Source organism: Breoghania sp. (genome assembly GCF_963674635.1).
GTDB lineage: Bacteria > Pseudomonadota > Alphaproteobacteria > Rhizobiales > Stappiaceae > Breoghania.
This window is the reverse complement of the sequence record NZ_OY771475.1, coordinates 3037185-3094855: the sequence shown is the minus strand read 5'-3', so window position 1 is coordinate 3094855 and position 57671 is coordinate 3037185. Positions and strand designations below refer to the sequence as shown.

Below are 57671 nucleotides of genomic sequence, written 5' to 3'. Positions count from 1 at the left end.
AACGCCCAGCCCAAGGCGAAGTATTTCGCCAAGATCCTGGCATCGGGCGACTATGACACCTCCTTCTACCTGCTGGGCTGGACGCCGAGCTCGTTCGACGCCCACAACGTGTTGTCCGCGCTGATGAATTGCCGTGACGATTCCGGTGCAGGCTCGCCGTTCAACAATGGCGGCTGGTGCGACGAGGAGGTCGATGCGCTGACCGCCAAGGTGCTTGTCGAGAACGACAAGGCAAAGCGCGACCAGATGATCTATGAGGCCTTCAAGAAGGCCAATGACGATGTCCGCTACATTCCGCTGCACCAGCAGGGCCTTGCCTGGGGCGTGGCGGACGACGTGGATCTTGCCCAGCGCGCCGACAACGTCCTGTCGTTCCGATATGTGAACGTGACGGACTAAGAGGCTTCGGCGGGGCGGCCCTGTTTCCAGGCTGCCCCGTTTCTCTTTCCCCTCGCGCCCCCTACACGCCCGCGTTTCCTGCGTGAAAACGGGTCGCGATTGCGGATATGAGCTTCAACCCGCAAAGACAGACAGGGTCCCATGCTCGCCTTCATCATCCGGCGTCTGTTGCAGGCCGTTGCCGTCATGCTGGCGGTGGCGCTGATCGCCTTCACGCTGTTCCGCTTCGTCGGCGATCCGATCAACCAGATGGTCGGTCAGGATACCACCCCCGCCCAGCGCGAAGCCCTGCGTGAGCAGCTCGGTCTCAATGACAGCGTGCTCGTGCAGTTCAGCCGGTTCGTGGGCAATGCCGCGCGCTTCGATTTCGGGCGTTCCTACCAGTTCAAGCAGCCGGTCGCCGATCTCATCGGATCCCGTCTGCCCGCAACCTTCGAGCTTTCCCTCGTCTCCGCGATCCTGTCGCTTCTGATCGGCATCCCGATGGGCGTCTATACCGGGCTCAACCGGACATCGTGGCTCTCGAAGGTGTTCCTGACGATCTCGCTCATAGGCATATCGCTGCCCACCTTCTTCATCGGCATCCTCCTGATCTTCGTCTTTTCCGTAACCCTGCAATGGTTGCCGAGTTTCGGGCGCGGCGAGGTGGTGGATCTGGGCTTCTGGACGACGGGGTTCCTGACCGTTTCCGGCCTCAAGGCCCTCATCATGCCGGCGATCACGCTGGGGCTGTTCCAGATGACGCTGATCATGCGGCTGGTGCGTTCCGAAATGCTGGAAGTGATCCGCGCCGATTACATCAAGTTCGCCCGCGCCCGCGGTCTGCCCGACCGGATCGTCCATTTCCGCCATGCGCTGAAGAACACGCTGGTGCCGGTCATCACCATCACCGGCCTGCAGCTCGGCTCCATCATCGCGTTTGCCATCATCACCGAGACGGTGTTCCAGTGGCCGGGCATGGGGCTTTTGTTCCTGCAGGCCGTGCAGAATGTCGATATCCCGATCATGGCCGCCTACCTCATGCTGATCGCCTTCGTCTTCGTGGTGATCAACCTGATCGTCGACATCCTCTATTTCGTGGTCGATCCGCGCCTGCGCGTGGAACGGACGGTGCAGACATGACCGCGCCCCTCACGCCTTACACATTCCGCGCCATCGAGGCGCGCGATCTCCCGGCTCTTGCGCTGCTGTGGCACGAGGCATGGCGCGCGGGCCACCTCGCTTTCGCCGCGTCCGAACTGGTGGACGCGCGCACCCCGGAACTGTTCCTGAACCGCCTGAAACCCTTTGCAGGCCATGGCCTCGTGGCGCTGGGTCACGACGGCGAACCCGACGGGTTCGCCTATTGGGACGGGGCGGAGCTTGATCAGTTCCATCTCGGACAACGCGCCCGCGGCACCGGGCTTGCGGGGGCGCTGATGCACAGGGCCGAAGAGGCCATGGCGGGCGAGGGCATCACCTCAGCCCATCTCTTCTGTGCCGAAGGCAATGCCCGCGCCCACCGCTTCTATGAAAAGGCCGGCTGGCGCGATCAGGGCGTCGAGGCCACCAAGGTCTCTGACGGCCTGGGCGGCTGGCTCCCGGCCGCCTGTCATCGCTTCACCAAGGAGCTTGCGCGCCGATGAGCGACACGACATCCACCGGCACATCATCCGGGCCGCAGGAAAAGGGCTGGCTGGCGCGCGCCGCCGACAGCGACATCCTGCATTCCTTTCTCGCCTCCAGGGTCACCATCGTGGCCGCCCTCGTGGCGCTGGCCTTTTTCGCCGGCGCGGCCTTCGCGCCCTGGATCGCACCGCATGATCCCTTCGATCTGGCGAGTGTGGACCTGCTCGATTCGCTGCTCCCCCCCGCCTGGGCGCCCGATGGCGACATGCGGTTCCTTCTGGGAACGGACGATCTCGGCCGCGATATCTTCTCCGCCATCCTCTACGGCTCGCGCATCTCCATCGGCGTCGGCCTCGTCTCGGTCGCCTTTGCCGCAACGCTTGGCATCACGCTGGGCCTGATCGCGGGCTATGCGGGCGGGCGCGTCGATGCCTTCATCATGCGACTGGCCGAGGTGCAGCTCACCTTCCCCGCGATCCTGATCGCCCTGCTGGTCGATGGCGCGGCGCGCGGGATTTTCGGCAATCTCAACCGCGAGAATTCGGCCTTCTGGATCCTCGTCTTTTCCATCGGGCTCAGCTTCTGGGTGCAATATGCGCGCACCGTGCGCGGCTCCACCATGGTGGAGCGCAACACGGAATATGTGCAGGCCGCCCGCCTCATCGGCATTCGCCCCGGCCTCATCCTGCTGCGCCATGTCTTGCCCAATGTCATGAGCCCGGTGCTGGTCATCGCCACCATCAACCTGGCGCTCGCCGTCATCACGGAGGCGACGCTCTCCTATCTCGGCGTCGGTGTGCCGCCCACCCAGCCCTCGCTCGGCACGCTGGTGCGCATCGGCAACGATTTCCTGTTCTCCGGCGAATGGTGGATCGCCATTTTCCCCGGCATCGCGCTCGCCCTGCTCGTCCTCGCCGTGAACCTCATCGGCGACTGGTTGCGCGACGCGCTCAACCCGAAACTGCGGTAGGTCCCATGAGCATTCCGCTTCTTTCCGTGCGCGATCTCAAGGTCGAGTTTCCGACCCGCCGGGGACGGCTTCGCGCGATTGACGGTGTTTCCTTCGATCTGGCGCCGGGCGAGGTGCTGGGCATGGTGGGCGAGAGCGGGGCGGGCAAGTCGCTGACCGGGGCGGCCGTGATCGGCCTTCTGGAGCCGCCGGGCCGCATCGCGGGCGGCGAGATCTGGCTGAAGGGCGAGCGCATCGACGGGTGGTCGCCCAAGGCCATGCAGAAGGTGCGCGGCAAGCGCATCGGCATGGTGTTTCAGGACCCGCTGACGAGCCTCAACCCGCTGTTCACGATCGGCGAGCAGATCACCGAGACGATCATGACCCACCTGCCGGTCACGCCTCGCGAGGCGCGTGACCGGGCGGTGGCGCTTCTTGAAGCGGTCGGTATTCCGGCGGCCTCAAAGCGGCTCAACGCCTATCCGCACCAGTTTTCAGGCGGCATGCGCCAGCGCGTGGTGATCGCGCTGGCGCTCTGCGCCGAGCCGGAACTGGTGATCGCGGATGAACCGACCACCGCGCTCGATGTTTCGGTTCAGGCCCAGATCATCGACGTCTTGAAGGAGCTTTGCCGCGAGCGCGGGGCCTCCGTCATCCTGATCACCCACGACATGGGCGTGATCGCGGAGGCCGCCGACCGTGTGGCGGTCATGTATTCCGGCCGGATTGCCGAAATCGGCCCCGTCGCCGATGTGGTCAAGACCCCGCGCCACCCTTACACGGTCGGCCTGATGGGCTCGATCCCGGCGCTGGCAGGCTCCGTCGACCGTCTGGTCCAGATCCCCGGCGCGATGCCGCGTCTCGATGCGATCCCGCAGGGCTGCCCCTTCAACCCGCGCTGCCCCCACACTTTCGCCCGCTGTTGTTCCGAGCGGCCCGAACCGACACCTGTGGGCAGCACGAAGGTCGCCTGCTGGCTGCCGGAGGCGCTTTCGCGCGAAGGGCTGGCGGAACAGGGCGCGATGGCGCAATCCAATGCCGGAGGTGAGGCATGATCAGTCCGGCAAGCGAAACCGCCGTCCTCGAACTTGAGACGCCGCAGGAGGGAGCCCCCGTCGTGGAGGTCGAAGGCCTCTCGCGGGTCTTCGATGTGTCCAGGCCCTGGCTCAACCGGGTTCTGGAACGCGACACGCGTCACTACCTGCGCGCGGTTCAGGATGTGTCCTTTTCCATCGCCCGTGGCGAGACCTTCGCGCTGGTCGGCGAAAGCGGGTCCGGTAAATCGACCGTCGCCAAGATGGTCGTGGGTCTCCTGCCGCCCTCTGCGGGGGCGATCCGCATCGATGGCCACGACATGCTGGGCGCGCAACAGGCCGAGGCCATGCGGTCCTTGCGCCGTCGCATCCAGATGATCTTTCAGGACCCCTTCGCCAGCCTCAATCCCCGCTGGCGGGTGGGGCGCATCATCGCCGAACCGATCCGTGCCTTCGCCCTGGAGGAAGACGGCAAGGCGATGGAGCGCCGGGTGAGCGAATTGCTGTGCCTCGTCGGCCTCGATCCGCGCGATGCGAAGAAATTCCCGCATGAGTTTTCCGGCGGCCAGCGCCAGCGCATCTGCATTGCCCGCGCGCTGGCCTCGAAACCGGAATTCCTCGTCTGCGATGAGCCGACCTCGGCGCTGGATGTGTCCGTTCAGGCGCAGATCCTGAACCTGATGCGCGATCTGCAGGACGAATTCGGCCTGACCTACCTTTTCATCAGCCACGATCTGGCCGTGGTGCGCCACATGGCGCGCCGCATCGGGGTGATGTATCTGGGCCGTCTGGTGGAAGTGGCGGATTCCGAGGCGCTGTTTGAAAACCCGCGCCACCCCTATACGCGCATGCTGCTCGATGCCGTGCCCGATCTCGCCATGACGGGCACGCGGCGCAAACAGGTGGAAGGCGAGATCCCGAACCCGATTTCCCCGCCCCCCGGCTGCGCCTTCCATCCGCGCTGTCCCTTGGCCAACGAACGCTGCCGGAGGGAACAGCCCGACGCGCTTGCGGCCAACGGTGCGCTGGTGCGTTGTCATGCGGTGGAGGAAGGCCGGGCCTGAGGGCCGCCAGAGGTGTTCCGTTCCGCTGTGGGGGCTGTTGCGTTGTGAGGCCGATCCTTCGAGACGCCTGCTCACGCAGGCTCCTCAGGATGACGTTGTGTTTGAGGTTGGTTTCCCGGAGTGTTGGATTGCAGGGCGCCAATCCCACATGACAACGTCATCCTGAGGAGCGCCCAAAGGGCGCGTCTCGAAGGATGGGCCACCACCTCCATGCCCGAACCTGTGAAGGTGCTCTAACCCGCGAGCGGTGACACGCTGCCATCCGACACCGCAAAACGGGCGGCATCCTCTGGCAGCGCCTCGAAAAGCGCGCGGTCGGTACCGGTCATGAAGACCTGACCGCCCAGCCTGTCGAGCCGCGCAAAAAGGGCGGCGCGCCGGGCCGGGTCGAGATGGGCTGCGACCTCATCCAGAAGCAGGATCGGTGTCAGCCCGGAGACGCGGGCCGTCAGCTCCGCGTGGGCGAGTACCAGCCCGATCAAAAGCGCCTTCTGTTCGCCGGTCGAGGCAAGCCCTGCGGGCATGGCCTTGGCCACATGGGTGACGGCGAGATCGGTCCTGTGCGGGCCTTCCAGCGTGCGCCCGGCGGCCCGGTCGCGGGGTCGTCCGCGCGCCAGAAGCTCGATATAGGCATCTTCCAGATCGGCCGCAGGCGTCGCCGCCGACAACACCTCGAAGGGCCCGTCCAGCGAAAGCGCGGCCTCGGGGAAGGCATCATCGCCCGCATGTTCTGCGATGAGGCTCGCCAAAAGCGTCACCGCCTCGCGCCGCGCAAAGGCCATGGCGACGCCGAGCGAGGCGATCTGCGCCTCCACCGCATCGAGCCAACCGGCTTCTCCGCCGGTTTCAAGCAACCGGTTGCGGCTCCGCATCGCCTTGTCGAAATCGGCGACGCGTCGCCCGTGACCGGGATCGACGGCAAGCACCAGCCGGTCGAGAAAGCGGCGGCGGTCGCTGGCCGAGCCGGTGAAGAGCCCGTCCATGGCGGGAACGAGCCACAGGACGCGCAGATATTCGCTCAAAGCGTCGGCGGAGCGCGCTTCGGCCCCGTCGATCCTGACGCGCCGGCTTGCCGCGTCCACCGAGAAGCCCGTGCCGATCCGCGTCTCGCCATTATCGCCGTCGAGAAGCGCCGACACGCTCCACCCATCGGGGGCGGGCGCGTGCGGATCGGCGGGGGCCTTTCGTACGATATCGACAAAGGCCGCGCGCCTGAGGCCGCGTCCCGGCGTCAGAAGGGAAACCGCTTCCATCAAATTGGTCTTGCCCGCGCCATTGTCGCCCGTCAGCGCCACGAGACGCGCATCCGTTGCAAGGTTCGTGGACGCATAATTGCGGAAATCGGTCAGGGTCAGGCGGGCAATCCGCACACACGCGGGCTGGCTCATCGGCTGTCATCCCGTAAAACGGGATGGCGGGACGACGGGCGGAGAGGGAGCCGGAAGACTGTGCGGGCGATTCGCTGCATGGCGCCGATAATGGCCAAGACCCGCCCCGCCGTCACCTCCTGGCTGCGACAAGAAAAGGAAAAGGCCACAAGCCCCGTTCAGGGTTTGCGGCCTTTGTCGCATCTGGTTGTGTGCGGCGATGCTACACGCGCATCGGCATCAGGACGTAGAGCGTGTCGTCCGCGCCGGAATTCTGCACCAGCGTCGGCGAACCGGGATCGGCCAGACGGAAGATCGCGGTATCGGAGGTAAGCTGGTTGGCGATGTCGAGCAGGTAGCGCGAGTTGAAGCCGATCTCGATGGGTTCGGCGTCGTAATCGACCACAAGCTCTTCCGTCGCAGACCCGGAATCCGGGTTGTTGACGGTCAGCACCATGCGGCCCTCGCTCATGGCCAGCTTCACCGCGCGACCGCGTTCGGAGGAGATGGTGGAAACGCGGTCCACCGCCTTCTCGAACTCGTCGCGCTCCAGCCGAAGCTCCTTGTCATTGCCTTGCGGAATGACGCGGCCATAGTCGGGGAAGGTGCCGTCGATGAGCTTGGAGGTGAGGACCACCGGACCCGTGGTCAGGCGGATCTTGGTCTCCGACAGCTCAATCGCGACATTGGCTTCCGGCTCGTCCAGCAGCTTCTGGATTTCCCCCACCGTCTTGCGCGGCACGATGATGCCCGGCATGCCGACCGCGCCCGCAGGGGCGGGAACCTCGGCCTGCGCGAGACGATGGCCGTCGGTCGCGACCGCGCGGAAGCGCGGACCGTTGGCATCGACGGTGTGGAAATAGATGCCGTTCAGATAGTAGCGCGTCTCCTCGGTGGAGATGGCGAACTGGGTGCGGTCGATCAGTTTGCGGAAATCGGCCGCCGGCACTTCGAAGGAATGGGTGAAGTCGCCAGCCGTCAGATCCGGGAAATCGGCTTCCGGCAGCATCTGCAGCGCAAAGCGCGAGCGCCCGGCCCGGATCTCCAGCGTCGTCTGGTCGGTGGAGGTTTCCATCACCACCTGCGAGCCGTCCGGCAGCTTGCGCACGATGTCGTAGAGCATGTGCGCAGGCACCGTCGTCGCGCCCGGTGCTTCCACCATGGCAGGCACGGTTTCGGAAATCTCAAGATCGAGGTCGGTCGCCTTCAGCCGCAATTCGCCGCCGTCGGCGCGCAAAAGCACGTTCGACAGGATCGGAATCGTGTTGCGCCGCTCGACGACCCGGTGAACGTGGGTCAGGGACTTCAGAAGATCTGTCCGCTCGAGGGTCACTTTCATGGAGATCGGTCCGTCGTTGAATGGGCCGGGCGGTCGTGCCGCCAAAAGGCCCGGAAAACTGTGGGCCCGATAAAACGAGGGCCCGGAAATACAGGGCTTTCCGGCGATTTCCCGGCCAGCCGAGGGGGTATGAAACTGCCCCTATTGCACTGCAAATGCAAGGGGGAATCGGGAGGTGCCGCAAGCTGTGGGCAGCCGGTGGATGGCTCCGGCAATTCATTGGATCGCAGTCGGGTGCCCGTTGTCCAGTCAGGCGGCCGGTTCCTGCCCGCAAGCGTGAAAAAGGCGGCCCCCGCGTGAAGCCGGGGCCGCCCTTCAAAATTCAATTTATCCTGAAAAGTCAGGAGTTTAGCTGTCGAGCATGCGCTTCAGAAGCTCGATTTCCTGCGCCAGCGTGGCGTCGTTCTTTACCAGGTCCTCGATCTTGCGAACGGCGTGCAGAACGGTTGTGTGATCGCGATTGCCGAAGCGGCGGCCGATTTCCGGCAGCGAGCGCGGCGTCAGCATCTTGGCCAGATACATGGCGATCTGACGCGGCCGCACGATGGTGCGGGTGCGGCGCGCGGACAGAAGGTCCGGCTTGGAGACGTTGTAGTGCTTGGAGACGACCCGCTGGATGTCTTCGATCTTGACCCGGCGCGGCTCATGGGTGCGCACGAGGTCGCGAAGCGTCAGTTCCGCCATCTCCGTGGTGATCGGCTGGTTGGTGAGCTGGTTGTGGGCCACCAGACGGTTCAGCGCGCCCTCAAGGTCGCGGCCATTGGCGGTCACGTTGGAGGCCACATAGTCCAGCACGCCTTCCGGCATGGTGAAATTGGGATGCACGGAGGAGACCATGCGGGTGCGGTTGGTGAGAATCGCCCGGCGCAGTTCGTAATCCGGTGTCTGAATGCCGACCACGAGACCGCCGGCAAGGCGCGAGCGGACGCGGTCGTCCAGGGTCTCAAGCTCGGAAGGCGCACGGTCGGCGGCAACCACCACCTGACGGGCCCCGTCGATGAGCGAGTTCAGCGTGTGGCAGAACTCCTGCTGGACCTGCTTGCCATGCAGGAACTGCATGTCGTCGATCAGCAGCAGATCGATGCCGCGCAGCGTGTCCTTGAAGGCCAGCGCCGACTGCGACTTCAGCGCCGCAACGAAGCGGTACATGAAGTGCTCCGCGGTGAGATACAGCACCCGGCGGCCGCTGTTGCGGGCCTCCGCGGCGACCGCATGCAGCAGGTGGGTCTTGCCGAGACCGACGCTGGCATGGAGATAGAGCGGGTTGTAGGTGACCGGACCGGTGCCTGCCACCTGACGTGCGGCGGCCAGCGCCAGCGCGTTGGAGGTTCCTTCCACGAAGGTGGAGAAGGTGTATTTCGGATCGAGCGCCGCGCCTTCCAGAACGTCATTGGCGCCTGCCGATGTGGCGTCGCTGTGACGGGCGGAGACGGGCTGGCGAACCGGAATGATTTCCGCCGACAGGGAAGAGGACCGGGCATCGCCCACCGAGGACTTCAGCGAGCCGGCGGTGGCAACGCCACCCTGGCTGGCAGCCTGGGCAACGACCGAGGGACGGGCACGCACCGCGCCACGCACCGTCAGCTCGATGCCGCGAATGTCGCTGCATTCGCTCTGCCACAGGTTGATCAGGCGGTCGCGGTAGTGCGACTGGATCCACTGCTTCAGGAAGCGTGTGGGGACCGACAGGCGGACTGTGCCGTCGGCACCCTGGCTTTCGAGATCGACCCGTGCGAACCAGCTCGAAAACACGTCTTCACCCAGTTCCGCGCGAAGCCGCTTTTTCACGCGGCTCCATTGTTCCGGCCCCGGGGCTCCTGAAACGTCCATTGCCTGCATCTCCAATCGTCCTTGCGGGGCGGGCCGCCGCGCCCGCACACCGTCTCTGAAGGGCCGCGAAAAACGCCGCGGCCTGATTGCAAATCGACGGCTGATCCCGGTTAGCAGGAAACGACCCTGCACAGAGATCCGCCACCCTGTGGTGTTTTTCTTAGCCAACCCCTGCGTCGCGAACCTTACGTCACGTTCCCGGCTCCGGACCTTCGCCCTCAGCCGGTTTCGCATTCTGGTCCGGTCCGCAAGGGCCGGTAATAAGGTGTCGGTCAGCCCCCGCTGTCCGGCACCCCAGTGAAGCCCGTCTCTCGACGGATCACCGATTGCCTTGTGTGCCGCTGAGCGGCGTGCTCAAGGCAAAAAAGATCCCGCCCGGATTGCGCCCTCCCGCCGGGCGGCAGGCGCTGCCGGGTCCACAACCTATGACTGTCGCCACGGCAGTCCTTCCTGCTTCCAGCCCGCCAGTGTCGCGCGGTGACCGCTGCCGTCGAGCGGGCCTTCGAAACCCGCCAGAACGTTGAAACACTGGTTGAAACCCGCCTGCGTCAACGCCGCGGCGGCTCCTTGGCTGCGCACGCCGGAGCGGCACAGGAAATAGATCGCAGTCTCCTTCGTCGCATCATTCTTCTTCAGCAGCGCGCACAGCTCGTCCACAAAGGCCGGATTGCGCGCGCCGTCGGGAAACCGCTGCCATTCCACGAACAGGGCCTGGCGACCCAGCGGCGACAGATCCGGGACACCCACATAGGACCATTCCGCCTGTGTCCGGACATCGACGAGCACTGCCGCCGGGTCCTGCTCAAGCGCCGCATAAGTCTGCGTGGCCGAGGTGTCGCCGGCATATCCGCCAGCTGTGAAATTAGACATAGCGCCCCCTTGCGGCAGACAGAGCCCTTAAGCGGGTCGGCCGCATCATTCTTCTTTCTTCGTGAGTTATCCTAGTCGTTCACCGGCGGGAGTTCCGATCTGACAAGCCGGACACATAATCTTGCGAAGTGGCCATGTCGAGTCATCTCGGTTGGAAAGTTCGTCGCCTCTGAAAGCAGGAGAAATATATTGATCACTTTTCAGGCAATACATTTCCATTGCTCTCACCCGAGGCCAACTAACCTTCATTTTTAGATTAACACGGGGTGCCGCCCCCCGGTGAAAGTGAACATAGCCAGCTTGCTCTGACGGGGCAACCATGTGGTTCCGCCTATCGCCCAAGCGCCCCGAAACGACGTGGGGTAAGGTAGGTTTCCGATTTGTAAACGCATCTCGATAAGGCGTGTGGACTCAACGGATTTTGAGCTTCTGTGCGACTCGAGGCCGCGCGGTCCCGGCCCTACGATTTTTTTTTCCGAAGCTTGCCTTGACTCGTATGGAATCGCCCCGACTGCCCATTCCGGAGTCGCAACATATAGGTAAGTGTTTGGAATTACGTAAGTTTTTCTGTCACCTCCTGAGCGCGCAAAACTGGTGGAAAAGACGCCGTCACAGCATCGAATGCGGCCTGTGCATTTTGCCGACTAACGAGAAAGCAAGACTTCAAGCCGGGTCTCTCAACGCCATTTGCAAGTCGCGAAGTGTCGGCGCGACCATCCTGCCCATGCGGGCCCTCAACCCCCCGTCGAGGGACGGATTTACCCTTACGTAAGAATTGGGGCATGGTTAAGTTTTCGTTGTTTTGGGAGACTGTAAGCGGGTACGGACAAAAAAGGGTCGCGATGCGACCCTGCTGCCCCCGTCCCCGGGGCCGGATTCTGGGAATCCGGTTATGTGTTGCGCCAGACCCGCAAGGAAGGTGTTGCGGATGGACCCTTCGGTGACACCGCCGCGCCTTGCACGCCGATCTCGCGAATGACCTTGAAGCTCGCGCCAGACCCTAAAGCTCGCGCCAGACACTGAAACTCACGCAAGACCCTGAAGCCCACGCAATGTGCCGGACATTCGCGCAATGACCTTCGAGTTCGCGCAAGGCGCTTGCCCGATGGCCTTCCCTGGTGGCCTTGCCCGATGGTCCTGCGTCACGTCCACGCTGACGGAATGGCTTTCGCCAGAGCCGTGTCGCGCGTCCCGTCACGCCGTCCCACGCGCCTTGCCCGCCAGGACCGGATCGTGGATCCGGACAATGGCTTGCCCGCATGGCCTTTGATCATGGCCGTGAGGCCATGACCTTGCGCCCCGAAACGGACACTCTCCGCAAAACCGGGTCTCGCGAAAAGCCGAAAGCGGAAACGGACGGGTCTGACCGGGGCCGGAAGGCCCTGAGGCCGAACGGCGTCCGGATCAGGCGATCGCCTTGACCCGCTTGTTCAGACGCGAGACCTTGCGAGAGGCCGTGTTGGCATGCAGAACGCCCTTGGAGACATTGCTCATGATGAGCGACTCCGCAGCGCGCAGCGCATCGGAAGCAGTGGTCTTATCACCGGCTGTGATCGCTTCCTCGACGCGGCGGATGAAGGTCCGCATGCGGCTGCGACGTGCCTGGTTGATGGCCGTGCGGCGGGCGATCTTGCGAGCCGCCTTCTTGGCCGAAGGAGTGTTGGCCATAGGCTCTAATCCTGGTCCAATGAGTGAAACTGTCGAAAAGTGGTTTCGACGTGCCGGACCCGGCTTTTGCGCGTGATGGTTGGAAACCCTCCCGCGCACGGCCCTGCCGGCACAAACGAAACCGGCGGCGGAAGTCCGCCACCGATTGGATCGGGCTTATAGTGCGAGCGGGCCTCAAGGTCAACGACCTCGGGGCCGATTTGTCGTCTGCCCGCGCTATTTGTTTCGGAATTGCGGGGACCGCTTTTCGATAAAGGCGCGCATCCCTTCGCTTTGGTCCTCCGTGGCGAAGGCGGCATGGAAGACGCGGCGCTCGAAACGCACGCCCTCCGCGAGCGTCGTTTCATAGGCCCGATTGACGCTTTCCTTGATGATCATGGCGATGGGCTGGGACATTTCGGCGATCTTCTGCGCCACGCTCACCGCCTCGTCCAGAAGGTCGGCCGCCGGCACGACCCGGCTCACCAGCCCGCAGCGTTCCGCCTCTTCCGCATCGATCATGCGGCCCGTCAGGCACATTTCCATGGCCTTGGACTTGCCGATGAAGCGGGTCAGGCGCTGAGTCCCGCCGCTTCCCGGCGGCACACCCAGGGTGATCTCCGGCTGGCCGAACTTGGCATTGTCCGCACACAGGATGAAATCGCACATCATGGCGAGCTCGCAGCCCCCACCCAGCGCATAGCCCGCCACCGCCGCGATGACCGGCTTGCGGGTGCGCGTGACGCGCTCCCACGGGGTGATGTGGTCGCGCTTGTAGGCTTCGGCGAAATCCAGTTCCGCCATTTCCTTGATGTCGGCGCCTGCGGCAAATGCCTTTTGCGATCCGGTGATCACCATGCAGCCGACCTTCTCGTCGGCTTCAAAAGTGTCGAGCGCGCGGTTGAGTTCGTCAAACAGCGCATTGGAAAGTGCATTGAGCGCGGAAGGTCGATCCAGCGTGATCAGGCCGACCCGGCCACGGGTCTCCACCTGAATATTCTCGTAGGCCATGGTTCCCCCGATAATGAAGGCGGGGCTCTATCGGCGGCATTGCCTCAAGCCCCCTGGTCTCGTCAGGCCGGATCAGAGCTCTGTCCGGCGTCCGCTAAAGGCGTATCGGCAGAAAGCGCATCATGCAACTGGTCATATGATCCACCCTTGCGCGCCAAAACAGGTCGGCCGACAGGCAGCCTCCGTGCGCCCCCGCCCGCGCCGGGCGGCTTGGGCGAATCATCGCGCCCCGGCGGGCGAGGGCCCTCTTGCGCCGCGCGGGCGCTAACGCTGGCAGGTCTTGCCGTGGCCGGGCGCCTAGCGCTGGCAGGTCTTGCAATGGAAGGTGGAACGACCGGACTGGACCGTGCGGGCGATGATGCCCCGACAGCCCGGATGGCGGCAGGGCTGGCCCTCCCGGTCATAGGCGGCGAAACTGTGCTGGAAATAGCCCAGAGACCCGTCGGTGCGCGCATGATCGCGCAAGGTCGAACCGCCAGCGGCCACGGCCTCGCTCAGAACCGTGCGAATGGCCTCCGCCAGCCGCCCCGCCGCAAGCGAAGGCTTGCCGGAACGCGTGATCAGGGTGCCGGCGGCCCGCATCGGCGAGAGCTTCGCGCGCCACAGCGCCTCGCAGACATAGATATTGCCGAGCCCCGCAATCAGTTTCTGATCGAGAAGGGCGGCCTTCAGCGGCGTCTTGCGGCCCGCGAAGGCGGAGGCAAGCCAGGCCCCATTGAGGGCGTTTCCAAGCGGCTCCAGTCCGAGGTTCGCAAAGAACGGATGCGCCTCCAGCCCGGCGCGCGGGATGAGCGTCATGAAGCCGAAGCGACGCGGGTCATTGTAGACGATGCTCGCGGGCGCGCCGTCCGGTCTTTCCAGATGCAGCACCACATGGTCGTGGCGCGGATCTTTCGAGCGCGCATGGGCGAAGTCGCCCGGCGTCAGAGCGTCTGGCGCCAGGGCATCAGCGCCTTCCACAACGCGAAACGAGCCCGACATGCCCAGATGCATGACCAGCACCTCGCTGGAAGAAAGATCCGCCAGCAGGTATTTCGCGCGGCGCCCCAGCGCCTCGATGCGCGTGCCTTCAAGGCGTGCCACGAAACCTTCCGGAAAGTCGAAACGCAGGTTTGCCCGGCGCTGTTCGGCCCTGACAATGCGTGCCCCTTCCATGACCGGGGCGAGGCCGCGGCGCACTGTTTCGACCTCGGGTAGCTCAGGCATGGTTTCTCCTGACGTCGCTTTGCCTTATGAAGGCTCAGAATCGGATCACGGGTCGGGGGTTTCAAGCACCCCGGCGGATTTGCATGCCGGCTTGCATCTTCAGGGAAGCCGAAACGCGGATCAGCCTTTATAAAGGCCGGGCACCGAAGAGGAGTGCTTTACATGGCAGGCGAACTCACCAGCGACAAGACGGCCGACGGTTCGGGCGCGGCCGAGGCGGGGCGGGCCGAGAAGGCCAGTTTCGGCTTTCGCACCGTTGCGCTCGGCGAAAAGCAGGGCATGGTCGACCACGTCTTCCATCAGGTGGCGAGCCGCTACGACCTGATGAATGACCTCATGTCGGGCGGCATGCACCGGCTTTGGAAGGACGCCATGGTCTCCTGGCTCGCCCCGCCGCGCAAAACGCGGCGCACTTGGCGTGTGCTCGACGTGGCGGGCGGCACCGGCGATATCGCCACGCGGATCGTGGAAAGCGGGGCCTACGGAGCCAAGGGCAAATCGTCGGGCCGGATCGAAGCGACCGTCTGCGACATCAACAATTCCATGCTCACCGTGGGCCGCGACCGGGCGGAGGCCGCGGGCCATGCCGCAAATATCCGCTTTGCGCAGGGCAACGCGGAAAGCCTGCCTTTCCCGGACAATCATTTCGACGCCTACACGATCGCCTTCGGCATCCGCAACGTGCCGCGCATTCAGGTGGCGCTGGAGGAAGCCTATCGCGTTCTCAAGCGCGGCGGCCGCTTCATGTGCCTTGAGTTCTCCCAGGTCGATCTGCCGGTGCTCGACCGGGTCTATGATCTCTATTCCTTCAACGTGATCCCGCGCATGGGGCAGGCGGTCACGGGCGATGGCGACAGCTACCAGTATCTGGTGGAATCGATTCGCAAGTTTCCCCATCAGGCGCGCTTCGCGGCGATGATCGAAAAAGCGGGCTTCTCGCGCGTCGACTATCGCAATCTCTCCGGCGGCATCGCCGCCATCCATTCCGGCTGGAAGCTCTAGATGCTGGCACGGACGGTCAACTTTATCCGCCTACTGCGCGCCGGCTACGTCATGGCGCGCGAAGGTGTCTTCGGTCTGGTGGAATTGCCGGATCTCCCCGCAGGACCGCGCATGGCGCTGCGGATCATCCGCCTTCTGGAGCGCAACGCCGCGCGCAGCGCGGATGCGGGCGCGCGCATCTCCGTCGCCTTCAACCGGCTCGGGCCTTCCTATGTGAAGATGGGCCAGTTCCTGGCAACGCGCCCCGACGTGGTGGGCCGCGAGGTGGCGGGCGAGCTTTCCCAGTTGCAGGACCGGCTGGAAGCCTTCCCGCGGGCGGAGGCGGAAAAGCTGATCCGGGAGGCGCTGGGCGCCCCCATCGACGAGATATTCGCCGCGTTCGGCGAGCCGGTCGCCGCCGCCTCCATCGCGCAGGTTCATCCGGCGGAAATCATCGATGCGGACGGGGTCGCCCGCAAGGTTGCGGTGAAGGTTCTACGCCCGGGCGTTGCCCGCCGCTTTGCCCGTGATCTTGAGTGCTTCTATCTGGCCGCCCGGCTTTTCGAGCGCTTCAGCCCGGCCTCGCGCCGCCTGCGCCCGCTCGCCGTCGTCGACACGCTGGCGCGTTCCGTCGAGCTTGAGATGGACCTCCGGCTCGAAGCCGCAGCCCTTTCCGAGATCGGCGAGAACACCGCGGACGATCCCGGCTTCCGGGTGCCGCAGGTGGACTGGCCACGCACCTCCAAGGGCGTGCTCACCATGGAGTGGATCGACGGGCGCAAACTGTCGGATGTGGCCGGCATCGAGGCCGACGGCCACGATCTGGTGGCGCTGGGCGCTTCCGTCATCCAGAGCTTCCTGCGCCATGCGCTGCGTGACGGCTTCTTCCACGCCGACATGCACCAGGGCAATCTCTTCGTCGATGAGGCGGGCGATCTGGTCGCCGTCGATTTCGGCATTACCGGCCGCCTCGACAAGGCGGAGCGGCGCTTCCTGGCGGAAATCCTCTTCGGCTTCATCACCCGCGACTACATGCGCGTGGCGGAGGTGCATTTCGAGGCGGGCTATGTGCCCAAGACGCAGGATGTGGCGGTCTTCTCGCAGGCCATCCGCGCCATCGGCGAGCCGATCCACGGCCAGTCGGCGGCCGACATTTCCATGGCCCGCCTGCTCACCCAGCTTTTCGAGGTGACCGAGCTTTTCGCCATGACCACTCAGCCGCAGCTCATTCTGCTGCAAAAGACCATGGTGGTGGTGGAAGGCGTTGCCCGTTCGCTCGATCCCGATCTCGACATGTGGCGCACGGCGGAGCCTGTGGTGCGCGGCTGGATCGAGCGCAATCTCGGGCCCGCCGGCAAGATTCAGGACGCGGGCGAGGCCCTCTCCACCATGTTCCGGCTTGCGGGCGAATTGCCGCTTCTGGCCCAGCGCGCCGAGCGCATCATCGACGGCATCGAGGCGCAGAACGTGTCCGGCGTGAAGGTGGAACCGGGACTTGTCGAGGACTGGAAGCGGGCCAGCCGCAAGAACAACCGGCTCGCCACGGCGGCGCTCTGGGTCATCGCGGTTTCCATGGCCGCGATCGCCGTGCAGGGATGGTGGTAGGACGCCGCGTTTGCCGGATTGCTTGTTGAAATGACGTGGAAGGGGCCTCGGGGCCCCTTTTTCCGTGTGAGGTCATTCGGGTGTGTGGCTCATCCTTCGAGACGGGCCTTGCGGCCCACCTCAGGAGGACGTTGTGTGTGGAGTTGGCCCCTTCAGACAGGACTTCCACCACGATAACGTCATCCTGAGGAGGTCGCGCGAGCGACCGTCTCGAAGGATGGGCGGCCTGCTCCGAACCCCGCCCCAACCCTGGCTCCTCACGCCCTCGTCACCCGCCGCAATGTCAGGTTGATCCGCCCTCCGTCCTTCAGAAGCGTCGAGGTTCCCGGATAGATCCGGTCGACCCCGTGAAAGGCCGTGCGCGCCTCGCCTGCCAGAAGCACGATGTCGCCGGAGGCCAGCTTGAAGGAGACGCTCGGGTCCTTGCGCCCCTGACCGCCGATGCGAAAGCGGCAGGTGTCGCCAAGCGAGACGGAGAAAACGGGGGCGGAGAAATCCTCCTCGTCCTCGTCGCGGTGAAGCCCCATGCGGGCCTTGTCCCCATAGAAATTGATGAGGCAGGCCTCCGGCGGGGTCGGATAGCCGGAAAGCTCCTCCCAAAGATCCAGAAGCGCTTGCGGGATCGCAGGCCACGGCTCGCCCGTCACCGGGTGGGTGGGCTGATAGCGATAGCCCGCCTTGTCCGCGACCCAGCCCAGGGAGCCGCAATTCGACATGGTCACGGTGAGCGGCTTTCCGGTGCGCGGCATGGTGGGCTGGAAAAGCGGGGCCTTTCTCACCACCTCCCGGATTTCCTCAAGCAAGGCCTGCTGGGCCGCGCGCTCCAGATGGCCCGGCAGATGCCGGAAGCCCCGGACAAGCCCGCCGGACGGGGCTGACGCGGGCTTGCTTGCGGGATCGTTTGTTCCGGTCATGGCATTCCGCCTTGGTTCGGGGCAGCGGCCCTGTCGCTTCTCCAGGGGGCACGGTCTGGGGGAAAAGGCCTTGCCGCAGGCTATGCTAAGGGCCTTGCCTGCGGTTTCAAGGCGGTTCAATTCATCCTTGCGGGGCTCGCGCCTTGCAGGCGCTGGAATGGCCTCTTATATAGCCTCACAGCAGGGGCGCGGGGATTGAAGCTCCATCACGCTCCGAAGTGTCAACAACAAGGTCAAGAGGTCAGCCGACAGGTTGTTCGCTGGCCAGGTCAGATGGGAGCCGGCCGGGTTTTGACCCCGGCTTTGCCGGATGCCGTATGGGTCCGGGCGGTTTGCCGAAAGGAGACAGACTATGGGTAAGGTCATTGGTATTGACCTCGGCACGACCAACTCGTGCGTCGCCGTCATGGACGGCAAGAATGCAAAAGTCATCGAAAACGCGGAAGGCGCGCGCACCACGCCGTCCATCGTCGCTTTCACCGACGACGGCGAGCGTCTCGTCGGCCAGCCGGCCAAGCGCCAGGCGGTCACGAACCCGTCCAACACGCTGTTTGCGGTCAAGCGCCTGATCGGTCGTCGCTTTGACGATCCTACCGTTTCCAAGGACAAGGATCTCGTCCCCTACACCATCGTGAAGGGCGGCAATGGCGATGCCTGGGTCGAGGCCGCGGGCGAAAAGTATTCTCCCTCGCAGATTTCCGCCTTCACCCTTCAGAAGATGAAGGAAACGGCCGAGAGCTATCTGGGCGAGAAGGTCGAGCAGGCGGTCATCACCGTTCCGGCCTACTTCAACGACGCCCAGCGCCAGGCCACCAAGGATGCCGGCAAGATCGCCGGTCTGGAAGTGCTGCGCATCATCAACGAGCCGACGGCGGCCGCGCTCGCCTACGGTCTCGACAAGAACGAAGGCAAGACCATCGCGGTCTATGACCTTGGCGGCGGCACCTTCGACGTCTCCATCCTGGAGATCGGCGACGGCGTGTTTGAGGTGAAGTCCACGAACGGCGACACGTTCCTGGGCGGTGAAGACTTCGACATGCGTCTGGTCGATTACCTCGCCTCGGAGTTCAAGAAGGATCAGGGCATCGACCTGAAGGGCGACAAGCTGGCCCTGCAGCGTCTGAAGGAAGCGGCCGAAAAGGCCAAGATCGAGCTGTCTTCCTCCACGCAGACGGAAGTCAACCTGCCCTTCATCACCGCCGATGCGTCCGGTCCCAAGCACCTGACCATGAAGCTGACCCGCGCCAAGTTCGAGGCGCTGGTGGACGATCTGGTGCAGAAGACCATGGCGCCGTGCAAGGCGGCGCTGAAGGATGCGGGCCTGTCGCTCGGCCAGATCGACGAGGTCGTTCTCGTCGGCGGCATGACGCGCATGCCCAAGATCCAGGAAGTCGTGAAGACCTTCTTCGGCAAGGAGCCGCACAAGGGTGTGAACCCGGATGAGGTGGTTGCCATGGGCGCGGCCATTCAGGCCGGTGTGCTTCAGGGCGACGTAAAGGACGTGCTGCTGCTCGACGTGACCCCGCTGTCGCTGGGCATCGAGACGCTGGGTGGCGTGTTCACCCGCCTGATCGACCGCAACACGACGATCCCGTCGAAGAAGTCCAACACCTTCTCCACCGCCGAGGACAACCAGAACGCGGTCACCATCCGCGTGTTCCAGGGCGAGCGCGAGATGGCGGCCGACAACAAGATGCTGGGTCAGTTCGATCTGGTCGGTATCCCGCCCGCACCGCGCGGCGTGCCGCAGATCGAGGTCACCTTCGACATCGACGCCAACGGCATCGTCAACGTGTCGGCCCGCGACAAGGGCACCGGCAAGGAACAGCAGATCCGCATCCAGGCATCTGGTGGTCTCAGCGACGCCGACATCGAGCAGATGGTGAAGGAAGCCGAGGCGCATGCCGAGGAAGACAAGAAGCGCAAGGAACTGGTGGAAGCCAAGAATCAGGCAGAGGCGCTGATCCATTCCACGGAGAAGACGCTGGCCGAGCACGGCGACAAGGTGTCGGAGGCCGACAAGTCGACCATCGAGGCCGCTCTCGCCGAACTGAAGAGCGCCAACGAGGGCGAAGATGGCGACGCCATCAAGTCCGCCTCGCAGAAGCTCGCGGAAGTCTCCATGAAGCTGGGCGAAGCCATGTATCAGGCTTCGCAGGCTGAGGAAGGCGACGCGGATGCCGATGCGGGCGAGACCGCCGGCAACGAGGCGGACGATGTTGTCGACGCCGACTTCGAGGAAGTCGACGACGACAAGAAGTCGGCCTGAGCGGGCGCTTGAGAGAAAACCGCGAAAGCCGGTGCCGGGTGCGCCGGCTTTCGCATATTCATCGAGAGTACGCCCCAGCGAGGGGGCGACGGACTGCGGATCTGCGACGAGGATCCGGGGCGGGGTCGATGGGTGCGCGGCCTTTTTGGGGCGGCTGAACCGGAGCGCCACCGCCGCAAGGATATGGACAGCCAATGGCCAAGCTGGATTTTTACGAGGTTCTCGGTGTTACCCGCGATGCGGATGACAAGACGCTGAAAAGCGCCTTCCGCAAGCTTGCGATGAAGTATCACCCCGACCGCAATCCCGACGATTCGGAAGCCGAGGCGAAGTTCAAGGAAATCAACGAGGCGTATGACGCGCTGAAGGATCCGGAAAAGCGCGCCGCCTATGATCGCTTTGGCCACGCCGCCTTCGAAAATGGCGGCATGGGTGGCCAGCGCGGTTTTTCCGGCGATTTCGCGTCCACCATGTCCGATATCTTCGACGAGTTCTTCGGAGGCATGGGCGGTGGCGGCCAGCGCCGCGGCGGCGGCGGCGGTCGCGAGCGCGGCGCCGATCTGCGCTACAACATGGATATCGATCTGGAGGAGGCCTACACCGGCAAGACGGTGGAGATCGAGGTTCCCTCCTCCGTCGTGTGCGAGACCTGCACCGGCTCCGGCGCCAAGCCCGGCTCCAGCCCCACCACCTGCCGCACCTGCGGCGGCGCGGGGCGTGTGCGTGCCACGCAGGGCTTCTTCACCATGGAGCGCACCTGCCCGGCCTGTCAGGGCCGCGGCGAGATCATTTCCGACCCCTGCCCCGATTGTTCCGGGTCCGGCCGTCGCGTGGAAGAACGCACGCTGTCGGTCAACATTCCCGCCGGCATCGAGGACGGCACGCGCATCCGTCTGGCCGGTGAGGGCGAGGCGGGCCTGCGTGGCGGGCCCTCCGGCGATCTCTATATCTTCCTGTCGATTCGTCCCCACGCCTTCTTCCAGCGCGACGGCGCCGACATTTTCTGCCGCGCGCCCATCTCCATGACCACCGCCGCGCTTGGCGGTCAGTTCGAGGTGCCCACGGTTGAAGGTGGCAAGACGCGTGTGAAGGTGCCGGAGGGCACGCAGGCCGGCAAGCAGTTCCGCCTCAAGGGCAAGGGCATGCCGGTCATGCGCTCCTCGCAGTATGGCGACATGTACATTCAGGTGACCGTGGAGACACCGCAGAACCTGACCAAACGACAGCGCGAGCTCCTGCAGGAATTCGAAGAGGTCTCCTCAAAGGAGAACAATCCGGAATCGACGGGGTTCTTTGCCCGCGTAAAGGATTTCATAGACAATCTCGGCAGCTAGGCCGCATCGCGCGCCGCCGGGTGCTGCGGGGCGGAAGAGGCTTCCTCAGCGGAGGGGTGTCTCCCGCCTCACATTTGCCATCACATGCCCTATTGTCAGGACGTCGTATTTGTACAATTAAAAAGACGTCCAACAATTCAGGGGCCTTCGATGAATCACCGGGTCGCGGTTCGCGCCAGACACTTTTCCAACAAGCTCAAGGACGAGGCGCGCTTCTTCCGCAGCTGGATGGAAAATCCGCTCAAGACCGGTGCCGTCAGCCCCTCAGGCCCTGCCCTTTCCAAGCTCATGGCCCGCGAGGCGGAGCTCGATCGTGATGGGCCCGTCGTGGAACTGGGGCCGGGAACCGGCGTGGTGACCAAGGCGCTCGTGGCGCGCGGCATCGATCCCGCCCGGCTTGTCGCGGTGGAATACAATCCCGATTTCTGCGCCCTGCTGCATCGCCGCTTCCCCGATATCCACGTCGTGCGTGGCGACGCCTATGCGCTGAAGACCACGCTCAAGGATGTTGCGCCCGGCTCGCTGGCCAGCATGATTTCCTCCCTGCCGCTCTTCACCCGCCCGCCCGCAGAGCGGCGCGCGCTGTTGCGGGATGCGCTGGATCTGCTGCAACCGGGCGCGCCCTTCATCCAGTTTTCCTATGCGCTGGTGCCGCCGGTTCCCGCCATTTCCGGCGAATTCACGGTCGAGCGCTCGCCCTGGGTCTTGATGAACCTGCCGCCCGCGCGCGTCTGGATCTATCGCAAGGCGTGACCTCTGCTTTTTTTATAGAAAATAGGCCATATGTCGCGAATTTATTTCTTCCAGATGAGGTAGCGCATCAATCCATTCTCTGTTGATGGTGATGGGGAAGAATTATCAAATGCAATTTCTTGGCATTCTTTAATTAGGTGAGTAATGACGATAGTTATTTCCGTCAGCGTTTTGGCATTGTAAAAGATTTTTGGAATGCCATAGTCTCCCATCTTGTTTTCATTGTATAGGGCGGGAACAACGTAGAAATTACCACGAGGTGATGATAGGTCACACTCCTCATAGAATTTTTCTTTTTCATTTAAAATCATTCCATGTGCAATGTTGTTCCTTATGCTGGAGATTCTGCGATATGCTTTTAGAAGATCTGTCACTCGATCGTTTTGACCTGCACTAGCTGCGGCAACCATGTCGCATCTTGCACCAGAACCAAGAATCGACCCAAAGGATCGTTTTGCTTCATTAAAACTTCCGGGGAACATGCTGGCATACAGTAGGGAAAGCGAGTGCTCGCATCGCTCCCAAGTCGATGTAAGATGGCCAACTGCAGAGCATATTTCCCAGAAATATTCTGTTCCGATCTCATCGTTTGGCGGTCTATTCGGGCTTTTATTGATCCACGCAGGCAAGTTCATGTAAGCGACCTCAATACAAGCCAATGAAAAGTGCGATGTGTCAGTTTACAGATTCAGCGAACGTAATAAGTATGGTATCGTATACGGAATATGGTTGGGGGGAAAGCACCAATAAATTTGGACAATGTTGCAAGAGAATATTTGAATACGGCCCTGCCATTGACTAAATCTGGGATCCAACCCGTGTCAGGCAGAGGCCGCAATGCGTCACCCCAGAATACTTGTTCTTGCAGGCTCCGCCCGCGCAGGCTCGTTCAGCGCGAAGCTCGCCGCTGCCATGACCAAGGAAATGGCGCTGGCGGATGCCGAGGTGACCCGGATCACGCTCGCCGACTATCCGATGCCGATCTATGACGGGGATCTGGAGCGCGACAAGGGCGTTCCGGAGGCGGCGAAAAAGCTCGTGCGCCTCTTTCAGGCCCATCAGGGCGTGTTGATCGTGACCCCGGAACACAATGCCTGCTTTCCGGCGCTTTTGAAGAACACGCTCGACTGGATGAGCCGTCCCGGCGCCCTGGATCGGGCTGGAAACAATCCTTTCCAGAACCGGATATTCGCGGTTTCCGCCGCCTCCGCAGGCCAGCTTGGCGGCACACGCGCCCTTGCCGCGCTGCGTCCGGTTCTGGAACTGGGGCTGGGCGCGCTGGTCATTCCCGAGCAGGTCGCGCTGGCACGGGCGGACAAGGCGTTCAACGCGGCGGGGGGCATTTGCGACATGCAGGCGGCCGGGCTCATGCGCGCCGTCACGCGGCGGCTGATCGATGAGGCCTCGCGCTACCTGAGTTGACGGTCCTGTCTGCCGATGAGACCGCGGGCTTGGTGAAACTGTTTCGCGGCCACCGGTTGGAACATGGCACCGTCGCGCATAAATAAGGGCGAACCACACGGGCCAAAGCGCCCGTTCGCAACCAAGCGGAGCTTGAGAATGAGCGATATCGAAGTCTGGCACGGCACAACCATCGTCACGGTCCGCAAGGGCGGCAAGGTGGTGATTGCAGGCGATGGGCAGGTCTCGCTCGGCCCCACGGTGATCAAGTCCACCGCCCGAAAGGTCCGCCCGCTTGCCAAGGGCAACGTGATTGCAGGCTTTGCGGGCGCCACCGCCGATGCCTTCACGCTGTTTGAGCGGCTGGAAGCGAAACTGGAGCAATATCCCAACCAGCTCATGCGCGCCTGCGTGGAGCTGGCCAAGGACTGGCGCACCGACCGCTACCTGCGCAGGCTGGAAGCCATGATGATCGTGGCCGATGCGAGCGTCTCTCTGGTGCTGACCGGCACCGGCGACGTGCTGGAGCCGGAAGGCGGCATCACCGGCATCGGGTCCGGCGGCAACTACGCGCTGGCGGCAGCGCGGGCGCTCGCCGACACCGACATGAGCGCGGAGGAGATCGCCCGCAAGGCCATGGCGATCGCCGCCGATATCTGCGTCTACACCAATGGCAACGTGGTGGTGGAAAGTCTCGATGCTGGCGCGTGAAGAACTCGATGGCCCGGTCCGCGCAGGCATTCTGACGCCTGCGCAGGCCGATCGGCTGATCGCCTATTACAATCGCGACAGCGACCCGGTGGCGGATCGCGAGGAAGTGCGCTTTGCGCGCGGCTTCCACGACATCTTCATCACCATCGGCATCGTGATCCTGTTTGCAGGGCTGTTCATCGCTTTGGCAACCCTGTTGCCCGACAGCATGCAGCAGAATCTGCCGACTTTTGCGACGGCTGCGGTGGTCGCGTGGGCTCTGGCTGAATGGCTGGTGGCGCGCCGCAAGCTTGCGCTGCCGGCAATCGTGCTCTCCGTTCTGTTCACCACCTTCGCCGCCATTGCCATGCTGGCCCTTTACGGACAGATCTCGGGCAGCTCCGGCTTCGTCAGCCGGCTCGACTTCCTTGTCCCCGCCAACTGGGGCAGGTCGACGAGCGGTCCGCTGGTCTTCGGCCTCGCCGCCTTCGCCGCCGGTGCGCTCTATTACGTCCGCTTCCATGTGCCCATCGCGCTGACCGGCCTCGTGGCCGGTGGTCTGGCCGCAGTCGGAGGTTTGCTCGAAACCGCCAGTCCGGGGCTGGTGAGCGGGCACCCGGCGCTCTTCATGCTGGCATCGGGCATCGTGAGTTTCGCGCTTGCCATGCGTTTCGACGCCCGCGATCTGGACCGCACCACCCTCAACACCGACAAGGCCTTCTGGCTGCACCTGCTGGCCGCACCGCTGATCATGCATTCGGTCATGATGTTGGTGGGACCTGAAACTGGCAGCACGGGCGAGGCCTTCATCATCATCGCCGTGGTTCTCGCGCTGGGCGTTGTCGCCCTCATCGTCGACCGCCGGGCGCTTCTCGTTTCCGGCCTCATTTATCTGGGCATCGCGCTTGCCCAGCTCTTCGGCAATGCCAACGTACAGGCAGACAGCGGCCTCGCCGTGGTCCTGCTCATTCTTGGCCTTTTCGTTCTCATTCTCGGTTCCGGCTGGACGTCAGTGCGCCGCATGATGCTGGCGCCGTTCGTCGACACTGGGCTTTTCGACTTTGTCCCTCCCATCAGGACACATGCAAAATGACCGACTTTTCTCCCCGGGAGATCGTTTCCGAACTCGACCGCCACATCATCGGCCAGAAAGACGCCAAACGCGCGGTGGCCATCGCGCTCAGGAACCGCTGGCGGCGTCAGCAGCTCACCGGCGACATGCGCGACGAGGTGCTGCCCAAGAACATCCTGATGATCGGCCCGACCGGCGTCGGCAAGACGGAAATCTCCCGTCGTCTCGCCAAGCTCGCCAATGCGCCCTTCATCAAGGTGGAAGCCACCAAATTCACGGAAGTGGGCTATGTGGGCCGCGACGTGGAGCAGATCATCCGCGATCTGGTGGAAGCGGGCATCGGGCTGGTGCGCGCCGACAAGCGCAAGTCCGTCCAGGCCAAGGCGCAGGAACAGGCCGAAGAGCGTGTGCTCGACGCCCTTGTCGGCCCTGCGGCCTCGCCGGCCACCCGCCAGAGCTTCCGCAAGCGCCTTCACGCGGGCGAGCTTGACGACAAGGAAATCGAGATCCAGGTGACCGCCACCCCCACCATGCGAAGCTTCGACATGCCGGGCATGGGGGCAGGCACCGTCGGCGTGATGAACTTGTCGGACGTGCTCGGCAAGGCTTTCGGCGGCGCCAAGAAGACCAAGCGCGTTACGGTGGCCGAGTCCTACGAGTTCCTGATCAACGAGGAATCCGACAAGCTTCTCGATGAGGATCAGGTCGTGCAGGAAGCGGTGCGCATCGTGGAGGAAAACGGCATCGTCTTCCTCGACGAGATAGACAAGATCTGCGCGCGCGAAAGCCGCGGCGGGGCGGATGTCAGCCGCGAAGGCGTCCAGCGCGACCTGCTGCCTTTGATCGAGGGCACGACGGTCACCACCAAGCACGGCGCGGTGAAGACCGATCATATCCTCTTCATCGCATCGGGCGCCTTCCACGTTGCCAAGCCCTCCGACCTTTTGCCGGAATTGCAGGGACGACTTCCCATCCGCGTGGAGTTGAAGGCGCTGACGCGCGACGACTTCCGTTGCATTTTGACGGATACGGAGGCGAGCCTCATCAAGCAATATGTGGCGCTGATGGGCACGGAAGAGGTGACGCTGGAAATCACCGAGGACGCCATCGACGAGATCGCCTCCATCGCGGTGGACATCAATTCCTCCATCGAGAATATCGGCGCGCGCCGTCTCCAGACGGTGATGGAGCGCATTCTCGACGAGATCTCCTATACCGCGCCGGATCGCGCGGGGGAGACCTTCATCGTGGATGCGGACTATGTGCGCGAGAATATCGGCGATATCGCCTCCAACGCCGACCTGTCGCGCTTCATTCTCTAGGCGCTGCGACTTGCGACGAATACGAAAAGGGGTCGGCGCATCACCGGCCCCTTTTCACAAGGATCAAACCTGTTTGAGGGGCGCGCGGCTGAGCGCGTTGATCGCCTCCAGCGCCTTCTTCATCAGCCGCAGGAACTCGTCTCTCTCAGGCGCCTCCAGCCCTTGCAGCATCGCCGCCTGCGCGGCCTCCACATGGGGGCGGACGCGGGCGAGCAGGGCGAGGCCGTCTTGCGTCACATGCAGCGTGCGCGCGCGCCGGTCGGTCTTGCTGACCGTGCGGGTCAACAACCCCTTGGCGGCCAGGCGGTCGACGACGCCGGTGATGGTGGTGCGGTCATGGGCGATGAGCCCGGCCAAGGTGACCTGGTCGATGTCGGGTGCGCGCGCGACCTGATCAAGCGCTGCGAACTGCACCGGCGTCAGGTCGAGCCCTGCGCCCTCCACCTCCTGATGGAAGATCGCCACCGCGCTTTGCTGGAGCCGCCGGATCAGGTGGCCCGGCATGTCATTCGCATCGACCATTGTTGATGTTCCCTTCTCCGACCCGGAAGCAGGCCTGCCCTTGCGGCGCAGACTTGAATCATTCTTATTGCAAGTATACTGATAATCAGCATACTGATCAATATCAGGCGGGGAAGCCGGGGGCTTGATCGGTGCATGACTGCATTCGTGGTCAGGTCAAGACCGAGGCGGTAAGGGCCCAGTGTGGTTTGAGTCCAGCGCGGTTCGGGGCCAGTTCGGTTCGAGCCCGCAGCCGATCCTTCGAGACGCGCTCTCGCGAGCGCTCCTCAGGATGACGTTGTGTGTGTGGATGGGGGGTCGATTTCCCAACACGAGAACGTCATCCTGAGGAGCCTGCGCCAGCAGGCGTCTCGAAGGATCGGCTTTCATCCCCCCGCCCAGACAGACACGTGCCATTGCGGACCTGCCCGAGGAGGGGCGGTGTGCGATGGCGCATTCGGCATGGAGGAGGCCGATCATGCAGTTTCATCTCAATGGATTTCAGCCCGGAAACCCCGATATCGCCCCGGCGATGGACGGCGAACAGTCGCAAACCCTGCCTGAAAAGCTCGATGTGCTGATCGTCGGTGGCGGGCCCGCGGGCCTCACGCTTGCCGCCCAGCTTGCCGCCTTCCCGCAAATCGAGACCCGTCTCGTGGAGCGTAAGGACGGTCCGATGAGCCTTGGGCAGGCCGACGGCATCGCCTGTCGCACCATGGAGATGTTCCAGGCCTTCGGCTTTGCCGAGCGGATCGAGCGGGAAGCCTACTGGGTCAACGAGGTGACCTTCTGGAAGCCGGACCCGGCGGAGCGGTCCAACCTCATCCGCCATGGCCGTGTGCAGGACGTGGAGGACGGGCTTTCGGAATTTCCCCATGTGATCCTCAATCAGGCCCGCGTGCATGACTGCTATCTGGATGTGATGGCCAACGGCGCCCGCCGCCTGACGCCGGATTATGGCTGTTCCTTCCTCGATCTGACCGTCGATCCCGACCCGGACGCCTCCCACCCGGTGACGGTGCGCATCGAGCGCGCGGGCAAGGACGGGGCTCCGGCGACGGTTGAAACGGTGCGCGCGCGCTACGTGGTCGGCTGCGATGGGGCGCGGTCCGGCGTGCGTCAGGCTCTGGGCCGGGAATTGCGCGGTGATTCGGCCAATCAGGCCTGGGGCGTGATTGATGTTCTGGCCGTCACGGACTTTCCCGATATCCGGCTGAAGGCCGCGATCCATTCGGCCGATGAGGGCAACGTGCTGATCATCCCGCGCGAGGGCGGCTATCTGGTGCGCCTCTATGTGGAGATGGACAAGCTTGCCGAAAACGAACGCGTCGCCAGCCGCAACATCACGTCCGATCACCTGATTGCCGCCGCCAGGCGCATCTTCCATCCCTATTCGCTGGAGGTGAAGGAGGTGGCGTGGTGGTCTGTCTACGAGATCGGCCAGCGGCTCACCGACCGGTTCGACGATCTGGCCGACGACGAGATTGGCACCCGCACCCCGCGCGTCTTCATCGCGGGCGATGCCTGTCACACCCACAGCCCCAAGGCGGGGCAGGGCATGAATGTCTCCATGCAGGACACGTTCAATCTCGGCTGGAAACTTGCCCATGTGCTGAGCGGGCGAAGCGGGCCGGGCCTGCTGGCGACCTATTCCGACGAGCGGCAGAAAATCGCGCAGGACCTGATCGATTTCGACCGCGACTGGGCGCGCATGTTCTCCGCCCGTCCCAAGGACGAGGCGGCGGGCGCGGATGCCACTGCCGACACCAATGCAGACGCTGACGCCGTCGATCCGGTCGAATTCCAGCGCCACTTCCAGCGTTTTGGCCGCTTCACCGCGGGGGTTGCGACCCACTATCGCCCCTCGCTTCTGACCGGCGACACGGCCCATGCGGATCTGGCGACCGGCTTTCCCCCCGGCATGCGTTTTCACTCCTTCCCCGTCATTCGCCTTGCGGACGCCAAACGCATCCATCTGGGGCACACGGTGAGAGCGGATGGGCGCTGGCGTCTCTTCGCCTTCGCCGATGACAGCGATCCGGCGGATGCCGCCTCTCCTCTCGCCCGTCTGTGCAACTGGCTGGAAAGCGATCCGGCCTCACCCATCCGTCGCTTCACGCGGACCGGCGAGGACATCGATTCGCTCCTCGATCTGCGCGCGATCCTGCCCTTCGGCCATCAGAGCCTGAGCCTTGAGACCCTGCCGTCCCTGCTTTTGCCCAGGAAGGGGCGCTATGGGCTCATCGACTACGAGAAGGTCTTCTGTCCCGACCTGAAGGGCGGGCAGGATATCTATGACGCGCGCGGCATCGACCGGAAAAAGGGCTGTCTGGTTGTGGTTCGGCCCGATCAATATGTGGCGCATGTGTTGCCGCTCGATGCCCGCGATGCGTTGGCCGCCTGTTTCGATGCGATCCTGACACCCGCCAACTGAGGCCCGCAGCCTCTGTCTTTTCCCGAAAGCGACATCAAGAGACTTGCCGCTTTCGGGACCCGGTGGCAGCATGCGCGCATGGTAAAGAGACGCAGCTTCGAGGAAGGCCACCGGCGCAAGTTTCTGGTCGTCGTTGACGAGACGCCGGAATGCGACCGGGCCCTGGTCTATGCGGCAATGCGCGCGGAACGCACCGGCGGGGCCGTTGTCATGCTCTATTGCATCGCCCCCGCCGATTTCCAGCACTGGATCGGCGTGGAGAACATCATGCGCGCCGAAGCGCAGCAGGAGGCCGAGACAACGCTCGCCCGCGCGGCGGAAAAAATCCGCGCCGTTGCCCGTGTGGATCCGGAAAGCGTCATCGTGGAAGGTACGCTTTCCAGCGAGATCATCACCCTGATCGAGGAAGATCAGGATATCGCCATTCTCGTTCTGGCCGCGGGCACGAGTTCCGATGGTCCCGGCCCGCTGGTCTCCTCCTTCGCCTCCAAGAGCGCAGGCACTTTCCCCATTCCCGTCACCATCGTGCCCGGAACGCTGAGCGACGAGGAAATCGCCTCGCTTGCCTGAAAGCGCGCGGCCTTTCCTTGCGGTTGGGGGAAACCGGCCCATCCCCCCTTGTTTGCTTTGCCAAACGACCTATTTGCGCTAGAATGGAATAATTCAAAACTGGCGTGACGGCCGGTGGTTCCTGGACCGGGCGTTTCCTGCGGTGCGACTGCAGTCTCCCGACTGGCGACGTTTTGTCGTCTTGCGGGGTGCGACAGATTGGCAAGGCTGGTCGGCTCAAGTCTCGATCCCGGCGAAATCCGGTGCGCAAGCGGGGCCGATGTCGCGACACGAGGCTCCCACCACCGGCGACGAACACCTAAAGGCAGATCCCCAGAGGGCAGATCCAATGTTCATTCAGACCGAAGCAACGCCCAATCCGGCGACGCTCAAGTTCATTCCGGGCCGCGTGGTGCTCGAAGGCGACACGCGCGACTACCGCGAGGCGGATGGCGCACACGATTCGCCCCTTGCCGAAAAGCTCTTCCAGGTTCCCGGCGTGGCGGGCGTCTATTTCGGTTATGACTTCATCACCGTCACCAAGGACGACAGCGACTGGCAGCACCTGAAGCCTGCCGTGCTCGGCGCGATCATGGAACATTTCATGTCCGGCCAGCCGGTGCTGAAGGCCGATTGCGCGGCGGAGAACGCGGAAGAGTTCTTCGGCGAGGGCGACGGCGAGACGGTGGCGACCATCAAGGAACTGCTGGAGACGCGCGTGCGTCCGGCCGTGGCACAGGATGGTGGCGACATCACCTTCCGCGGCTTCAAGGATGGCATCGTCTATCTCTCCATGCGCGGGGCCTGTGCGGGCTGTCCGTCCTCCACGGCGACGCTGCGCCACGGCATCCAGAACCTGATGCGCCATTTCATTCCCGAAGTGGAAGAAGTGCGGGCGATGTAGGTTTCAGGCGGGGCCGGTCGCATCGTCACCGGCCCTTATCCTTTGCGAAGGTGTGCCAGGCCCGCCCGACCTGCGGCGCGATGCTCGGCTTTTAATCTCATTTCCCCACTCGACAGGACGCTCATGTGACGCTAGCCATGCGCCATGACCCTGCTTGCGCTCGATACCGCCCTTGGGCGTTGTTCCGCCGCCGTTCTCAAGGACGACGGTATGCTTTGCGCTGTCAGCGAAGAGCTTGGCCGCGGCCATGCCGAACGCCTCGCCGGAATGGTGCGTGAGGCGATGGGGCAGGCGGGCGCGGAGTTTTCCGACCTCGACCGTATCGTCGTCACCGTCGGACCGGGCAGTTTCACCGGTTTGCGCGTGGCCCTGTCCGTTGCGCGCGGTTTTGCTGTCGTCGTCTCGCTTGATCTTGTCGGCGTGACGACGCTTGCGGCCATCGCCGACGGCGCGCGCGAGGCGGCGGGCGGACACCCAATCGCGATTGCCCTGCCCGCGCGCGGCGGTGAGGTCTATGCGCAGGTCTTTGACGCGACGGGCGCCGCTCTCGGTGAGCCTGCGGCCCTTGAGGCGGCGGATTTTGCCAGGGACCTTGCGCCCGGCACCCGGCTTGGCGGTGCGGCTGCCGATGCGATTGCGGGCTTGCGGCCCGACCTTGAGATCATCGACCGCTCGGCTGCGCCCGATATCGCCTGTGTGGCGCGGCTGGGGCTTGCCGCCCCGGTGCCGGATGCGCCGCCCGCCCCGCTCTATCTGAAACCACCCGACGCCAAGCCGCAGACGCGTTTCAGGATCGCGCGCGCATGATCGGGCGCTGGTTTTACCCCGCACCGCCGCGCGTCAGCGAGGCCGAGCGTGAAGACTTCCCGATCATGGCGGAGTTGCACGAGCTGTCCTTTGTCCGGGACTGGAGCGAGGAAGAGATTGCCTCGCTCATGGCGGGCGACGGGGTGTTCGCATTGGTGACGCGCCGCGCCGCGCCCACGGCCTCGCGCCGTCCCATCGGCTTCGTGATGGTGCGCGCCGTGGCAGATGAGGCAGAAATCCTGACCATTGCGGTTCACCCGCGCTGGCGTGGTCGCGGGCACGGCAAGCTGCTGATGGAAGCGGCCATGCGCCGCCTCTATGCCGACCGTGTGCTCAACATCTTTCTTGAGGTCGATGCGGAGAATGGCTCCGCTTGCGCGCTTTACGAGCGGCTGGGCTTCAAGGTGGTGGGCGAGCGCAAGGGGTATTATGCGGCAACCGGCAAGGATGGCGAGGCCTCGACGGCGCTTGTCATGCGCCGCGAAATGACACCGCCGCAGCGCCCGCTCAAGGGTGGGCTGGGGGCTGGGAAGACCTGAGAGGGGCCGGTCCGGTCCGCTGTCATCCCTTTGACGCAGGATGTGGGCTAGCTGAGCGCGCCCTTGTCGTGCGGTTTGACCTCGTCGGCGCGTGCGCGATATTGCAGGATCTGTCGTCGCTTGCGCGATCGATCCCGACCTGAGTGAGGAGACTTCAAGGCCATGCCCGCCCTGCGCGCCTGTCTGGCGATTGCCGGCTTGACCGTCGTCACGCTCATTCTTCTGCCACTGCAATGGCTTGCGGTGCGCTATGGCTGGCAGGTCAGGCGCACGATCCCGGTTCTGTTTCACCGGGTGGGATGCTGGCTCCTGGGGGTGCGTGTCACCGAACGGGGCCGGCTTTGCGCAACGCGCCCGCTGCTGGTGAGCGCCAATCATGTTTCCTGGCTCGATATCGTGGTGCTGGGCTCGCGCGTGCCGCTTTCCTTCATCGCCAAATCGGAAGTGGCGAGCTGGCCGCTTTTCGGCACCTTCGCGCGCCTGCAACGCTCGGTCTTCGTCAACCGCCAGCGCCGCTCCGCCACGGGGCGTACGAATTCCGAAATCGCCGAACGGCTCGCCGACGGCGATGCCATGGTGCTCTTTGCCGAAGGAACCTCCTCCGACGGCTCAAGGGTCCTGCCCTTTCGAAGCGCCCTGATCGGGGCGGCGCAGGCAGCCCTTGCCGGCAATGGCGCGGCGGGGGCCGAGACCGTCTGGGTGCAGCCGCTCGCCATCGTCTATACGCGCCTTCAGGGCCTGCCGCTCGACCGGCGCACCCGCCCGCTCATCGGCTGGTACGGCGACATGGATCTCGCCCCGCATCTGTGGCGGCTGATGAAGGAAGGCGCGGTGGATGTGGAGCTGGTCTGGGGCGAACCGGTGGCCGTGACCCCGTCCACCAGCCGCAAGGCCTTGACCTTGCAGCTGGAAGAGACCGTGCGTGAGGCGCTCATGGCCACCCTTCAGGCGCGCGAACCGGCGACGCGGATCACCGGTGCGAAGGACGTTTCGCCATTGGCGTCGCCCGATGCGCCTCAAAACATTGCCGCGCCGCAATAACAGCCTATTCTCTTATCTTCGAAAAAACGCTACTTCTGAGGTCGAGAACGTCTCGCCGGGGCTTTTTTTGCCCCGTGCATTGACAAATGCCCCTGCGAAGCAGAGGAAGCGGCCTGCAAAAATGAAGGGATGGTTCCCGTATTTTGAGGTCTTCTCCTTGAAAAGGGCTCCCTTAACTCCCGCATCGTGCATGCTGAGGCGCAAGGCCCCGGCTGCACCGGACAATGCCTGCAAGGTCTGGTTTCGACATTCATGAGTGACGCCAAGAAAGTCTTCGTTCGTACCTATGGCTGCCAGATGAACGTCTACGATTCCGATCGTATGACGGATGCGCTGGCGCCCGAAGGCTACGCCAGCACGGACACCCTTGAGGACGCCGATCTCGTCATCCTGAACACCTGCCACATCCGCGAGAAGGCGGCGGAAAAGGTCTATTCCGAAATCGGCCGCATTCGGAAGCTGAAGGATGCGCGCGCGGAAACCGCAAGGCCGATGACGCTGGCGGTGGCCGGGTGTGTGGCGCAGGCCGAGGGCGAGGAGATCATGCACCGTGCGCCCGCGGTCGATCTGGTCTTCGGTCCGCAAAGCTATCACCGCCTGCCGGAATTGCTGAAGCGCGCGGGCGCGGGCGATCGGGTGGTGGAGACGGATCTGCCCACCGAGGACAAGTTCAAGGCACTGCCCGCTGCCTCGCGCGAAGTGACGCTGAAGCGCGGCGTGACCGCCTTCCTCACCGTGCAGGAAGGCTGTGACAAGTTCTGCACCTTCTGCGTGGTGCCCTATACCCGCGGTGCGGAGGTTTCACGCCCGATCGCGCAGGTGCTTGATGAAGCCCGCCGTCTGGCGGATGCCGGTGTGCGTGAGGTGACGCTTCTGGGCCAGAACGTCAACGCCTATCACGGCAAGGGGCCGGACGGCGCGGACTGGGGCCTTGGCCGCCTGCTTCATGCGCTGGCCGACATTCCCGGCCTCGATCGTCTGCGCTACACCACCTCCCATCCGCGCGACATGGATGACGAGCTGATGGCCGCGCACCGGGATCTGGATGCGCTGATGCCCTATCTGCACCTGCCCGTGCAGGCCGGGTCCGACCGTATTCTCGGCATGATGAACCGCAAGCACACGGCCGCCGAATACATGGCGCTGGTGGAGCGCATCCGCGCCGCCCGCCCTGACATCGCGCTTTCCGGCGACTTCATCGTGGGTTTCCCGGGGGAGACGGAAGACGATTTCCGCGCCACCATGAAGCTGGTGGAAGAGGTCGGCTATGCCTCGGCCTTCTCGTTCAAATACAGCCCGCGTCCCGGCACGCCCGGTGCGGCGCTTGATGATCAGGTGCCCGAAGAGGTCAAGTCGGAACGCCTCGCCCGCCTTCAGGCGCTGCTGTCGCAGCAGCAGCAGGCTTTCAACGCCTCCAAGCGCGGCGCGGTGATGGATGTTCTGTTTGAGAAGCCGGGCCGGTTCGAAGGCCAGCTCGGCGGGCGCTCGCCCTGGCTTCAGGCGGTTCACGTGGACGCGCCGGCGGAGCTTTTCGGCGAGATCCGCCAGGTTGTGATCGAGGATGTCGGCCCCAATTCCCTTGTGGGCCGGTTGACCGGTGATGAGGCGGCGGCAAGGCCGTCGGGTGCGGATGGCCGCGTGGCGGCGGAAGCAGGAGGCAGGGCTTGACGGGGGATACCCCAGCACAAGGTGCCGAAGGTGTGGTCGGCGGGTCGGTGCCCGCTTCCGACATGACCCATGTGGTCGTGGCCTTCGATGACAACCGTCTCATTGGCGATCTGTTCGGTCAGTTCGACCAGAACCTGGCATTGATCGAGCGCCGTCTGGGCGTGGAAGCGGTCGCGCGCGGCAACCAGGTGGCCATCAAGGGCACACAGGATGGCTGCGAACAGGCGCGTCTGGCGCTGGAGGGGCTCTATCATCGCCTCCAGCAGGGCCACGAGCTGCATCCCGGCGATGTGGAAGGCGCGATCCGCATGGCGAGCGCGGAAACCGGCCAGCTCTCGCTGCCCACGATGGAGCCGCGCTCAAAGCTGGCCTTCGCGCAGATTTCCACCAAACGCAAGACCGTCGTCGCCCGCACGCCCGCGCAGGATGCCTATATCCGCGCGATGGACCGGGCCGATCTGGTCTTCGGCATCGGGCCTGCGGGCACCGGCAAGACCTTCCTTGCGGTGGCCTATGCGGCGGCGTTGCTGGAACGCGGCGAGATCGACCGGATCATCCTGTCGCGTCCGGCTGTTGAAGCGGGCGAACGCCTCGGCTTCCTGCCCGGCGACATGAAGGAAAAGGTCGATCCCTATCTGCGGCCGCTCTATGACGCGCTTTACGAGATGATGCCCGGCGAAAAGGTGGAACGCGCCATCCTTTCCGGCGTCATCGAGGTCGCGCCGCTCGCCTTCATGCGCGGACGGACTTTGTCCAATGCGGTGGTGATCCTCGATGAGGCGCAGAACACCACCTCCATGCAGATGAAGATGTTCCTGACCCGCCTGGGCGACAACGCCAAGATGATCGTCACCGGCGATCCCAGCCAGATCGACCTGCCGCGCGGCATGGTCTCGGGGCTGCGCGAGGCGCTTGCCGTGCTCGACGGAGTGGAAGGCATCACGCGCGTACGCTTTACCGACAAGGACGTGGTGCGCCACGAACTTGTCGCGCGCATCGTCGCCGCCTATGACCGCGCCACCGCGCAAGGCGAGGACGGCTCCGGCGCGGATGCGGGCCACACCACCCCGCCCCGGCGCGGGTGAGGGGCTGGAGAAGCAGGGTCATGATGCCGACACGCGGCGATGCGGGGCAGGTCCCCGACGATCTGGAAATCGATCTGACGATCAATGCAGAGGGCTGGCCGGAGGAAGAGACGCTGGAAGCCCTCGCGAACCGGGCCATTGCGGCGGTTTTCGCGACAGCGGATCTGCGCTACCTGCCGGGCTCCGAACTGAGCCTCGTCTTTTCCGATGATGCCGAAGTTCAGGTGCTCAATCGCGATTACCGGGGCAAGGACAAGCCGACAAACGTGCTCTCCTTTCCCGGCGGCGATGAGGAGGGGCCGGTTTTCGGCCCCCTTCTGGGCGATATCGTGCTGGCCCGCGAGACGGTGCTGCGCGAGGCGGAAGAAGGCGCGCTCGCCTTCGATGCGCATCTCATTCACTTAATCGTACACGGAACTCTTCATCTTTTCGGGTATGATCACCAAATTGACTCAGAGGCCGACATAATGGAGAGCCTCGAAACCCGGATCCTGGCAAGCCTCGGCATCGCCGACCCTTACCTGAATGATCCGCAAACACAGGACGAGACACGGTCGCTTTGATGCGGCCGGACGAGACGATGACATTGCCTGAAACTTCAGATCCCGGGCCGTCTTCAGCCGAGGAACCCGGCCAGAGTTCCACCGCGCCTGCTTCCCGTCATGATGGCGAAGCGGAGCGCGACTCGCGACCTTGGCTATCGCGCCTTATCAGCCAACTGGTGCTGCGCAGAAACGGCAGCCTTCGTGAAAATCTGGAACACGTGCTCGCCGCCGATTATGGCGGAGACGCGAATTTCTCGCCGGAAGAACGGGTTCTTCTGGGCAACATCCTGCGCCTGCGCGAGGTGCGGGTGGACGATGTCATGGTTCCGCGTGCCGATATCGACGCGGTCGACGAGAACATTTCGCTTGCCGAACTCATGGAGGTGTTCCGCACCTCCGGACATTCGCGCATGCCGGTCTATCATGACACGCTCGACGATCCGCGTGGCATGGTTCACATCAAGGACCTGCTGGGGTTCTTCTCCGGTGCGTTGAACGGCACGGCGAACACCGTCACGAAAGACGCAGGAGCGACCGGGGACGCCGATGAGGGCTCCGGTGAGGCGGGCGCGGAATCCGGTGGCGGCCCCGCTCCCTGTCAGCTTGACCTGAGCCAGCCCCTCAGCGATTTCGACATCATCCGTCCGGTTCTCTTTGTTCCGCCCTCCATGCGCGCCGCCGACCTGATGGCCCAGATGCAGGCCTCGCGCGTGCAGATGGCGCTCGTCATCGACGAATATGGCGGTACCGATGGCCTCGTCTCTCTGGAAGACCTTGTTGAAACCGTCGTCGGCGACATCGAGGACGAATATGACGAGGACGAGGAGCCGATGCTCGTGCGCCAGAACGAGGCGGCCTGGGTCGCCGATGCGCGCGTGATGATAGAGGATCTTCAGGAAGAGCTCGGCGACGCCTTCGATATCGGGGAGATGTCGGAGGAAATCGATACGCTGGGCGGCCTGCTCTTCACGCTTGTCGGCCGGGTGCCGGTGCGCGGCGAGGTGATCACCGCGCCCAACATGCAAGACTTCGAGTTCGAGGTGATCGATGCCGATCCGCGCCGTGTGAAGCGGGTCAAGATCCTGCGTCAGTCCGGCCTGGAGGCTGCGAGTGCGGAGGGCCGCCGCAGGCCGCGCCGCGCAGATGGCGAGGACATGGCCGCGGAATAGAAACATGGCCGCGCAAGAGACGGCGGCGGCCTGTTCGCCGCCCCTCTCATTTCTTCCATTTCCGGAAAATCGAACTTCGGGGCGGATCCGTTCGCCCCGTCTGCTTTTTGTGTCTGCCGTCCGCCCGTTCTGCGCGTCTTCGCTCAGCCAACCTCGGCGGCGATTTGCGGCAGCTCGGTTCCCTGCCATTCGATGGCCCGCGGCACCGACATCGGACGCGAGAAATAGTAGCCCTGAACGGTGTCTACGGAGGTCTCGCGGGCGAGATAGGTCAATTCCTGCAGCTTCTCCACGCCTTCGGCCACGATTTGCAGGTTCATCGACTGGGCAAGCCGCTCGATGGCCCGCAGGATGCGCTGATTGACCGGGTTCTCATGGATATTGGTAATGAAGGTGCGATCGATCTTGAGTTCGTGCGCCTCCAGTTCTGCGATGACCGAAAGCGAGGAATAGCCGGTGCCGAAATCGTCGATGGCGAGGCGGATGCCCGCGGCGCTCAGCATCGGCTGGACAAGCGCGCGGAACTGCGGCGCCTGGACCATCGCATCCTCGGTCAGTTCCAGAACAATCCGCTTGGCGCGACCGCTGGCGACGACCATGGCCACCAGTTCCGACATGAAAACAGGGTCGTTGGCCTGAATGCCGGCAATGTTGATGGAGATCGTCGTCGTGTTCCCGAACCGCTCGTCCAGCCGGTCGAAGGTGGCCAGGGCGTCCTGGGTGACGGCCATCGTGATGTGATTGAGCAGGCCCAGTTCGCTGGCCGCACGGATGAATTCGCCCGGCGAACGCACCGTCCCGTCATCCTCGCGCCATCGTGCCAGCGCCTCGAAACCGGTGACGCGGTAATCGGAAATGCGCACCTTGGGCTGCAAGGCGGCCTCGAAGTCCCTGTTCTCCACCGCCTCGCGCAACAGCCGTTCAAGCTGCATGGAACTGTAGAGCGCGCGGCCCATTTCCTGCGAGAAGAACACCACCGCCCCGTGACGTTCCGCCTTGGAGCGGTACATGGCGTAGTCGGCGTTGCGGCGCAGGTCGGCGTAGGTCGCGCCATTTTCCGGGCACAGGCTGACGCCGATGGAAACGGTCACATCCACCCGGTTGCCAAGCAGCAGATAGGTGCCGCACAGGGCGTTGCGAATGCGCTTCAGGCGGTCCTGCGCGTGTTGCATGTCCCTCAGCCCGGACAAGGCGATAATGAACTCGTCGCCGCTCATGCGCGACACGCAGTCCTTTTCGCCGGCCTCTGCCGAAAGCCGCTCGGCGATCGCCTTCAACAGCATGTCTCCGGCCTCGTGGCCGAAATAGTCGTTGATCCGCTTGAACCGGTCGATATCGACGAAGATCAGGGCGAGCCGCTCATCCTCTTCGCGCTCCGCCAGCGCGGCCGTGACATGTTGTTTCAAACGCGCACGGTTGCCGACGCCGGTCAGGTCGTCATGCAACGCGCGGTATTCCAGAATGCGGGTAAGCTCCTGAAGGCGCAGGTTTTCCGACACGCTGAGGTGATGCCGCCGAATGCCCAGCGCGTGGGAGGCGAGCAGGGCGAAACGCTGCCCCATGACCACATCGTCGCGCGTGAAGCCGATTTTTTCCGGGTCGCGCAGCAGCACGATCGCGCCGCGCCGCGCCTCAAGCCGGATCGGCAGGAACATGGCTGGCTGATCGGCGCTCACCAGCTCCGGGTGGTCGGTGATCGGGGTTCGGCCATAGTGTTCCAGCTTGGCGCGCGCGCGCCCGTTCAAAACCTTGCGCATCATGCGCGACTTCATCCACCGGGTTCCAATCAGCGAGACCGACGTGGCCGCGATGCACTCCATCTCCTCGCCCTCATCGACCAAGGCGCAGGCGGTTTCGAAGTCGAACACATCGCGCAGGGAGGAAAACACGACCTGAAACGGATCGATCCCGTCATCCAGAGCCAGCAGAGAGTGCAAGCCGGAAAAGAGAAGCTTGGACTCGTAAGCCTGTGCCCGCAGGAGTTCGTTTTCCTGCTGCAGGGTCTGCAGGGTCTCACGAAGAGAAGATATGGATTGCAGATCGTCCATTGGGTCGAATTGCCTAACAACCGAATACGACAGCGGAAATCATCAGATTTCCGTGTTTGTTGACACCAAGGACCGGCCCCTGCTCGCCGAAGGTGAAGCAGGTCAGTATCGGCAAGTCGCCGAGCTGCTCCTTGAGTGTTTCCGAAAGCCCCGACAGTCTGTCTTTGCTGGCCATGTTCGCGGCGCCGCAAAGGGTCAACAGGGCTGCGACGGGTTGGGTCTCCGCGATTTGCTGGGCCGCCTGCTGGGAGACCCGACCTGCGCGCCGGATCAGCAGTTGCGGATCGCGGCGCACGCAGTAGATGTCCTCGCCTTCGACCACGTCGGCAAGCGTCGTGAGCGCGCCGTCGGGACGCAGCCTGCACGGATGAACGAGACAACAGCGTGGCGATCCGTCTTCTCCGCCCCGCAAGACGGCGAGCGGGGTCATCGAGCTCTCCGCTATGATGGAACCGCCGGTTTCCAGAAAGGGCGCAAGTGTGCCGCCGATCCAGCTGTTGTAGAGAGGACCGGCCGGTTTTCCGTCGATCTCAAGGATGGTGCGCCCGCGCGCGCCTTCCTCGATGCGCGTGATCCTGCCGCCCGCCCCGCGTAATTCCTCGCAGTTGGCGAAACCCGGCTCGGAGGTGCCCTGAAATCCGATCCCCAGCATCTGCGAGGGAAACAGCGCGCAGACCACGACGGCCTCCGACATCGCCTCGCCGCCACAGATCTGGCTCCATTTGCCGGACAAGGTGCGGTCGCCGGAGCTGCCGCCGATGATCGGGCAGCGGTCGCCGACAATCTGCTTGAGGCCGCTAAGGATCTCTTCCTCGTGCCCCGGTGTCTGAAAGGTCCAGATGAGATCGGGCAGTTCGCTCGTGCAGTCCGCCGCAAGCAGCGCGGCGTGAAGGGCGTCCTGGGCCGCGGCAGCCGGGTCGTCGCCGAGGGGGCGCGCGGCAACGCCGAAATCGCCCTGCGGATCGGACACCATGAGAACTCCGATGGAACCGGGTCCGTGCAGACCGTCCTGATCCAGGATGCCGCCGGTGGAACTGCCACCGAGAATGGCCGCGTGCGGATAGCGTTCATGCAATGTGCGGGCGATCTCCGTTCCGTCATGGTCCTCGCCATAGAAGGCGAAGATGATATCCGGGATCAGAGCCACGCCATTGAGCGCGCTTTGCAGATTGTCCCGGACCGGGCCGGGCGCGCCGCCGCTTTCCGTTCCGCTTGCCTCGTCAACGGTTATGGATGCAGCCCGCATCGAAGTAAACTCGTCACACTGTTTGAGGTTGGCTCGACGGCCCTGGAGCCTTTTCGCACCGGAGGAACACCATGAGCCGGCGGCCCTGTCACGTCATGGCTGAGGACCACATAACCCCTGAAATTCCTAACATTTTCCTTTCGCGAGGCCCTGTAAGCAGATGTCCGGATAGCCGGGCGGGGAGCCTGGACTTGACCCGCATCGACCGTCTGCGCACATGATGCGGCGGTCGCCAGAGCGTCGATTCGTGCGGCCTTCATTTGGGATTTCGCGATGATCCACGCAGTGGCGGACAAGCTGATCTTGACATGGGGCTGGCGGCGCTGGAGCGCCGCCTTCGTGCTTGGGGCCGTCGCCTCGCTCTCGCAGGCGCCCTATGACTGGTTCTTCGTTCTCTGGCTCTCCTTTCCCGGGCTTGTCTGGTTGCTCGATGCCACCGTCACAGACGAGGCTGACGGAAAAGGTCGCTCGCTTCGCGCCGCAGCCGCCGTCGGCTGGTGGTTCGGCTTCGGTTACTTTCTCGCCGGACTGTGGTGGATCGGCTCCGCCTTTCTGGTGGAGGCGGATGCCTTTGCCTGGATGATCCCCTTCGCCGTTCTCGCCATGCCCGCCGGTCTTGCGCTTTTCTTCGCGGCGGCGGCGCTCTTGGCGCGCTTCTTCTGGATGGAGGGCGCCATCCGGGTCCTGGTTCTGGGCGCGAGCCTGGCGGGTTTCGAATGGCTGCGTGGGCATGTGCTGACCGGCTTTCCGTGGAATGCCATCGGTTATGGTTTCGCCGCCAACACGCTGATGATGCAGCCGGCCGCGCTCATTGGCGTCTATGGGCTCGGCCTCGTCGGCTTCATCGTCTTTGCAAGCCCGGCGGTTCTGGCCGACACAACCTCTTTGCGCAGGCGGCTGGCCTTTGTTGGCGCGGCGGGCGTCCTCTTTGCCGGCTGTCTCTTGTATGGCGCGGTCCGGCTGGCGCAGGACGGCCCGGCGGACGTGCCGGATGTGCGCCTGCGTATCGTCCAGCCCAATATTCCGCAGGCGGAGAAATGGGTGCCGGGCAACGAAAAGTGGATCTTCGAGCGCTATCTGGACCTGTCGGCGGCCCCTCTCGGCCCCGAAGACACTCGCCTTGACGGCATTACCCACGTGATCTGGCCGGAATCCGCCTTCCCCTTCATCCTGACCGAGCAACCCCGCGCTCTGGCGGCGATCGATGCACTTCTGCCGGAGGGAACGGTCCTGATCACGGGGGCGGCGCGCGCGGAACCGGCCGCGGAGCCCAGACCCGACCACGAGACCGACTACTACAATTCCGTCTATGTGATTGCCGACGACGCCACCATCATCGAAGCCTATGACAAGGTGCATCTGGTGCCCTTCGGCGAATATCTGCCGCTCAGGGGCCTTTTGACGAAGCTCGGGGTGGAAAATCTGGTGCGCATGCCGGGCGGCTTTTCGGCAGGCTATGCACGCCGCAATCTGACCGCCCCCGGCGCGCCGTCCTTCTCACCGCTGATTTGCTATGAGGCGATCTTTCCACTTTCGGTGGTGTCGAAAGGCAAGCGCCCGGAATGGTTGCTTAATTTGACGAACGACTCATGGTTCGGCGACACACCCGGCCCCCACCAGCACCTGCGCCAGACGCGGCTCAGGGCCGTGGAGGAGGGGCTGCCCGTGGTGCGCGATGCCAATACCGGCATCTCGGCCGTCATTGATGCGCGCGGACGGGTGCGCGGCAAATTGCCGCTGGGTCATGCCGGGGCTTTCGATTCCCCCCTTCCCGCAGCCGAGGGACCGACCCTTTACGCCAGGGCAGGAGACTGGCCGTTGGCCCTGTCAATTGTGACCATATTTGCGTTTGCGGGAGCCTTCAGGCGCCGGAGCGTCAACCGACGCTGATTGACGATAAATTCCATGATAAAAACAACATATTGTAGTAATTGACTAGGATGTACGGGAACGGGCATTATTTGGCCATCGCAAGCGAATTGCGGGGGTAGAACCCGTCCTTGCAACCCAGCCGAATGGATGGGGGGGGAGATGAGCGGGACTGCTCCAACCGTATGAACAGGTTGTCGTGGGACAGGGGGGCAAGCTCCCGTTCCAGAGCGGCCTACGCTGACCTTGCCTGTATCCGCTTTGCCCGTATCGCCTTTGAAAGCATGCGGCGGGAGGGGGGGCGACGTCCTGTCCGGGGGCGGTGTCCGGGGTTTCTGTAAACTGCCGCAGGGGTTAGTATTATAACGTAAGTTGTCGAAGCCGAAATCGGAGAGGATCCGCGGTAGGCGACGGGTGCAACCGGAAGCGTCGCTCTCTCGCACGGGTGTGGGAGGCGCTGAACAAGAGCGACGCCAGGGTTGCGGCGGAGGATGCCGCCGGCTTCGGCAAAAACAATGAAGGCGAAAAAAATGCCCAGTAAGAAAGCACCCAACCCCATTGACGTGCACGTCGGCAGTCGCATCCGGCTACGTCGCATGATGCTTGGAATGTCCCAGGAAAAGCTGGGAGAAAGTCTTGGCATTACATTCCAGCAGATCCAGAAATACGAAAAGGGAACAAACCGTGTCGGCGCCAGTCGCCTGCAGCATATTGCAACCGTTCTGAAGGTCCCGATCTCGTTCTTCTTCGAGGACGCGCCGGGCACGCCCGAGGAGGGCGGTGGCTTCGCGGAAGCCCAGCCCACCTCATATGTGGTGGACTTCCTGTCCAGTTCGGAAGGCCTGGCGCTCAATCGTGCCTTCGTGCGGATCGAGGACAGCCGTGTGCGTCGCCGGATCGTCGACCTGGTGCGCTCCGTCGCGGGCGAGGAGGCCTGATCCTCGGATCCGGTTCCCGCAAGCGCCGATGCTCTGCTTCAGGCCGCCCGCGCGGGCGGCCTCCCCACAGCCTTGCCGCAAGGCAGGCTTTTTCGAGAAAGCCTCTCTTCAATTCACGTTGACAGGCGCGTGCGAAGACAGGCGCGTGCGAAACCGCGCCGATGTGACGTAGGGTTTTCGATTCTCGCCCCGCAGCGCGCGTGTCATACGCCGCCTTCCGCCCGTCTTTTCCCGGTATTGGCATTTTCTGAAACCTGTTTGCCGGTCCGCTTCCCGGCGGGCCTCTGCGCGCATGTTCGACGTTCGAGCGGGCCCACCTTCACCTGAGGATTAATCTGGTATCGCAAGGGGTTGCGCGGCTGAGCGCCGGCCTCTCCAGCGCTGCCGCTAGGGAAGGTTCGGGCGATGGCGGCGAGGGGATCCGTGCCTCTGCCCGTTGTTGGAAGGGCTTGACCTTGGGCCCAATCCCTGCAACCTCCTCATGCCTCCCGGCGGGCGGCCGCTTGCCGGGTTTTCAGCACTATTTTCCCAGAAGGACCGTGACATTGGCCCGCAAAGACTATCTCTTCACCAGTGAGTCGGTGTCTGAAGGACACCCCGACAAGGTTTGCGACCGTATCTCCGATACGATCGTGGACGCCTTTCTCGGCGCCATGCCCGAGGCGCGCGTTGCGTGCGAAACCCTGGCAACGACCAACCGGATCGTGATCGCGGGCGAGACCCGCGGACCGGAAGAAATCACACATGAATATCTCGCGCATCTGGCGCGGCTTGCGGTGAAGGATATCGGCTACGCGCAGGATGGTTTTCACTGGGAGACCGCCGACGTCGCGGTGCATCTGCACTCCCAGTCCGCCGACATCGCCCAGGGCGTCGACAGCGCCGGCAACAAGGATGAAGGTGCGGGCGATCAGGGCATTATGTTCGGTTATGCCTGCCGCGAGACCGAGGAGCTGATGCCGGCTCCGATCCAGTTCTCCCACAAGATTCTCCAGACCCTGGCGGACGTTCGCAAGTCCGATCCGAACTCCCCGCTCGGCCCCGACGCCAAGAGCCAGGTCACGGTGAAATACGCCGATGGCAAGCCGGTCGGCATCACCTCCATCGTGCTTTCCACCCAGCATGTGGATGCCTCGCTCTCACCCAAGGACGTGCGCGCGATCGTCGAGCCGCATATCCGCAGCTCCGTGCCCGAGGGCTGGATTTCGGCTGACACTGTCTGGCACGTCAACCCGACCGGCAAGTTCGTCATTGGCGGACCGGATGGCGACTGCGGTCTGACAGGCCGCAAGATCATCGTCGACACCTATGGGGGCGCAGCACCCCATGGCGGCGGCGCCTTCTCCGGCAAGGATCCCACCAAGGTGGACCGCTCCGCGGCTTATGCCGCGCGCTATCTCGCCAAGAACGTTGTCGCCGCCGGTCTTGCGGACCGTTGCACGATCCAGCTTTCTTACGCTATTGGGGTCTCCGAGCCGCTGTCGGTCTATGTGGACCTGCACGGCACCGGCGAGGTTGAGGAAGCGAAGCTGGAGAAGGTCCTGCGCGAGGTGATGAACCTGACGCCGCGCGGCATTCGCGAGCATCTGCAGCTCAACCGTCCGATTTACGCCCGTACCGCCGCCTATGGTCACTTTGGCCGTACGCCCGATGCGGACGGCGGCTTCTCCTGGGAGAAGACCGATCTGGTCGACGCCATCAAGGCGGCCGTGGCCTGAAGACACGGCGTGTGAACACGATGCGGAAAGCCGGCCCCAGCGGGTCGGCTTTTCGTGCATGATGAAGACACCATGAACGACACTTACGAAGGCGCTTTTTTCGGACGGCGCAAGGGCAAGGCGCTGAGGTCGGGACAGGCCGGGCGCATGGCGGACCTGCTGCCGAAGCTCGCCATTGATCTGAACGAGCCGACCCCGCAGCGTCTCGACACGCTGTTTCCCCGCAGCGTGAAGGAGATCACGCTGGAAATCGGCTTTGGCGGCGGCGAGCATCTCATCCACCGCGCCACCGAGACCCCCGATGCCGGGTTCATCGGCGTGGAGCCCTTCATCAACGGCATGGCCAAGGCGCTGTCGGCGATCGAGACCGGCGGGCTGGACAATATCCGGCTCTATAACGACGATGCCATCAATCTGCTGGACTGGCTGCCGGACGCCTCGCTGGACCGGGTCTATCTGCTCTATCCCGATCCCTGGCCCAAGCGTCGCCACTGGAAGCGCCGGTTCGTCGGGCCGGAAAATCTGGATCGGATCGCCCGCGTTCTGAAACCCGGCTGCGAGTTCCGCTTTGCCAGCGATATCGATACCTATGTCGACTGGACCCTGCGCCACCTGCGCGCCCATGACTGTTTCGAATGGACCGCGGAGCGCGCAGCAGACTGGCTGGAGCCCTGGCAGGGCTGGCCGTCCACCCGTTATGAGGCCAAGGCTTACCGGGAAGGGCGGCGCGGCTACTACCTGACGTTCCGTCGCCGGTAGGCTGGTTGACCCGCCGCAAAACGGGGCGCTTGTGCCGCCCGAGGTGACGTTGTCTGGCCACGATGGCACTTCCGGGCTTGCGTCTGCGGCGTATTTGACTATAGTCCGCCCAAGTTCAAATTCTCCATCGGCCAATACGGGCAGTTAGAGAGTGGGTCCCGCCGGGTCCCGCTCTTTTTTGTTAGGCTGACCCGCCACACGTGGCGACAGGCATTGCGGACCGCGCCGGATCGGGCGAAAGGATCGCTGCTTTTCCCGAAGGCCCGGCCGGGCCCTGAGGGTTCGGTCTGGCCCGAAACCGGATGCCGATGGAAGACACTGCGAAGACACACCGGCCCGGCCGGCCGTGAAAAAGAGGTGCCATGTCCGAGAACGCCCCGCGTATCGTTGTAGAAAAGGGTCTGGATGCCCGCATCGCTGCTCTTGCCGAGCCGGTGATCGAGGATCTCGGCTTCCGCCTCGTGCGGGTTCGCTATTCGGGGCTGAACGGTGGCACGCTGCAGATCATGGCCGAACGTGCCGACGGCACGATGAATGTCGAGGGCTGCGAAGCCATCAGCCGGGCGCTTTCGCCGGTGCTGGATGTGGAAGATCCGATCTCCGGGGCCTATAATCTGGAAATCTCTTCGCCTGGCATCGACCGCCCGCTGGTGCGTGCGGAGGATTTCGACCGCTGGTCGGGCCACGAGGCGCGCATCGAGATGGACATGCCCCATGACGGGCGCAAGCGGTTCCGCGGCATCCTGCTGGGTGTGCGCGAGGAGACCGCTGGCGTGCGCATTCCCGATGCTCCTGCCGACAAGCCCGACACCTACTGGGTCCCCATGGCGGACATCGCGGAGGCCAAGTTGATCCTGACCGACGCGCTGATCGCGGCCGCCCAGAGTGCGGGCGTGGCCCCCGAGGGCAGCGGGAACTGAACGGATAACCGTCGCGAGCGCGCGGCAGGAATTGAACGGATAGCCGCCGCGAGTGCGCGGCGGGCGCGGAAGAATTTTCGCGGCATGGCGACGCCGGGTTCGGCGGGGACGTGCCGGAAGGGCCGGAGCCGGTGGGCTCCGGGCATGACGAAGAGGCAAGCAATCGCGGGACCCGAGGGCAGAGACCCTTCGCGATGCAAGGAGAATGACGATGGCTGTCAGTGCGAACCGCCTGGAATTGCTGCAGATTGCGGACGCCGTTGCCCGCGAGAAGGTGATCGATCGTCAGATCGTCATCGAGGCGATGGAAGACGCGATCCAGAAGGCCGCACGCTCGCGCTATGGATCGGAAACCGAGGTCAAGGCGGAGATCAACCCCAAGACCGGCGAAATCCGGCTTCAGCGACTTCTGCAGGCGGTCGAGACGGTGGAGAACGTCTCCACGGAAATCTCGCTGGATGAGGCCCGTGCCCGCAATCCGGAAGCGCAACTCGGCGATTTCATTTCCGAGCCCCTGCCGCCGCTGGATTTCGGTCGCATCGCCGCCCAGTCTGCCAAGCAGGTCATCGTCCAGAAGGTGCGCGAAGCCGAGCGTGATCGCCAGTATGACGAATTCAAGGACCGCATCGGCGAGATTGCCAATGGCGTGGTCAAGCGTGTCGAATACGGCAATGTGATCGTGGACATGGGGCGCGCCGAAGCCATCGTGCGTCGCGATGAATTGATCCCGCGCGAGGCGTTCCGCACTGGCGATCGCATCCGTGCCTACATACATGATGTGCGTCGCGAGCAGCGCGGTCCGCAAATTTTCCTGTCGCGTACGCATCCGCAGTTCATGGCCAAGCTGTTCGCGCAGGAAGTGCCGGAAATCTACGACGGCATCATCGAGATCCGCTCGGTTGCCCGTGACCCGGGCTCGCGCGCCAAGATCGCTGTGATCTCGCGTGACAGCTCCATCGATCCGGTCGGCGCCTGCGTCGGTATGCGCGGTTCCCGCGTTCAGGCGGTCGTCGGCGAGCTTCAGGGCGAAAAGATCGATATCATTCCGTGGAACCCGGACGCGGCGACCTTCATCGTCAACGCGCTCCAGCCTGCGGAAGTGGCCAAGGTCGTGCTCGACGAGGATGCCGAGCGCATCGAGGTTGTGGTTCCGGACGATCAGCTGTCGCTGGCCATCGGTCGTCGCGGTCAGAACGTGCGTCTGGCCTCCCAGCTCACCGGCTGGGATATCGACATCATGACCGAGGCCGACGAGAGCGAGCGTCGCCAGAAGGAATTCGCCGAGCGCAGCCATCTCTTCACCGAGGCGCTGAACGTCGACGAGATGGTCGCGCAGCTGCTGGCTTCCGAAGGCTTCTCCTCGGTTGAGGAAGTGGCCTATGTGGATCCGGACGAAATCGCCTCCATCGAAGGCTTCGATGTGGAGACGGCAGAGGAGCTCCAGGCCCGTGGCCGCGAGCACCTGGAAGAACTGGAAGCCAAGCTCGACGCAGAGCGCCGTGAACTGGGCGTGGCGGACGAGCTGCGTGACATTGACGGCATCACCACCGCGATGATGGTGGCGCTGGGCAAGGACGACATCAAGACGATCGAGGATCTCGCCGGTTGTGCGACCGACGATCTGATCGGCTGGAGCGAACGCAAGGACGGCGAACTGACCCGCTTTACCGGCGCGCTTACCGGCTTCGATCTCTCCAAGGCGGAAGCCGAGCAGCTGATCATGCAGGCGCGTGTGGCGGCTGGCTGGATCTCTGCGGAGGATCTGATCGTCGACGAGCCGGAAGAAGAGCTCGAAGACGAGATCGAGACGGAGGAGGCCGGTGAGGACTTCTTCGCCGCCCCGCAAGAGGCGGACCGCGATCCGAATGCTGCCGAGGCGCTGGAAGCTGCCGAGGCGATGTTCTCCGCGCCGGCCTCCGATGCCGGTGACGCGGACGAGGTCGAGGCGGAGAGCGAAGAGGAAGACGCGCGCTGAGCGCAGGATCGGGCCGGGAGGTCGTGATGTCCCGTCGATCCGGGTCTGGCAAATCTGAGCCGACGGAGCGCCAATGCGCGGTAACGCGCGAGGTTCGCCCCGTCGATGAAATGATCCGTTTCGTGCTGGCGCCGGACGGATCGGTCGTCGCGGATCTGAAGCGAGAGCTTCCGGGCCGCGGCGTCTGGGTGAGTGCGACGCGTCACTGCGTCGAGACGGCTAAGAAGAAGCGGGTCTTTTCCCGTGGCTTCAAGTCCGATGTGCGCGTCGAGCCCGGCCTTGCGGATCGTGTAGAGGAACGTCTCTATGCGCATGCGCTGGGAGCTCTCGGGCTGGCCCGCAAGTCGGGCGCAGTGATAACCGGCTTCTCCAAGGTTGAGGCCGTATTGAAGAATGGCGATCTCGCCGCGCTGGTGCATGCATCGGATGCGGCGGAAGACGGAATCCGCAAGCTCGCCGCCATCCGGGTGGCGCGTTTTGGACCGGACAGCGGCCCCCCGGTCTTGCGAATGTTCACCTCAAGTCAAATGGATTTGGCATTGGGGCGGGCAAATGTGATACATGCTGCAATTCTCGCGGGCCGGGCGAGCAGAAGTTTCATGGCGTGCGCTTGCGCGCTGGACAGGTTCCGGGCAGATTCCGCCGCAACGAACGCATGACCGACGGATGTTAGGGCGCCCGCAGCGGCGGCGCAGGACTGAAGGCAAGAATGAGCGATACCAAAGACACCGGCGACAAGACGATTCCCGTAGAGCGGAAGAAAACGCTGTCCCTCTCCCGTAGCGTGGAGCAGGGGACCGTGCGGCAGAGCTTCTCTCATGGGCGGACGAAGCAGGTTGTCGTCGAAAAGAAGAAACGTCGGATGATGCCGCCGGGCGAACAGCCCGCAAAGAGCGAAGCCGCTCCGCAGGCAACTCCGCAGGCAGCCCCGCAGGCTCCTCAGGCTCCCAAGGCAGCGCCGCAGGCCCCCAAGGCCGAGCAGCAGCCCAAGCGTCCGGCTCAGCAGAACCGGCAGCGCCCGGGTGGCGGCGGCGGTCAGAACAAGCAGCAGCGTGGCGGCGGTAACGTCCTGCGTACGCTGACGGCTGACGAGGCGGCCGCACGTGCCGCCGCGCTTCGCCAGGCCCAGGTGCGCGCCGTCGAGGAGCGCAAGCAGGCCGAGGAAGACGCCAAGCGTCGGGCTGAGGAAGAAGCCAAGCGCAAGGTTGAGGAAGAGGCGCGCCGCAAGGCCGAGGAAGCCGAAGCCAAGCTGCGCGCCGAGGAAGAAGCCAAGCGCAAGGCAGAAGAAGCCGCCGCAGAGGCCGCCAGGCCGAAGCAGGCCGCGCCTGCTCCGCAGGCCGAGGCCCCGGCTGCTCCTGCAAGGTCTGACGACAGGGCTCCGGCCGCAGCGCCCGCGCCGCGTCAGGCCGCGCGCCCCGCGGCAGGCGATGCCGATCGTGCCCCTGCCCGCACCGCCAAGCGCGGCGCGGTCAAGCCGGCCGTGCCCGCCAACAAGCCGGCGCCGCGGACCGATGATCGTCGCAAGTCCAAGCTGACCATCAATTCCAATTTCTCCGATGACAACCAGCGCGGCCGCTCGCTTGCAGCGCTGCGCCGTCGCCGCGAGAAGGAAAAGCGTGCCGGCCAGCAGGTGGTGCGCGAGAAGGTGATGCGCGAAGTCATCATCCCGGATGCGATCACCATCCAGGAACTGGCCAACCGCATGTCCGAACGCGCCGTTGACGTCATCAAGTTCCTGATGAAGCAGGGCCAGATGATGAAGATCAACGATGTGCTCGACGCCGATACGGCGCAGCTCATCGTGGAAGAAATGGGCCACACGGCCAAGCGCGTTTCGGAGTCCGACGTTGAAGAGGGCCTCTTCTCAACCGTCGACGATGACACGAACCTTCATCCGCGTCCGCCCGTGGTCACGATCATGGGTCACGTCGATCACGGCAAGACCTCGCTGCTTGACGCGCTTCGCAAGGCCAATGTGGTCTCCGGCGAAGCTGGCGGCATCACGCAGCATATCGGCGCCTACCAGGTCGACAAGAACGGTCAGAAAATCACCTTCATCGATACCCCGGGCCACGCGGCCTTCTCCGCGATGCGTGCCCGTGGCGCCAAGGCGACCGATATCGTCATCCTTGTGGTGGCGGCGGATGACGGTGTCATGCCGCAGACCAAGGAAGCCATCGCCCACGCTCGCGCGGCCGATGTTCCGATCATCGTGGCGATCAACAAGATCGACAAGCCGGGCGCGGACGCCAACCGTGTGCGCACGGAACTGCTCAACGACTCCATCGTCGTGGAATCGATGGGCGGTGACACGATCGAGGTCGAGGTCTCCGCGAAGGAAGGTACCAATCTCGACAAGCTGCTGGAGATGATCCTGCTGCAGTCGGAAGTGCTGGAGCTGCAGGCCAACCCGGATCGCACCGCGGAAGGCACGGTCATCGAAGCTCAGCTCGACAAGGGCCGCGGCCCCGTGGCGACCGTGCTGGTCCAGAAGGGTACGCTGAAGGTCGGCGACATTCTGGTCGCCGGTTCCGAATGGGCCCGTGTGCGCGCCATGCTCGACGAGAATGGCAACCAGGTGAAGGAGGCTCCGCCCTCCAAGCCGGTCGAGGTCCTGGGCTTCCAGGGCACACCGGAAGCCGGTGATCTGGTCGCGGTGGTTGAAAACGAATCCCGCGCCCGCGAGATCGTCGACTACCGCCAGCGCCAGAAGCGCGAGAAGGCGTCCCTCACCGCGGCTGGCAGCCGTGGCTCGCTTGAGCAGATGATGAACCGTCTGCAGGAGAAGGGTAAGAAGGAAGTCTCGCTGGTCATCAAGTCCGACGTGCAGGGCTCTTCGGAGGCCATCGTCGGCGCGCTCGATGCGCTCGGCACCGACGAAGTGGCGGCCCGTGTGCTGCATGCCGGTGTCGGCGGCATCACCGAAGCCGACGTCACGCTGGCGGCGGCTTCCAACGCTCCGATCATCGGCTTCAACGTCCGCGCCAACAAGCAGGCGCGCGAGGCGGCCGAACGCGAGGGCATCGAGATCCGCTACTACGCGGTCATCTACGATCTCGTGGACGACGTGAAGGCGACGATGTCCGGACTTCTCTCGCCGGAACGCCGCGAGACGTTCCTCGGCAATGCCGAAGTGCTGCAGGTGTTCGACATCTCCAAGGTCGGCAAGATCGCCGGCTGTCTCGTCACCGAGGGCGTGGTGGAACGCGGCGCGGAAGTGCGCCTGATCCGCGACGACGTGGTGGTCCACGAAGGCAAGCTCGGCACGCTCAAGCGCTACAAGGACGACGTCAAGCAGGTCGCGTCCGGCCAGGAATGCGGCATGAACTTCGAGAACTATCACGACATGCGTGTCGGTGATGTGATCGAGTGCTTCCGCGTCGAGCAGATCGCCCGCAGCCTCTGAGGGGCCGCGGCTGTGTGACAAGGCGGACCGGACCTTTCTGGCCCGGTCGCCGACGATGTCCAGGAAATTGGCTGGCGCGGCTGTGCTTACGGAGGGCAACTCGGTCTCCGCACAATGCGCAGGGCGCCGGACCAGACGAAAGATCCCGGCGCCGGTGTGGTTCGATCCCCGCCGGCGTCCTCGTATTGGAAGAACATCATGAGCCGGTTCAAGGACGAGGCGCAGGGCATGCCCTCGCAGCGCCAGTTGCGCGTAGGCGAATTGCTGCGCAAGGAACTGTCGGAAATCCTCTCGCGCGGAGACGTGCGCGATCCCGTTCTGGAAACGCATGTCATCACCGTTCCGGAAGTGCGCGTGGCGCCCGATCTCAAGCATGCCACCGTTCTGGTGATGCCGCTGGGTGGTCTCGACGCCAAGGCGGTGGTCGATGCGCTGGGTCGTCATCGCAAATATCTGCGCGGTCAGGTGGCGCGCCGCATGACCATGAAGTACATGCCGGAGCTGCATTTCCGCCTCGATACCCGTTTCGATGACGACGACCGCATCACCCAGCTCCTCCACCGCCCCGAAGTGGCGCAGGATCTGGATGAGGGCGCACGCGACGACGACGAGACCGACAACGACGCATGAGGACGGCGCCGCGGCTCCTGTCGCGGCATCGAGGCTCACGCCTGACCGGTGCGCGGATGTGCGCCGCAAAGGGGCATTGCGCTCGCCTGAGCGCGAACGGGCCGGACCCGGTCTTCCCCTTTCTCTTCAAGTTTCACGATCAGATCCCGGCGGCCTGTCCGCCCCAGACAACAAGCGGCATCCATGAAGCGGCAGCAGCAGAAGAAGCGTCCCAAGTTCGATATCGATGGCTGGCTCGTTCTCGACAAGCCCATCGGCCTCACCTCCAACGACGCGCTGTCGCGGCTGAAACGGCTGTTCCATCCAAAGAAGGTTGGCCACGCGGGCACTCTTGATCCGGCGGCCTCCGGCTGCCTGCCGATTGCTTTCGGCGAGGCGACCAAGACGGTTCCCTATGTCATGGATGGCCGAAAGGTCTATCGCTTTGCCGTGCGCTGGGGTGAGGAAACGGACACGGACGACACCGAGGGAACGGTGATCGATACCTCCGATGTGCGCCCCGAGTCGGATGATATCCGCGAGATCCTGCCGGAATTCACCGGCACCATCGAGCAGATCCCGCCGAAATTTTCCGCCATCAAGATCGGCGGCGAGCGCGCCTATGATCTGGCCCGCGAGGGGGCTGAGGTGGAGTTGCAGGCCCGCGAGATTGACGTGCACCGGCTGGATCTCGTTGAGACGCCGGATGCCGACACCGCCGTTTTCGAGACCGAATGCGGCAAGGGTACTTATGTGCGCGCATTGGCGCGGGACATGGGCCGGCGTCTTGGCACCTGCGGCCATGTGGTGGAGCTGCGCCGCCTTCTGGTCGGACCCTTCGGCGAAGAGGACATGGTGACGCTGGAAGAGCTGGGGCAAGCGGTGGAAGAGGCGGAAACGCCCGTCGCCGCGGCCATGGAAGAGCTGATGCCGGTTGAAACCGCGCTTGAGGCGCTAAACGAAGTGGCGGTCAACCGCAATGACGAGGCACGCCTGCGCCGCGGTCAGGGCATCCTCATGCGCGGCCGCGATGCGCCGGTGCTGGGGGGCGAGGTCTTCGTCACCTGTCAGGGCCGCCTTGTGGCCATCTGCACTGCGGAACGCGGCGAACTGAAGCCGCGCCGGGTCTTCATGATCGGGGCGGAAAGCCAGGACTGAACGCGCGTCAGGCCCCGCGCGCGCCTGAGCGCACCAACAGGTCGGTATCGGGCGAAAAGCGCGCCTCCATCGGCAACAGGGCCGCGCCCATGACGCGGGCCATGGGGCCGATGCTGCCCGCCACAACCCGGGTGGGGGAAAGGCCGGAGCGGTTGAACCGCTCAAGGCCCCCCTCCAGTTCCCGCGCAAGGCGGTCGCGCCACGCCGCCGGGATCAGCCCGTCCACCACCACGGCCTGAAAATCGATGATGGAAAGCCCGGCCACGACGGCGCGGGTGAATTCCGGCATGGCCGCCGCCAGCCAGTTCTCGAAGATCGGGGTGCCCTCGTCCACGCGTTCGCTATCTCTGAGGACGGCCTGCGCATCGAAGCCGGCCTTTGTCAGCGCGTGTTCCAGATGGAGTCCCGAGGCATTGTGAATGAGCTGCTCGGGGCTGCCCTGCTCGGGCGAGGAACTCACGGGCATGGAGCCGATCGCCCCGGCATTGCCCTGTTCGCCCGCATAAAGCTTGCCGTCCAGAACGATGCCGCCGCCGATGAAGGTGCCCAGATAGACATAGAGGGCGCTGCGCGTGGTGATCGCCGTTCCGGCGATCATTTCCGCCGCGCAGGCCGCTGTCGCATCATTGTGGATGCTGATCGCAAGTCCGGTGGCATCCGCCAGCGCGCGCCGAATGTCGAGCCTGCGCCAGCCGTCGAGAGCGCCGGGCTCAAGCCCCAGTTCCACCGCCCACGCTTCGATCTCTCCCGGCATGGCGATGCCGATGCCAACGACCCGTTCGCGCGCCTGCCTGTCGAGAAGGCCAAGCAGATCGTTGATCTGAGCGATCACGATGGCTTGGGTGCGCTCCGGCATGGGAGCCGCAAACTCTTCCCGGCGGCTGCCGATGATCTCGCCGGTCAGATTGACCAGAATGGCTTCCGTGGAATGCCGTCCGATCTTCACGCCCAGTGAATAGGCCCCGTCCGGATTGGGCGCGATGGGGGTGGAGGGCTGGCCAACCTGTCCGCGCACCTTGTCGCGCTTGAGCGCCAGCCCGTCTTCGATCAGGCGGCTGACGATCACCGAGGACGCCTGACTGGACAGGCCGGTCTCCCGCGCGATCTCTGCGCGCGACAACGCGCCCTGACGGCGCAGCGCCGCCATGATCAGCCGTTCATTATAGGCGCGTAACCCCGCCGTATCGCCGCCCCGCATGACGCCCTCCGTTTCGCCGTTTCTTCAATGCACGCGCTTGGTCGCCATGGTAGACGCCAATTAATACCAAAATCAAAGTGAGTTATTTATTGACAAGCGTGGCGCTTTGTGGCGGTCCTTCGCTGCCGGAAGGCGTGTGGTTGGCCGATAGTCCAAGCATGCGAGATGTGGAGGTCGGGAAAAGAAGGTTGCAGTGTCGCAAAGGCAGGTCTCGTTTGCGCCCTCAGGTATGAGTGAGGGTACTATGCCCGGCTGTGCTGGAAATATCCATCTTTGACCCGAATTGGCTGAAATCTGGGAAACCCCGGCGTTCCGATACGTGCCTCAATCGGCGCTGCGCAACGGGTGGGGCAACGTGGCGCTGTGCGAAGCGCAAGGGAGAGCGGATTGTTTCTGGTTTGCGGCGAGGCCCTTTGGGATCTTTTTGCAAGGGAAGAAGGCTGCGGCCTGACCTTCGATGCCCGCATCGGCGGATCGCCCTTCAACGTGGCGGTGGGGCTTGCGCGCCTTGACGTGCCTGCCGCATTGTTGACGGGGCTTTCCACCGATCCTCTCGGCATCCGCCTGCATGACGTGCTGGCGCGGGAGGGTGTGGAGACGGGCTTCCTGATGAGAACCGCGCGCCCCACGACGCTGAGCCTGGTGGATCTCAGCCCCGATGGAAGCCCGGCCTATACGTTTTATGGTGAGCGCGCCGCCGACCGTGTTCTGGAGCCAAGCGCTCTGCCCGATCTGGAGACCGGCCCTGGCGCGGACGTGTGGGGCATCCATTTCGGGTCCTATTCGTTGGTGGTGGAGCCCGTCGCATCCACGCTGAAGGCCCTGGCTGAGCGGGAAGCGGGACGCAGGCTGATCACGCTCGATCCCAATGTGCGCCTCAATGTGGAGCCGGATCCGGCTGTCTGGCGGTCTCGGATCGAAGCCTTCGTGCGTCATGCCGATGTCGTCAAGGTGAGCGAAGAGGACCTTGATCTGCTTTATCCCGGCGAATCGTACATAGCGATCGCGGCCCAGTGGCGCGATCTTGGTGCGGGCATCGTCATCGTGACGCGCGGCAAGGCGGGCGTCCACGGCTTCGGGTGTGGCATGATGGTGGACGTGGACATCCGCGCCGTGAGTGTCATTGACACTGTCGGCGCGGGCGACAGTTTCCAGGCAGCCCTGATCGCCGCGCTCAAGGATCGCGGCATCGAAAGCCGGTCGAGCCTGCGTGGCCTGGACCATGATCAGTTGGGCGAAATCGTCGCCTTTGCCGTGGAGGCTTCGGCGATTACCTGTACGCGCCGTGGGGCGGACCTGCCCCGGCGCAGCGACTTGGTCGGTATCGGTGCCTGACCGGTGCCGATCCGCATCTTTACGAGGAGATCTCTTGATGGCAGCACGCGTCGTCCCGGTTGATCCGTTTGATCTGGTGGTCTTCGGAGCCACGGGCGATCTCGCCCGCCGCAAGCTGATCCCGGCGCTGTATCATCGCCTGCATGATGGGCAGATGCCGGAAGACGCCCGCATCGTGGGTGTCGCGCGCGCGAAGATGGATCGCGACGCCTTCCGCCGCATGGCCGCCGAAGCCCTGGACGAGTTCGGCGGGGAGGATGCGCGGGACACGGACATCCGCGACCGCTTCCTCAAGACCATCGACTACGTCTCGCTGGATGTGACCAAGCCGGAAGGCTGGGAGAAGCTGAAAGCCGCCCTGCCCGATGGCGCGGACAGGGTGCGGGCGTTCTATCTTTCCGTCGCCCCGCGCTTTTTCGGGGACATCGCGCAAGGCGTCCACGCGGCCGGGCTGACGGACGAACATTCGCGCATCGTCATCGAGAAGCCGCTTGGTCATGACCTTGCCTCCGCCAGCGAGCTCAATGGCGTCTTTGCCGGTCATTTCGAGGAGCATCAGATATTCCGGATCGACCATTATCTCGG

General features: G+C 64.1%; 50 protein-coding genes (2 of these 50 cut by a window edge). 37 read left to right on the top strand and 13 right to left on the bottom strand.

Going from position 1 to position 57671, the window contains the following annotated elements:
• The 6 genes from ABGM93_RS13470 to ABGM93_RS13445 form a co-directional block, all read left to right on the top strand.
• A protein-coding gene (locus ABGM93_RS13470) for an ABC transporter substrate-binding protein (RefSeq protein WP_321500219.1) crosses the window boundary here: on the top strand, positions 1–399 show its 3' portion. Its footprint begins 1191 nt before the window's first position; only the last 399 of its 1590 coding nucleotides appear in the window; the start codon falls outside the window, past its left edge; it ends in the stop codon at positions 397–399.
• A gap of 141 nt (positions 400–540) precedes the next feature.
• Positions 541–1521: an ABC transporter permease gene (locus ABGM93_RS13465; protein ID WP_321332659.1), complete on the top strand. Its 981-nt coding sequence runs from the start codon at positions 541–543 to the stop codon at positions 1519–1521.
• Entirely contained in the window at positions 1518–2024 is a 507-nt protein-coding gene (locus ABGM93_RS13460) for a GNAT family N-acetyltransferase (RefSeq protein WP_321500217.1), read from the top strand. The genes ABGM93_RS13465 and ABGM93_RS13460 overlap by 4 nt, the downstream gene beginning before the upstream one ends.
• The gene (locus tag ABGM93_RS13455; RefSeq protein ID WP_321500215.1) at positions 2021–2977 is read left to right on the top strand and encodes an ABC transporter permease; all 957 of its coding nucleotides are present in this window, start codon (positions 2021–2023) and stop codon (positions 2975–2977) included. The genes ABGM93_RS13460 and ABGM93_RS13455 overlap by 4 nt, the downstream gene beginning before the upstream one ends.
• A gap of 5 nt (positions 2978–2982) precedes the next feature.
• A complete protein-coding gene (locus ABGM93_RS13450) occupies positions 2983–4011 on the top strand; it encodes an ABC transporter ATP-binding protein (RefSeq protein ID WP_321332654.1) in 1029 nt (342 codons plus the stop codon).
• Entirely contained in the window at positions 4008–5054 is a 1047-nt protein-coding gene (locus ABGM93_RS13445; RefSeq protein WP_321500214.1) for an oligopeptide/dipeptide ABC transporter ATP-binding protein, read from the top strand. The genes ABGM93_RS13450 and ABGM93_RS13445 overlap by 4 nt, the downstream gene beginning before the upstream one ends.
• A gap of 233 nt (positions 5055–5287) precedes the next feature.
• On the opposite strand, the gene recF is transcribed toward ABGM93_RS13445, so the two are convergent.
• From recF to mutM, 7 genes are all read right to left on the bottom strand, one after another.
• On the bottom strand, positions 5288–6442 hold the full coding sequence (recF, locus tag ABGM93_RS13440; protein WP_321500213.1) for a DNA replication/repair protein RecF: 1155 nt from the start codon (positions 6440–6442) through the stop codon (positions 5288–5290).
• Between the two features lie 202 nt (positions 6443–6644).
• Positions 6645–7760, bottom strand: a complete 1116-nt coding sequence (dnaN, locus tag ABGM93_RS13435) for a DNA polymerase III subunit beta (RefSeq protein ID WP_319774880.1) — start codon at positions 7758–7760, stop codon at positions 6645–6647.
• Between the two features lie 348 nt (positions 7761–8108).
• Positions 8109–9590, bottom strand: a complete 1482-nt coding sequence (dnaA, locus tag ABGM93_RS13430; RefSeq protein WP_321500211.1) for a chromosomal replication initiator protein DnaA — start codon at positions 9588–9590, stop codon at positions 8109–8111.
• A 423-nt stretch (positions 9591–10013) separates the two neighbouring features.
• Positions 10014–10460 carry a rhodanese-like domain-containing protein gene (locus tag ABGM93_RS13425; protein ID WP_321500209.1) on the bottom strand — a complete coding sequence of 149 codons (447 nt, stop codon included), beginning with the start codon at positions 10458–10460 and terminating at the stop codon, positions 10014–10016.
• Between the two features lie 1404 nt (positions 10461–11864).
• Complete coding sequence (rpsT, locus tag ABGM93_RS13420) at positions 11865–12128, bottom strand: 30S ribosomal protein S20 (RefSeq protein ID WP_321500207.1); 264 nt, start codon at positions 12126–12128, stop codon at positions 11865–11867.
• Positions 12129–12344: 216 nt separating this feature from the next.
• Complete coding sequence (locus ABGM93_RS13415; protein WP_321500205.1) at positions 12345–13118, bottom strand: enoyl-CoA hydratase; 774 nt, start codon at positions 13116–13118, stop codon at positions 12345–12347.
• 297 nt (positions 13119–13415) lie between these two features.
• Positions 13416–14324: a bifunctional DNA-formamidopyrimidine glycosylase/DNA-(apurinic or apyrimidinic site) lyase gene (gene mutM / locus ABGM93_RS13410; RefSeq protein ID WP_321500203.1), complete on the bottom strand. Its 909-nt coding sequence runs from the start codon at positions 14322–14324 to the stop codon at positions 13416–13418.
• A gap of 279 nt (positions 14325–14603) precedes the next feature.
• On the opposite strand from mutM, the gene ubiE reads away from it, so the two are divergent.
• Complete coding sequence (gene ubiE, locus ABGM93_RS13405; protein ID WP_321505894.1) at positions 14604–15326, top strand: bifunctional demethylmenaquinone methyltransferase/2-methoxy-6-polyprenyl-1,4-benzoquinol methylase UbiE; 723 nt, start codon at positions 14604–14606, stop codon at positions 15324–15326.
• Positions 15327–16910, top strand: a complete 1584-nt coding sequence (ubiB, locus tag ABGM93_RS13400) for a 2-polyprenylphenol 6-hydroxylase (protein WP_321500201.1) — start codon at positions 15327–15329, stop codon at positions 16908–16910. It begins immediately after the preceding gene.
• Between the two features lie 257 nt (positions 16911–17167).
• Here ubiB and ABGM93_RS13395 read toward each other — a convergent pair whose 3' ends face one another.
• Positions 17168–17824, bottom strand: coding sequence for an alpha-ketoglutarate-dependent dioxygenase AlkB (locus ABGM93_RS13395; protein ID WP_321500199.1), 657 nt, complete (start codon positions 17822–17824; stop codon positions 17168–17170).
• Positions 17825–18176: 352 nt separating this feature from the next.
• Here ABGM93_RS13395 and dnaK point away from each other — a divergent pair, with 352 nt between their 5' ends.
• From dnaK to ABGM93_RS13380, 3 genes are all read left to right on the top strand, one after another.
• Positions 18177–20093: a molecular chaperone DnaK gene (dnaK, locus tag ABGM93_RS13390; RefSeq protein WP_321500197.1), complete on the top strand. Its 1917-nt coding sequence runs from the start codon at positions 18177–18179 to the stop codon at positions 20091–20093.
• A 194-nt stretch (positions 20094–20287) separates the two neighbouring features.
• On the top strand, positions 20288–21427 hold the full coding sequence (gene dnaJ, locus ABGM93_RS13385; RefSeq protein ID WP_321500195.1) for a molecular chaperone DnaJ: 1140 nt from the start codon (positions 20288–20290) through the stop codon (positions 21425–21427).
• A 150-nt stretch (positions 21428–21577) separates the two neighbouring features.
• Positions 21578–22180, top strand: a complete 603-nt coding sequence (locus ABGM93_RS13380; RefSeq protein ID WP_321500193.1) for a methyltransferase domain-containing protein — start codon at positions 21578–21580, stop codon at positions 22178–22180.
• A gap of 41 nt (positions 22181–22221) precedes the next feature.
• Here ABGM93_RS13380 and ABGM93_RS13375 read toward each other — a convergent pair whose 3' ends face one another.
• Positions 22222–22815: a hypothetical protein gene (locus ABGM93_RS13375; protein WP_321500192.1), complete on the bottom strand. Its 594-nt coding sequence runs from the start codon at positions 22813–22815 to the stop codon at positions 22222–22224.
• 202 nt (positions 22816–23017) lie between these two features.
• Between ABGM93_RS13375 and ABGM93_RS13370 the strand changes: the two genes are divergently transcribed.
• The 4 genes from ABGM93_RS13370 (at position 23018) to hslU (ending at position 26665) form a co-directional block, all read left to right on the top strand.
• Positions 23018–23602, top strand: coding sequence for an NAD(P)H-dependent oxidoreductase (locus ABGM93_RS13370; RefSeq protein ID WP_321500189.1), 585 nt, complete (start codon positions 23018–23020; stop codon positions 23600–23602).
• 138 nt (positions 23603–23740) lie between these two features.
• Positions 23741–24292, top strand: a complete 552-nt coding sequence (hslV, locus tag ABGM93_RS13365; RefSeq protein ID WP_319774892.1) for an ATP-dependent protease subunit HslV — start codon at positions 23741–23743, stop codon at positions 24290–24292.
• Positions 24279–25364 (top strand): hypothetical protein, encoded by a 1086-nt coding sequence (locus tag ABGM93_RS13360; protein ID WP_321500187.1) that lies wholly within the window; start codon positions 24279–24281, stop codon positions 25362–25364. The genes hslV and ABGM93_RS13360 overlap by 14 nt, the downstream gene beginning before the upstream one ends.
• A complete protein-coding gene (gene hslU / locus ABGM93_RS13355; RefSeq protein ID WP_321500185.1) occupies positions 25361–26665 on the top strand; it encodes an ATP-dependent protease ATPase subunit HslU in 1305 nt (434 codons plus the stop codon). The genes ABGM93_RS13360 and hslU overlap by 4 nt, the downstream gene beginning before the upstream one ends.
• Before the next feature lie 63 nt (positions 26666–26728).
• On the opposite strand, the gene ABGM93_RS13350 is transcribed toward hslU, so the two are convergent.
• Entirely contained in the window at positions 26729–27187 is a 459-nt protein-coding gene (locus ABGM93_RS13350) for a MarR family transcriptional regulator (protein WP_321500183.1), read from the bottom strand.
• Positions 27188–27644: 457 nt separating this feature from the next.
• Between ABGM93_RS13350 and ABGM93_RS13345 the strand changes: the two genes are divergently transcribed.
• The 10 genes from ABGM93_RS13345 (at position 27645) to ABGM93_RS13300 (ending at position 37907) form a co-directional block, all read left to right on the top strand.
• On the top strand, positions 27645–29600 hold the full coding sequence (locus ABGM93_RS13345; protein ID WP_321500181.1) for an FAD-binding monooxygenase: 1956 nt from the start codon (positions 27645–27647) through the stop codon (positions 29598–29600).
• Between the two features lie 78 nt (positions 29601–29678).
• On the top strand, positions 29679–30170 hold the full coding sequence (locus tag ABGM93_RS13340; RefSeq protein WP_319774897.1) for a universal stress protein: 492 nt from the start codon (positions 29679–29681) through the stop codon (positions 30168–30170).
• A 328-nt stretch (positions 30171–30498) separates the two neighbouring features.
• Positions 30499–31053 carry a NifU family protein gene (locus tag ABGM93_RS13335; RefSeq protein ID WP_321500178.1) on the top strand — a complete coding sequence of 185 codons (555 nt, stop codon included), beginning with the start codon at positions 30499–30501 and terminating at the stop codon, positions 31051–31053.
• Between the two features lie 144 nt (positions 31054–31197).
• Positions 31198–31860, top strand: coding sequence for a tRNA (adenosine(37)-N6)-threonylcarbamoyltransferase complex dimerization subunit type 1 TsaB (gene tsaB, locus ABGM93_RS13330; protein WP_321500176.1), 663 nt, complete (start codon positions 31198–31200; stop codon positions 31858–31860).
• The gene (locus ABGM93_RS13325) at positions 31857–32399 is read left to right on the top strand and encodes a GNAT family N-acetyltransferase (protein ID WP_321500173.1); all 543 of its coding nucleotides are present in this window, start codon (positions 31857–31859) and stop codon (positions 32397–32399) included. Before tsaB ends, ABGM93_RS13325 begins: the two co-directional genes overlap by 4 nt.
• A gap of 162 nt (positions 32400–32561) precedes the next feature.
• Positions 32562–33440 carry a lysophospholipid acyltransferase family protein gene (locus ABGM93_RS13320; protein ID WP_321500171.1) on the top strand — a complete coding sequence of 293 codons (879 nt, stop codon included), beginning with the start codon at positions 32562–32564 and terminating at the stop codon, positions 33438–33440.
• Positions 33441–33692: 252 nt separating this feature from the next.
• Complete coding sequence (miaB, locus tag ABGM93_RS13315; protein ID WP_321500169.1) at positions 33693–35108, top strand: tRNA (N6-isopentenyl adenosine(37)-C2)-methylthiotransferase MiaB; 1416 nt, start codon at positions 33693–33695, stop codon at positions 35106–35108.
• Between the two features lie 62 nt (positions 35109–35170).
• Positions 35171–36193, top strand: coding sequence for a PhoH family protein (locus tag ABGM93_RS13310; RefSeq protein ID WP_321505889.1), 1023 nt, complete (start codon positions 35171–35173; stop codon positions 36191–36193).
• A gap of 20 nt (positions 36194–36213) precedes the next feature.
• Positions 36214–36756 (top strand): rRNA maturation RNase YbeY, encoded by a 543-nt coding sequence (ybeY, locus tag ABGM93_RS13305; protein WP_319774903.1) that lies wholly within the window; start codon positions 36214–36216, stop codon positions 36754–36756.
• Between the two features lie 17 nt (positions 36757–36773).
• Positions 36774–37907: a hemolysin family protein gene (locus ABGM93_RS13300; protein WP_321500166.1), complete on the top strand. Its 1134-nt coding sequence runs from the start codon at positions 36774–36776 to the stop codon at positions 37905–37907.
• A gap of 143 nt (positions 37908–38050) precedes the next feature.
• Here ABGM93_RS13300 and ABGM93_RS13295 read toward each other — a convergent pair whose 3' ends face one another.
• Both ABGM93_RS13295 and ABGM93_RS13290 read right to left on the bottom strand, forming a co-directional pair.
• Complete coding sequence (locus ABGM93_RS13295; protein WP_321500164.1) at positions 38051–39955, bottom strand: EAL domain-containing protein; 1905 nt, start codon at positions 39953–39955, stop codon at positions 38051–38053.
• A gap of 13 nt (positions 39956–39968) precedes the next feature.
• Positions 39969–41201, bottom strand: coding sequence for an FIST N-terminal domain-containing protein (locus tag ABGM93_RS13290; RefSeq protein ID WP_321500162.1), 1233 nt, complete (start codon positions 41199–41201; stop codon positions 39969–39971).
• Between the two features lie 273 nt (positions 41202–41474).
• On the opposite strand from ABGM93_RS13290, the gene lnt reads away from it, so the two are divergent.
• The 10 genes from lnt to truB all read left to right on the top strand — a co-directional run bounded on the left by lnt (position 41475) and on the right by truB (position 54553).
• Positions 41475–43091, top strand: coding sequence for an apolipoprotein N-acyltransferase (gene lnt, locus ABGM93_RS13285; RefSeq protein ID WP_321500160.1), 1617 nt, complete (start codon positions 41475–41477; stop codon positions 43089–43091).
• A gap of 509 nt (positions 43092–43600) precedes the next feature.
• The gene (locus tag ABGM93_RS13280; protein ID WP_321500158.1) at positions 43601–44008 is read left to right on the top strand and encodes a helix-turn-helix transcriptional regulator; all 408 of its coding nucleotides are present in this window, start codon (positions 43601–43603) and stop codon (positions 44006–44008) included.
• A 545-nt stretch (positions 44009–44553) separates the two neighbouring features.
• Positions 44554–45726 carry a methionine adenosyltransferase gene (metK, locus tag ABGM93_RS13275; RefSeq protein WP_321500157.1) on the top strand — a complete coding sequence of 391 codons (1173 nt, stop codon included), beginning with the start codon at positions 44554–44556 and terminating at the stop codon, positions 45724–45726.
• A 72-nt stretch (positions 45727–45798) separates the two neighbouring features.
• Positions 45799–46485, top strand: a complete 687-nt coding sequence (gene trmB / locus ABGM93_RS13270; protein WP_321500155.1) for a tRNA (guanosine(46)-N7)-methyltransferase TrmB — start codon at positions 45799–45801, stop codon at positions 46483–46485.
• Between the two features lie 362 nt (positions 46486–46847).
• Complete coding sequence (rimP, locus tag ABGM93_RS13265; RefSeq protein WP_321500152.1) at positions 46848–47405, top strand: ribosome maturation factor RimP; 558 nt, start codon at positions 46848–46850, stop codon at positions 47403–47405.
• Positions 47406–47616: 211 nt separating this feature from the next.
• Positions 47617–49380, top strand: coding sequence for a transcription termination factor NusA (nusA, locus tag ABGM93_RS13260; protein ID WP_321500149.1), 1764 nt, complete (start codon positions 47617–47619; stop codon positions 49378–49380).
• A 26-nt stretch (positions 49381–49406) separates the two neighbouring features.
• On the top strand, positions 49407–50039 hold the full coding sequence (locus ABGM93_RS13255; protein WP_321500146.1) for an RNA-binding protein: 633 nt from the start codon (positions 49407–49409) through the stop codon (positions 50037–50039).
• A gap of 50 nt (positions 50040–50089) precedes the next feature.
• Positions 50090–52786, top strand: coding sequence for a translation initiation factor IF-2 (gene infB / locus ABGM93_RS13250; RefSeq protein WP_321500144.1), 2697 nt, complete (start codon positions 50090–50092; stop codon positions 52784–52786).
• 198 nt (positions 52787–52984) lie between these two features.
• A complete protein-coding gene (rbfA, locus tag ABGM93_RS13245; protein WP_321500142.1) occupies positions 52985–53416 on the top strand; it encodes a 30S ribosome-binding factor RbfA in 432 nt (143 codons plus the stop codon).
• 183 nt (positions 53417–53599) lie between these two features.
• Complete coding sequence (gene truB / locus ABGM93_RS13240) at positions 53600–54553, top strand: tRNA pseudouridine(55) synthase TruB (protein ID WP_321500140.1); 954 nt, start codon at positions 53600–53602, stop codon at positions 54551–54553.
• Between the two features lie 7 nt (positions 54554–54560).
• On the opposite strand, the gene ABGM93_RS13235 is transcribed toward truB, so the two are convergent.
• Entirely contained in the window at positions 54561–55751 is a 1191-nt protein-coding gene (locus tag ABGM93_RS13235; RefSeq protein ID WP_321500138.1) for an ROK family transcriptional regulator, read from the bottom strand.
• A gap of 387 nt (positions 55752–56138) precedes the next feature.
• Between ABGM93_RS13235 and ABGM93_RS13230 the strand changes: the two genes are divergently transcribed.
• Positions 56139–57086, top strand: coding sequence for a carbohydrate kinase (locus ABGM93_RS13230; protein ID WP_321500135.1), 948 nt, complete (start codon positions 56139–56141; stop codon positions 57084–57086).
• A gap of 37 nt (positions 57087–57123) precedes the next feature.
• A protein-coding gene (zwf, locus tag ABGM93_RS13225) for a glucose-6-phosphate dehydrogenase (protein WP_319772337.1) crosses the window boundary here: on the top strand, positions 57124–57671 show its 5' portion. Its footprint extends 916 nt past the window's final position; the window shows 548 of its 1464 coding nt (coding positions 1–548); its start codon is at positions 57124–57126; the stop codon falls past the right edge of the window.

Bases quoted from the DNA above. Each gene is read 5' to 3' on its own strand.
- ABGM93_RS13295 (WP_321500164.1), bottom strand. From the start codon at position 39,955: ATGGACGATCTGCAATCCATATCTTCTCTTCGTGAGACCCTGCAGACC.
- dnaN (WP_319774880.1), bottom strand. From the start codon at position 7,760: ATGAAAGTGACCCTCGAGCGGACAGATCTTCTGAAGTCCCTGACCCAC.
- rpsT (WP_321500207.1), bottom strand. From the start codon at position 12,128: ATGGCCAACACTCCTTCGGCCAAGAAGGCGGCTCGCAAGATCGCCCGC.
- ubiE (WP_321505894.1), top strand. From the start codon at position 14,604: ATGGTCGACCACGTCTTCCATCAGGTGGCGAGCCGCTACGACCTGATG.
- lnt (WP_321500160.1), top strand. From the start codon at position 41,475: ATGATCCACGCAGTGGCGGACAAGCTGATCTTGACATGGGGCTGGCGG.
- ABGM93_RS13465 (WP_321332659.1), top strand. From the start codon at position 541: ATGCTCGCCTTCATCATCCGGCGTCTGTTGCAGGCCGTTGCCGTCATG.
- trmB (WP_321500155.1), top strand. From the start codon at position 45,799: ATGAACGACACTTACGAAGGCGCTTTTTTCGGACGGCGCAAGGGCAAG.
- ABGM93_RS13325 (WP_321500173.1), top strand. From the start codon at position 31,857: ATGATCGGGCGCTGGTTTTACCCCGCACCGCCGCGCGTCAGCGAGGCC.
- ABGM93_RS13425 (WP_321500209.1), bottom strand. From the start codon at position 10,460: ATGTCTAATTTCACAGCTGGCGGATATGCCGGCGACACCTCGGCCACG.
- mutM (WP_321500203.1), bottom strand. From the start codon at position 14,324: ATGCCTGAGCTACCCGAGGTCGAAACAGTGCGCCGCGGCCTCGCCCCG.
- rbfA (WP_321500142.1), top strand. From the start codon at position 52,985: ATGAGCCGGTTCAAGGACGAGGCGCAGGGCATGCCCTCGCAGCGCCAG.
- ABGM93_RS13335 (WP_321500178.1), top strand. From the start codon at position 30,499: ATGTTCATTCAGACCGAAGCAACGCCCAATCCGGCGACGCTCAAGTTC.
- hslU (WP_321500185.1), top strand. From the start codon at position 25,361: ATGACCGACTTTTCTCCCCGGGAGATCGTTTCCGAACTCGACCGCCAC.
- recF (WP_321500213.1), bottom strand. From the start codon at position 6,442: ATGAGCCAGCCCGCGTGTGTGCGGATTGCCCGCCTGACCCTGACCGAT.
- ABGM93_RS13280 (WP_321500158.1), top strand. From the start codon at position 43,601: ATGCCCAGTAAGAAAGCACCCAACCCCATTGACGTGCACGTCGGCAGT.
- ABGM93_RS13255 (WP_321500146.1), top strand. From the start codon at position 49,407: ATGTCCCGTCGATCCGGGTCTGGCAAATCTGAGCCGACGGAGCGCCAA.
- ABGM93_RS13370 (WP_321500189.1), top strand. From the start codon at position 23,018: ATGCGTCACCCCAGAATACTTGTTCTTGCAGGCTCCGCCCGCGCAGGC.
- truB (WP_321500140.1), top strand. From the start codon at position 53,600: ATGAAGCGGCAGCAGCAGAAGAAGCGTCCCAAGTTCGATATCGATGGC.
- ABGM93_RS13455 (WP_321500215.1), top strand. From the start codon at position 2,021: ATGAGCGACACGACATCCACCGGCACATCATCCGGGCCGCAGGAAAAG.
- dnaJ (WP_321500195.1), top strand. From the start codon at position 20,288: ATGGCCAAGCTGGATTTTTACGAGGTTCTCGGTGTTACCCGCGATGCG.
- ABGM93_RS13360 (WP_321500187.1), top strand. From the start codon at position 24,279: ATGCTGGCGCGTGAAGAACTCGATGGCCCGGTCCGCGCAGGCATTCTG.
- ABGM93_RS13415 (WP_321500205.1), bottom strand. From the start codon at position 13,118: ATGGCCTACGAGAATATTCAGGTGGAGACCCGTGGCCGGGTCGGCCTG.
- rimP (WP_321500152.1), top strand. From the start codon at position 46,848: ATGTCCGAGAACGCCCCGCGTATCGTTGTAGAAAAGGGTCTGGATGCC.
- ABGM93_RS13345 (WP_321500181.1), top strand. From the start codon at position 27,645: ATGCAGTTTCATCTCAATGGATTTCAGCCCGGAAACCCCGATATCGCC.
- hslV (WP_319774892.1), top strand. From the start codon at position 23,741: ATGAGCGATATCGAAGTCTGGCACGGCACAACCATCGTCACGGTCCGC.
- ABGM93_RS13310 (WP_321505889.1), top strand. From the start codon at position 35,171: ATGACCCATGTGGTCGTGGCCTTCGATGACAACCGTCTCATTGGCGAT.
- ABGM93_RS13290 (WP_321500162.1), bottom strand. From the start codon at position 41,201: ATGCGGGCTGCATCCATAACCGTTGACGAGGCAAGCGGAACGGAAAGC.
- ubiB (WP_321500201.1), top strand. From the start codon at position 15,327: ATGCTGGCACGGACGGTCAACTTTATCCGCCTACTGCGCGCCGGCTAC.
- ABGM93_RS13375 (WP_321500192.1), bottom strand. From the start codon at position 22,815: ATGAACTTGCCTGCGTGGATCAATAAAAGCCCGAATAGACCGCCAAAC.
- ABGM93_RS13395 (WP_321500199.1), bottom strand. From the start codon at position 17,824: ATGACCGGAACAAACGATCCCGCAAGCAAGCCCGCGTCAGCCCCGTCC.
- nusA (WP_321500149.1), top strand. From the start codon at position 47,617: ATGGCTGTCAGTGCGAACCGCCTGGAATTGCTGCAGATTGCGGACGCC.
- ABGM93_RS13300 (WP_321500166.1), top strand. From the start codon at position 36,774: ATGACATTGCCTGAAACTTCAGATCCCGGGCCGTCTTCAGCCGAGGAA.
- ABGM93_RS13320 (WP_321500171.1), top strand. From the start codon at position 32,562: ATGCCCGCCCTGCGCGCCTGTCTGGCGATTGCCGGCTTGACCGTCGTC.
- dnaK (WP_321500197.1), top strand. From the start codon at position 18,177: ATGGGTAAGGTCATTGGTATTGACCTCGGCACGACCAACTCGTGCGTC.
- ABGM93_RS13340 (WP_319774897.1), top strand. From the start codon at position 29,679: ATGGTAAAGAGACGCAGCTTCGAGGAAGGCCACCGGCGCAAGTTTCTG.
- ABGM93_RS13350 (WP_321500183.1), bottom strand. From the start codon at position 27,187: ATGGTCGATGCGAATGACATGCCGGGCCACCTGATCCGGCGGCTCCAG.
- miaB (WP_321500169.1), top strand. From the start codon at position 33,693: ATGAGTGACGCCAAGAAAGTCTTCGTTCGTACCTATGGCTGCCAGATG.
- tsaB (WP_321500176.1), top strand. From the start codon at position 31,198: ATGACCCTGCTTGCGCTCGATACCGCCCTTGGGCGTTGTTCCGCCGCC.
- ABGM93_RS13235 (WP_321500138.1), bottom strand. From the start codon at position 55,751: ATGCGGGGCGGCGATACGGCGGGGTTACGCGCCTATAATGAACGGCTG.
- ABGM93_RS13460 (WP_321500217.1), top strand. From the start codon at position 1,518: ATGACCGCGCCCCTCACGCCTTACACATTCCGCGCCATCGAGGCGCGC.
- ABGM93_RS13445 (WP_321500214.1), top strand. From the start codon at position 4,008: ATGATCAGTCCGGCAAGCGAAACCGCCGTCCTCGAACTTGAGACGCCG.
- ybeY (WP_319774903.1), top strand. From the start codon at position 36,214: ATGATGCCGACACGCGGCGATGCGGGGCAGGTCCCCGACGATCTGGAA.
- ABGM93_RS13450 (WP_321332654.1), top strand. From the start codon at position 2,983: ATGAGCATTCCGCTTCTTTCCGTGCGCGATCTCAAGGTCGAGTTTCCG.
- ABGM93_RS13380 (WP_321500193.1), top strand. From the start codon at position 21,578: ATGAATCACCGGGTCGCGGTTCGCGCCAGACACTTTTCCAACAAGCTC.
- dnaA (WP_321500211.1), bottom strand. From the start codon at position 9,590: ATGGACGTTTCAGGAGCCCCGGGGCCGGAACAATGGAGCCGCGTGAAA.
- infB (WP_321500144.1), top strand. From the start codon at position 50,090: ATGAGCGATACCAAAGACACCGGCGACAAGACGATTCCCGTAGAGCGG.